Source organism: Paenibacillus catalpae, from assembly GCF_900112695.1.
In the GTDB taxonomy this organism is placed as follows: domain Bacteria; phylum Bacillota; class Bacilli; order Paenibacillales; family Paenibacillaceae; genus Pristimantibacillus; species Pristimantibacillus catalpae.
The window spans coordinates 519,044-576,714 of sequence record NZ_FOMT01000001.1; the positions used below are offsets into that span (position 1 = coordinate 519,044).

53 protein-coding genes, 3 tRNA genes and 1 other annotated feature (2 of these 57 running past the window's edge) are annotated in these 57,671 nt (G+C 50.2%); of the genes, 50 read left to right on the plus strand and 6 right to left on the minus strand.

Features of this window, described 5'->3' with window-relative positions; translation table 11 throughout:
- The 16 genes from BM200_RS01955 to ftsZ all read left to right on the plus strand — a co-directional run.
- Window positions 1-165, plus strand: partial view of a DUF4349 domain-containing protein gene (locus tag BM200_RS01955; protein WP_175532705.1) — the 3' portion only. The gene continues 867 nt to the left of window position 1, outside the view; only the last 165 of its 1,032 coding nucleotides appear in the window; its start codon lies beyond the left edge, outside the window; its stop codon occupies window positions 163-165.
- A 130-nt stretch (window positions 166-295) separates the two neighbouring features.
- Entirely contained in the window at window positions 296-733 is a 438-nt protein-coding gene (gene mraZ, locus BM200_RS01960) for a division/cell wall cluster transcriptional repressor MraZ (RefSeq protein WP_091180731.1), read from the plus strand.
- Between the two features lie 30 nt (window positions 734-763).
- Window positions 764-1,714 (plus strand): 16S rRNA (cytosine(1402)-N(4))-methyltransferase RsmH, encoded by a 951-nt coding sequence (gene rsmH / locus BM200_RS01965; protein ID WP_091180734.1) that lies wholly within the window; start codon window positions 764-766, stop codon window positions 1,712-1,714.
- Window positions 1,715-1,774: 60 nt separating this feature from the next.
- A complete protein-coding gene (gene ftsL / locus BM200_RS01970; RefSeq protein WP_175532706.1) occupies window positions 1,775-2,161 on the plus strand; it encodes a cell division protein FtsL in 387 nt (128 codons plus the stop codon).
- 9 nt (window positions 2,162-2,170) lie between these two features.
- Window positions 2,171-4,417, plus strand: a complete 2,247-nt coding sequence (locus BM200_RS01975) for a penicillin-binding protein (protein ID WP_091180738.1) — start codon at window positions 2,171-2,173, stop codon at window positions 4,415-4,417.
- Window positions 4,418-4,517: 100 nt separating this feature from the next.
- Complete coding sequence (locus BM200_RS01980; RefSeq protein WP_091180741.1) at window positions 4,518-6,455, plus strand: stage V sporulation protein D; 1,938 nt, start codon at window positions 4,518-4,520, stop codon at window positions 6,453-6,455.
- Window positions 6,456-6,539: 84 nt separating this feature from the next.
- Window positions 6,540-8,027 (plus strand): UDP-N-acetylmuramoyl-L-alanyl-D-glutamate--2,6-diaminopimelate ligase, encoded by a 1,488-nt coding sequence (locus BM200_RS01985; protein ID WP_091180743.1) that lies wholly within the window; start codon window positions 6,540-6,542, stop codon window positions 8,025-8,027.
- Window positions 8,024-9,436, plus strand: coding sequence for a UDP-N-acetylmuramoyl-tripeptide--D-alanyl-D-alanine ligase (locus tag BM200_RS01990; protein WP_091180746.1), 1,413 nt, complete (start codon window positions 8,024-8,026; stop codon window positions 9,434-9,436). The genes BM200_RS01985 and BM200_RS01990 overlap by 4 nt, the downstream gene beginning before the upstream one ends.
- A gap of 8 nt (window positions 9,437-9,444) precedes the next feature.
- On the plus strand, window positions 9,445-10,401 hold the full coding sequence (gene mraY / locus BM200_RS01995) for a phospho-N-acetylmuramoyl-pentapeptide-transferase (protein ID WP_091180749.1): 957 nt from the start codon (window positions 9,445-9,447) through the stop codon (window positions 10,399-10,401).
- A gap of 130 nt (window positions 10,402-10,531) precedes the next feature.
- Window positions 10,532-11,953 carry a UDP-N-acetylmuramoyl-L-alanine--D-glutamate ligase gene (gene murD, locus BM200_RS02000; protein WP_091180751.1) on the plus strand — a complete coding sequence of 474 codons (1,422 nt, stop codon included), beginning with the start codon at window positions 10,532-10,534 and terminating at the stop codon, window positions 11,951-11,953.
- Window positions 11,954-12,000: 47 nt separating this feature from the next.
- Window positions 12,001-13,098: a stage V sporulation protein E gene (gene spoVE, locus BM200_RS02005; RefSeq protein ID WP_091180753.1), complete on the plus strand. Its 1,098-nt coding sequence runs from the start codon at window positions 12,001-12,003 to the stop codon at window positions 13,096-13,098.
- Between the two features lie 259 nt (window positions 13,099-13,357).
- Entirely contained in the window at window positions 13,358-14,263 is a 906-nt protein-coding gene (gene murB, locus BM200_RS02010; RefSeq protein ID WP_091180755.1) for a UDP-N-acetylmuramate dehydrogenase, read from the plus strand.
- A gap of 15 nt (window positions 14,264-14,278) precedes the next feature.
- Window positions 14,279-15,547, plus strand: coding sequence for a UDP-N-acetylglucosamine 1-carboxyvinyltransferase (gene murA / locus BM200_RS02015; RefSeq protein ID WP_091180757.1), 1,269 nt, complete (start codon window positions 14,279-14,281; stop codon window positions 15,545-15,547).
- Between the two features lie 91 nt (window positions 15,548-15,638).
- A complete protein-coding gene (locus BM200_RS02020; protein ID WP_091180759.1) occupies window positions 15,639-16,406 on the plus strand; it encodes a cell division protein FtsQ/DivIB in 768 nt (255 codons plus the stop codon).
- Window positions 16,407-16,620: 214 nt separating this feature from the next.
- Complete coding sequence (gene ftsA / locus BM200_RS02025; RefSeq protein WP_091180762.1) at window positions 16,621-17,868, plus strand: cell division protein FtsA; 1,248 nt, start codon at window positions 16,621-16,623, stop codon at window positions 17,866-17,868.
- Window positions 17,869-17,885: 17 nt separating this feature from the next.
- Complete coding sequence (gene ftsZ / locus BM200_RS02030) at window positions 17,886-19,019, plus strand: cell division protein FtsZ (RefSeq protein WP_091180763.1); 1,134 nt, start codon at window positions 17,886-17,888, stop codon at window positions 19,017-19,019.
- Between the two features lie 102 nt (window positions 19,020-19,121).
- Here the strand turns inward: ftsZ and BM200_RS02035 are convergent, their stop codons facing one another.
- Window positions 19,122-19,337 (minus strand): hypothetical protein, encoded by a 216-nt coding sequence (locus BM200_RS02035; RefSeq protein ID WP_091180766.1) that lies wholly within the window; start codon window positions 19,335-19,337, stop codon window positions 19,122-19,124.
- Between the two features lie 303 nt (window positions 19,338-19,640).
- On the opposite strand from BM200_RS02035, the gene spoIIGA reads away from it, so the two are divergent.
- The 12 genes from spoIIGA to BM200_RS02095 all read left to right on the plus strand — a co-directional run bounded on the left by spoIIGA (window position 19,641) and on the right by BM200_RS02095 (window position 30,645).
- Window positions 19,641-20,564, plus strand: coding sequence for a sigma-E processing peptidase SpoIIGA (spoIIGA, locus tag BM200_RS02040; RefSeq protein ID WP_091180768.1), 924 nt, complete (start codon window positions 19,641-19,643; stop codon window positions 20,562-20,564).
- A gap of 51 nt (window positions 20,565-20,615) precedes the next feature.
- Window positions 20,616-21,338, plus strand: coding sequence for an RNA polymerase sporulation sigma factor SigE (gene sigE / locus BM200_RS02045; protein ID WP_091180770.1), 723 nt, complete (start codon window positions 20,616-20,618; stop codon window positions 21,336-21,338).
- Between the two features lie 105 nt (window positions 21,339-21,443).
- A complete protein-coding gene (sigG, locus tag BM200_RS02050; protein ID WP_015845451.1) occupies window positions 21,444-22,226 on the plus strand; it encodes an RNA polymerase sporulation sigma factor SigG in 783 nt (260 codons plus the stop codon).
- A 219-nt stretch (window positions 22,227-22,445) separates the two neighbouring features.
- Window positions 22,446-22,724, plus strand: a complete 279-nt coding sequence (locus BM200_RS02055; protein WP_091180773.1) for a PRC-barrel domain-containing protein — start codon at window positions 22,446-22,448, stop codon at window positions 22,722-22,724.
- A gap of 33 nt (window positions 22,725-22,757) precedes the next feature.
- Entirely contained in the window at window positions 22,758-23,612 is an 855-nt protein-coding gene (pgeF, locus tag BM200_RS02060; RefSeq protein ID WP_091180776.1) for a peptidoglycan editing factor PgeF, read from the plus strand.
- Between the two features lie 7 nt (window positions 23,613-23,619).
- Window positions 23,620-24,348, plus strand: coding sequence for a YggS family pyridoxal phosphate-dependent enzyme (locus BM200_RS02065; protein WP_091180778.1), 729 nt, complete (start codon window positions 23,620-23,622; stop codon window positions 24,346-24,348).
- 3 nt (window positions 24,349-24,351) lie between these two features.
- A complete protein-coding gene (locus BM200_RS02070; protein ID WP_091180781.1) occupies window positions 24,352-24,813 on the plus strand; it encodes a cell division protein SepF in 462 nt (153 codons plus the stop codon).
- A gap of 28 nt (window positions 24,814-24,841) precedes the next feature.
- Window positions 24,842-25,093 (plus strand): YggT family protein, encoded by a 252-nt coding sequence (locus tag BM200_RS02075; RefSeq protein WP_091183423.1) that lies wholly within the window; start codon window positions 24,842-24,844, stop codon window positions 25,091-25,093.
- Window positions 25,094-25,106: 13 nt separating this feature from the next.
- Window positions 25,107-25,886 (plus strand): YlmH family RNA-binding protein, encoded by a 780-nt coding sequence (locus BM200_RS02080; protein ID WP_091180783.1) that lies wholly within the window; start codon window positions 25,107-25,109, stop codon window positions 25,884-25,886.
- Window positions 25,887-25,987: 101 nt separating this feature from the next.
- A complete protein-coding gene (locus BM200_RS02085; protein WP_091180785.1) occupies window positions 25,988-26,518 on the plus strand; it encodes a DivIVA domain-containing protein in 531 nt (176 codons plus the stop codon).
- A 66-nt stretch (window positions 26,519-26,584) separates the two neighbouring features.
- Window positions 26,585-26,866: a binding site (T-box leader), on the plus strand.
- 179 nt (window positions 26,867-27,045) lie between these two features.
- A complete protein-coding gene (gene ileS / locus BM200_RS02090; RefSeq protein ID WP_091180788.1) occupies window positions 27,046-30,135 on the plus strand; it encodes an isoleucine--tRNA ligase in 3,090 nt (1,029 codons plus the stop codon).
- Between the two features lie 240 nt (window positions 30,136-30,375).
- Window positions 30,376-30,645, plus strand: coding sequence for a DUF5665 domain-containing protein (locus BM200_RS02095; protein ID WP_245772927.1), 270 nt, complete (start codon window positions 30,376-30,378; stop codon window positions 30,643-30,645).
- A gap of 45 nt (window positions 30,646-30,690) precedes the next feature.
- Here the strand turns inward: BM200_RS02095 and BM200_RS02100 are convergent, their stop codons facing one another.
- Entirely contained in the window at window positions 30,691-31,395 is a 705-nt protein-coding gene (locus tag BM200_RS02100) for a TraR/DksA C4-type zinc finger protein (protein WP_091180792.1), read from the minus strand.
- A gap of 168 nt (window positions 31,396-31,563) precedes the next feature.
- On the opposite strand from BM200_RS02100, the gene lspA reads away from it, so the two are divergent.
- From lspA to BM200_RS02180, 16 genes are all read left to right on the plus strand, one after another.
- On the plus strand, window positions 31,564-32,085 hold the full coding sequence (gene lspA, locus BM200_RS02105) for a signal peptidase II (RefSeq protein ID WP_091180795.1): 522 nt from the start codon (window positions 31,564-31,566) through the stop codon (window positions 32,083-32,085).
- Window positions 32,066-33,010 (plus strand): RluA family pseudouridine synthase, encoded by a 945-nt coding sequence (locus BM200_RS02110; RefSeq protein ID WP_091180796.1) that lies wholly within the window; start codon window positions 32,066-32,068, stop codon window positions 33,008-33,010. The genes lspA and BM200_RS02110 overlap by 20 nt, the downstream gene beginning before the upstream one ends.
- Before the next feature lie 131 nt (window positions 33,011-33,141).
- Complete coding sequence (locus BM200_RS02115; protein ID WP_091180799.1) at window positions 33,142-34,377, plus strand: LL-diaminopimelate aminotransferase; 1,236 nt, start codon at window positions 33,142-33,144, stop codon at window positions 34,375-34,377.
- A gap of 440 nt (window positions 34,378-34,817) precedes the next feature.
- Entirely contained in the window at window positions 34,818-35,414 is a 597-nt protein-coding gene (pyrR, locus tag BM200_RS02120) for a bifunctional pyr operon transcriptional regulator/uracil phosphoribosyltransferase PyrR (RefSeq protein ID WP_091180801.1), read from the plus strand.
- Complete coding sequence (locus BM200_RS02125) at window positions 35,411-36,316, plus strand: aspartate carbamoyltransferase catalytic subunit (protein WP_281248347.1); 906 nt, start codon at window positions 35,411-35,413, stop codon at window positions 36,314-36,316. Before pyrR ends, BM200_RS02125 begins: the two co-directional genes overlap by 4 nt.
- A gap of 31 nt (window positions 36,317-36,347) precedes the next feature.
- On the plus strand, window positions 36,348-37,640 hold the full coding sequence (locus tag BM200_RS02130; protein WP_091180805.1) for a dihydroorotase: 1,293 nt from the start codon (window positions 36,348-36,350) through the stop codon (window positions 37,638-37,640).
- Between the two features lie 35 nt (window positions 37,641-37,675).
- Window positions 37,676-38,821 (plus strand): carbamoyl phosphate synthase small subunit, encoded by a 1,146-nt coding sequence (locus BM200_RS02135; RefSeq protein ID WP_091180808.1) that lies wholly within the window; start codon window positions 37,676-37,678, stop codon window positions 38,819-38,821.
- Window positions 38,808-42,026, plus strand: a complete 3,219-nt coding sequence (carB, locus tag BM200_RS02140) for a carbamoyl-phosphate synthase large subunit (RefSeq protein ID WP_091180810.1) — start codon at window positions 38,808-38,810, stop codon at window positions 42,024-42,026. The genes BM200_RS02135 and carB overlap by 14 nt, the downstream gene beginning before the upstream one ends.
- A gap of 126 nt (window positions 42,027-42,152) precedes the next feature.
- Entirely contained in the window at window positions 42,153-42,878 is a 726-nt protein-coding gene (pyrF, locus tag BM200_RS02145; RefSeq protein ID WP_091180812.1) for an orotidine-5'-phosphate decarboxylase, read from the plus strand.
- 3 nt (window positions 42,879-42,881) lie between these two features.
- Window positions 42,882-43,529 carry an orotate phosphoribosyltransferase gene (pyrE, locus tag BM200_RS02150; RefSeq protein WP_091180815.1) on the plus strand — a complete coding sequence of 216 codons (648 nt, stop codon included), beginning with the start codon at window positions 42,882-42,884 and terminating at the stop codon, window positions 43,527-43,529.
- Between the two features lie 170 nt (window positions 43,530-43,699).
- Entirely contained in the window at window positions 43,700-45,427 is a 1,728-nt protein-coding gene (locus tag BM200_RS02155) for a methyl-accepting chemotaxis protein (protein ID WP_091180817.1), read from the plus strand.
- Window positions 45,428-45,597: 170 nt separating this feature from the next.
- Entirely contained in the window at window positions 45,598-46,329 is a 732-nt protein-coding gene (locus BM200_RS02160; protein ID WP_091180819.1) for an ABC transporter ATP-binding protein, read from the plus strand.
- On the plus strand, window positions 46,295-47,359 hold the full coding sequence (locus BM200_RS02165; RefSeq protein ID WP_091180820.1) for an efflux RND transporter periplasmic adaptor subunit: 1,065 nt from the start codon (window positions 46,295-46,297) through the stop codon (window positions 47,357-47,359). Before BM200_RS02160 ends, BM200_RS02165 begins: the two co-directional genes overlap by 35 nt.
- Before the next feature lie 3 nt (window positions 47,360-47,362).
- Entirely contained in the window at window positions 47,363-50,269 is a 2,907-nt protein-coding gene (locus BM200_RS02170) for an ABC transporter permease (protein ID WP_091180822.1), read from the plus strand.
- Between the two features lie 5 nt (window positions 50,270-50,274).
- Window positions 50,275-51,159 (plus strand): ABC transporter ATP-binding protein, encoded by an 885-nt coding sequence (locus BM200_RS02175; RefSeq protein ID WP_091180824.1) that lies wholly within the window; start codon window positions 50,275-50,277, stop codon window positions 51,157-51,159.
- Between the two features lie 5 nt (window positions 51,160-51,164).
- Entirely contained in the window at window positions 51,165-52,706 is a 1,542-nt protein-coding gene (locus BM200_RS02180; protein ID WP_091180826.1) for an ABC transporter substrate-binding protein, read from the plus strand.
- 73 nt (window positions 52,707-52,779) lie between these two features.
- Here the strand turns inward: BM200_RS02180 and BM200_RS02185 are convergent, their stop codons facing one another.
- Entirely contained in the window at window positions 52,780-53,298 is a 519-nt protein-coding gene (locus BM200_RS02185) for a 2'-5' RNA ligase family protein (RefSeq protein ID WP_245772859.1), read from the minus strand.
- Between the two features lie 163 nt (window positions 53,299-53,461).
- On the opposite strand from BM200_RS02185, the gene BM200_RS29860 reads away from it, so the two are divergent.
- From BM200_RS29860 to BM200_RS02210, 6 genes are all read left to right on the plus strand, one after another.
- The gene (locus BM200_RS29860) at window positions 53,462-53,626 is read left to right on the plus strand and encodes a hypothetical protein (RefSeq protein WP_175532707.1); all 165 of its coding nucleotides are present in this window, start codon (window positions 53,462-53,464) and stop codon (window positions 53,624-53,626) included.
- Window positions 53,627-53,778: 152 nt separating this feature from the next.
- A tRNA-Met gene (locus tag BM200_RS02190) sits at window positions 53,779-53,855 on the plus strand.
- 36 nt (window positions 53,856-53,891) lie between these two features.
- Window positions 53,892-53,968: transfer RNA gene (locus BM200_RS02195), tRNA-Ile, on the plus strand.
- A 23-nt stretch (window positions 53,969-53,991) separates the two neighbouring features.
- Window positions 53,992-54,080 (plus strand) — tRNA-Leu (locus BM200_RS02200).
- Between the two features lie 156 nt (window positions 54,081-54,236).
- A complete protein-coding gene (gene rnhA, locus BM200_RS02205; RefSeq protein ID WP_091180831.1) occupies window positions 54,237-54,914 on the plus strand; it encodes a ribonuclease H in 678 nt (225 codons plus the stop codon).
- 12 nt (window positions 54,915-54,926) lie between these two features.
- Window positions 54,927-55,622 carry a uracil-DNA glycosylase gene (locus BM200_RS02210; RefSeq protein ID WP_091180834.1) on the plus strand — a complete coding sequence of 232 codons (696 nt, stop codon included), beginning with the start codon at window positions 54,927-54,929 and terminating at the stop codon, window positions 55,620-55,622.
- Between the two features lie 61 nt (window positions 55,623-55,683).
- On the opposite strand, the gene BM200_RS02215 is transcribed toward BM200_RS02210, so the two are convergent.
- The 3 genes from BM200_RS02215 to BM200_RS02225 all read right to left on the minus strand — a co-directional run.
- Window positions 55,684-56,655, minus strand: coding sequence for a protease complex subunit PrcB family protein (locus BM200_RS02215; RefSeq protein ID WP_091180837.1), 972 nt, complete (start codon window positions 56,653-56,655; stop codon window positions 55,684-55,686).
- Window positions 56,656-56,756: 101 nt separating this feature from the next.
- Complete coding sequence (locus BM200_RS02220) at window positions 56,757-57,572, minus strand: NAD-dependent epimerase/dehydratase family protein (protein ID WP_091180840.1); 816 nt, start codon at window positions 57,570-57,572, stop codon at window positions 56,757-56,759.
- Window positions 57,569-57,671: the final stretch of an acyltransferase gene (locus BM200_RS02225; RefSeq protein WP_091180842.1), read on the minus strand. The gene runs 386 nt beyond the window's last position; the window shows 103 of its 489 coding nt (coding positions 387-489); the start codon falls outside the window, past its right edge; its stop codon occupies window positions 57,569-57,571. Before BM200_RS02225 ends, BM200_RS02220 begins: the two co-directional genes overlap by 4 nt.

Genomic DNA, 57,671 nt, shown 5'->3' on the forward strand with positions numbered 1-57,671 from the left:
CCGATTTTACTGCTGGCTCTCGTTATCGGACTTCCGATTTACTGGCTGCGCGGCCGTAACCGCAACCGTGAAAAAAATAACTTCCATACACCTCCAAGGACATCAATAACCCCTCCCGTTCAAGAAGATAACAAGGAAGATGATCAGAATCAGCCAAACGGTTAATCATATGAATTATTTTTCAAAAATCCTGCTCATGGAGCAGGATTTTTATTTTAGGTGGCGAACTACTGTATCTTAGTGGGGAAATGTGGTGCGAAGTGGAGGATATGGGGGAAGGGGTGGGGCGCATCTCATGTTTATGGGTGAATATCAACATACCATTGACGAGAAAGGCCGCATTATCATTCCTTCGAAGTTCCGGGAATCGCTTGGTACCAGCTTTATCGCAACCCGCGGACTGGATAACTGCTTGTTTGTTTACCCGATGAGCGAGTGGGGTGTGCTTGAGCAGAAGCTGAAGTCGCTGCCTCTTATGAAGTCGGATGCCCGCGCGTTTACCCGGTTTTTCTTTTCCGGAGCAACAGAATGCGAGTTGGACAAACAGGGAAGGGTAAACATACCAGCCCATCTTCGTGAATATGCCAAGCTGGACAAGGATTGCATGGTGCTTGGGGTCTCCAGCCGCGTTGAGATTTGGAGCAAGTCAACGTGGGAGGGTTATTACGAGCAATCCGAACAGGCGTTCAACGAAATCGCGGAGAAATTGGTTGATTTCGACTTCAACTTCTAGAGTAAACAACAAGAATGGGAGGATGTTAGCGTGTTTCAGCATATTACAGTGCTATTGGAAGAGGCGGTTGACGGACTGGCAATCAAGCCAAACGGCATATACGTCGACTGTACGCTTGGCGGCGCAGGCCATAGTGAACGAATTGTGTCCCAGCTAAGCGATGGAGGGCGTTTGATCGCATTTGACCAGGATAATGCAGCGCTGGATAACGCACGCGTAAGGCTTGCTCCCTATATGGATAGAGTAACGCTAGTCAAAAGCAATTTTCGCTATTTGGAAGAAATGCTGCTAACGTGTGATGTTCCAATCGTCGACGGTGTTCCGCAGGTAGACGGCATTCTGTTTGACCTCGGTGTCTCCAGCCCGCAGCTGGATGAGGCGGAACGCGGCTTCAGTTACAATCATGATGCCCCGCTGGACATGAGGATGGATCAGGGTGGTGCCTTAACCGCTTATGATATCGTCAACAGCTGGGAAGAGCGGGAGATTTCTCGAATTCTGCATGTGTACGGTGAGGAGAAGTTCGCAAGATCGATTGCACGCAAGATTGTCCAGGCCCGTGAGAATGCGCCGGTGGAAACAACCGGTGAGCTTGCCGAGCTGGTCAAATCCGGTATTCCGGCTGCAGCAAGACGGACAGGCGGCCATCCGGCCAAACGCTCGTTCCAGGCTCTCCGAATCGCCGTGAATGACGAGCTTCGGGCTGAGGAGGATGCATTAGAGCAAGCGGTAAAATGCATTCGTCCAGGCGGCAGAGTTTCCGTAATTACGTTCCATTCCTTAGAGGATCGCATCTGCAAGCAATTATTTGCGAGTTATGTTGAAAAATGCACTTGTCCGCCGGATTTCCCGAAATGCGTATGCGGCGGCACAGGAAAGCTTCGGTTAGTGAACCGCAAGCCGATTGTTCCGACAGAGCAGGAGCTCGAAGTTAACCCTCGCTCTCGTTCGGCCAAGCTGCGAGTCGCAGAAAAATTGTAAGTTAAGAAGATGCTTATGAAGCAAGAATTGCTTCAAAATTCTTTTAAGGGGGTTCTTTCATTGGCTTATATTAACGGCAATTTGGCGATGCAGCCAAAGCGTAAGCCGGATCAGCGGCCAACCGTCCGCGAGACGAAACGAATTGTTGTAAAGCGCAAGTCCATACCCGTTCAAGAAAAGCTGCTTTATATGTTTACCGTCGTATTTTGCGTAATCGTGCTTGGCGTCATTGTGAACCAGTACGCCAAAAACTACGATTTACGCGTGCAAATCAAGCAGATGAACAATCAAGCTACAGCTATGAGCATTGATATGAAAGAGTTGCAGAAGCAAGTCGAGATGCTGAGTGATCCGGAGCGGATCCGTAGAATGGCTGAGACACAAGGCATGGCTAGCACGGAACAGCCAGACATCATGGTCAATACACAATCCGCTAAGACGGAATAGGTGACGCATATGGTGAAACGAATTAAACTGCGCACGTTGTTGTTTGGAGGGATAATGACCCTCCTTTTTGTTGTTCTAATCGGCAGAATCTATTGGGTGCAGGTGGTCAAAGGCGACTTTTGGTATGATAAGGCCAAGACAAGATGGGCGGCCGAAGAGAAGCTTATAGCGAAGAGAGGTGCAATTACAGACAGGGACGGCAATATGCTCGCTATGGATTCTATTGCTTATGATGTGGCGGTTAATCCGGATATCATCCATTCCTTGAATATTGCAGACGAGGTAGCAGAGGGACTTCATAAATTGCTGGACAAGCCTGAAGCTGATTTGCTTAAGATCGTCACGGCACAAAAGGATGACGGCAAATTCTATCAGCAGCGCGAGATTCATGAAGAAGGCTGGAAGATTGATAAAGAGCTTGCTGACAAGGTTATTGCCTTCCGGGATGAGTTGAAAAAAAAGCATGATACAAAAGACGTCGGCATTTATCTGTTTGAGGATCAGAAGCGTTATTATCCCCGTAATTCCATGGCATCTCAGCTTCTTGGTTACGTGACGAAGGAAGGTCAGGCGGCGACGGGGATTGAGGCATTCTTCAATGATAAGCTGAAAGGCGAAGACGGAGAGCTCAAGTACGAGAAGGACGGCAAGCGTGTCCAGCTCGCGGAAGGTGATGTCGAATACAAGCCGGCCAAGGACGGACAGGACATTGCGCTGACGATTGATATGGATATTCAGAACTATGTGGAGAAGGCACTCGAGGATATCAATGAGAAGTATCATCCGAAGAGTATTACTGCCGTGGCAGCCGATCCGAATACGATGGAAATTTTGGCGATGGCCAATTATCCGACCTTTAATCCGAATACGTATTGGGACAGCAATTTTGAGAACGCCTATAACCATTCGATCAAGTCGTTATACGAGCCTGGTTCTACGTTTAAGATTGTCACGCTGGCAGCAGCTGTGCAAGAAGGGATTTTTAATCCGAATGCAAAGTATCATTCCGGTTCTATAGCAGTACCTGGCGCACCGGTTAAAGATATTAACAAGGTTGGCTGGGGAACGATTTCGTATTTGGAAGGCCTTAAACGCTCAAGTAACGTAGCCTTTGTAAAGCTCGGCTGGGAACAGCTTGGCGGAGATAAACTCCTGGATTATATTAACCGGTTTGGCTTTGGCCAGAAGACGGGGATTGAGCTCGGCGGCGAAGCTGCAGGAGCCATCAATGTTAACTTATCGATTCCGTCGGATATTGCCCGCGCTTCATTTGGCCAAGGCAAGGTACAGGTTACCGCTCTGCAGCAGGTTGCTGCCGTAGCAGCTGTGGCCAATGGCGGTAAGCTTTTGGAGCCGCATATCGTGAAACAAGTGTACGATCCAAATACCAAAACGACGGTTAAAACAGAGCCGAAAGTCATTCGTGACAATGTCATTTCCAAGGAATCCTCGAAGAAGGTCGGCGAATACCTAGAGCAGGTCGTTTCCGATCAGGAGATTGGTACCGGACGCAATGCATACATTGAAGGCTATCGGGTGGCAGGCAAGACAGGTACAGCGCAAAAGGTTATTGGCGGCAAATATTCTACGTCCAAGTTTGTGGTATCATTTATCGGTTATGCTCCGGTCGAGAATCCGAAGATTGTCCTTTACATCGTTGTTGACGAACCTGATGATTCGCTTGCCGGAGGCGGCGCTGTTGCGGCACCGGCCTTCAAGGATATCGTATACAAGAGCTTGAAACATATGGGCATTGCACCTAATATTAAAGGCGCCGGGGATGAGAAGAAAGAAGTAACGGTAACCGTACCGAAGCTTTCGAATCTGACGGTATCCCAAGCGAAAGCCCAATTGAAGTCGCGCAGTCTGAATGCCGAGGTTGTAGGCGGCGGCACAAAGGTCGTCCAGCAGGTCCCCGCATCCGGCGCGTCTGTCCATCCTGCCCAGAAGGTTTACTTAATCACGGAGCAGCGGGACAAGCTGAAAATTCCGGATATGACAGGCATCTCCTTGCGTGATGCCCTTGAAATTGCCTCCGTTTTGGATATCCGCGTAACCGTGAAGGGTGAAGGATATGTCGCAAGCCAGAAGCAAGTGACGAAGAATGGCGAGCGGCTGCTCGAGCTTACGCTTGTGCCGCAGACCGATCCGGCGATCAGTCAGATCGATTCTGCTGATTCGAAGGATGCCAAGTCGAATGCCGGAGACAGCAACGAAACGGATGATGAGAAAGTAGAAACAGCAAATACGCAATAATTGATCCATAGCTTGTTCTATCCCCCACTTGTCCCTCATAGGTTGGGAATGAGCGTCAGCGTACGCTCAGCCGAAGGATGAGGCGTAAGGGGGAACAAGGATGAAAGTATCAAATGTAACGTTGCGTCGCCGGCTGTTTATTGTTTTACTGGTCTGCGTTGCAGCTTTTGCGGGTTTGATTTTCCGGCTTGCCTACGTTCAGTTGTGGCAAGGAGAGAAGCTGTCCGCGAAGGCGGAGGATTCCTGGCGGCGCGAAATTCCTTATAAGGCGAAGCGGGGCGAGATCTGGGACCGTAACGGGGTGAAACTGGCTTTTGATGTGAGTACGCCATCCGTACTCGCCATCCCCGTGCAAATTCCGGATAAGCAGGCAACTGCCGCCAAGCTTGCGCCTTATTTGGACATGACCCAGGAGGCATTGGTCAAGCTGTTATCGAAAAAAGCGATGGTTGTTCAGTTGAAGCCGGGCGGGCGTAAAATGTCACTGGATAAAGCCCAGCAGGTCAGAGACCTGAGACTGCCGGGCATTGTCGTTGCAGAGGATCATAACCGTTATTATCCGTTTGGCAGTCTTGCTGCCCATCTGCTCGGATTCACCGGTGTGGATAAAGGACTGACAGGGGTAGAAGCCAAATATAACGATATGCTCACGGGCATTGACGGCAATGTTTCTTATTTGTCGGATGCATCCGGCAAGATGATGCCTAACTCATCGGATACTTATCAGGCACCGCAGCAAGGCTTGACGATGGAATTAACGATTGACCAGCAGATCCAATCGGTGATGGAACGGGAGCTGGATCAGGCAATGACCGCTCTCCAGGCCGACAATATTATTGCAATCGCGATGAACCCGAATAACGGTGAGATTCTTGGCATGGCCAGCAGGCCTACCTATGAACCGGCCAATTACAAGGAATTCCCGAGCGAAGTATATAACCGCAATCTTCCGATCTGGATGACCTACGAGCCAGGTTCAACGTTTAAGATCATTACTCTTGCTGCCGCCATCGAAGAGAAGAAGGTAGATTTGAAGAACGAAACTTTCTTTGATCCCGGTGCTGTTGAAATCGGCGGAGCGAGGCTTCGTTGCTGGAAAAAAGGCGGCCATGGCAGCCAGACCTTCCTTGAGGTTGTGCAAAACTCCTGCAACCCGGGATTTGTAAACCTTGGTAATCGGCTTGGCAAAGAGAAGCTTTTCGATTATATTAAAAACTTCGGATTTGGTACAAAAACAGGCATTGATATTCCTGGCGAAGCGAACGGCATCTTGTTCAAGCTGGATAAGGTTGGTCCTGTCGAGCTTGCTACAACAGCCTTCGGTCAAGGCGTATCGGTCACACCGATCCAGCAGATTGCTGCCGTCTCGGCCGCAATAAATGGCGGTACCTTGTATAAACCCCATGTAACCAAAGCATGGATCAATCCGCAAACCAATGAAACGGTGGAGCAGATAGAACCGGAAGCCGTCCGAAATGTTATTTCGGAAGATACGTCGAAGCAGGTGCGGGAAGCGCTTGAAAGCGTCGTTGCGCTTGGAACGGGCGGCAATGCTTTTATCGACGGATACCGGGTGGGCGGAAAAACAGGTACCGCGCAAAAAGTAATTAACGGACGTTATTCTCCAAATGAACATATCGTATCCTTTGTCGGCTTCGCTCCGGCAGATAAACCTGAGATCGTCATTTATGTTGCGGTAGATAATCCGCAAGGCATCCAATTTGGCGGTGTCGTGGCAGCTCCAATCGTGCGTAATATTATGGAGGATGCCCTCACCATCATGCAGGTACCGCCTCGCGATAAGCAGATTGATAAGAAGTATAAGCTTGGTGAACTTCCGATGGTGACCGTGCCCAATCTGGTTGGTCAATCGGTATCGGATATTTACGAGGATATGAATATGAACTTCAATCTGTCTTCAGCCGGTTCAGGGAAAATTGTGATCCGTCAGGCTCCAGCAGTTGGTGCCAGAGTCGAGAAAGGTTCTACGATACGGATTTATTTGGGTGATGAGGATGATTTATCGGATTCTCATTGACTTACAATAGTCAAGGAGGATGATATAATACATTCTCGTTGACCATAATGAGAGATGACGACCTACATACGGGAGGAAAACAACATGCGATTAAGCGAATTGGCAGAACTGCTCATAACGGCGAGGCTGAAAGGTTCCGGGAATACGGAGGTGACTGGCCTCGAGACGGATTCCCGCAAGGTGGAGCCGGGACAATTGTTCATCTGCCTGCCGGGGCATACGGTTGACGGTCATGCCTATGCGCCTCAGGCGGCAGCCAAAGGCGCAGTCGCATTCGTCGTCGAACGCGAGCTGGAGCTCGATGCTCCACAGCTGATCGTGAAGGACAGCCGGCTGGCTATGGCCGTTCTGGCTGATCATTTCTACGGTCATCCTAGCAGAGCTTTGAACCTTATTGGGGTAACGGGGACGAATGGCAAGACGACTACAACCTATTTGATTGAACAGATATTGAATGATAATGGCAGAAGCTCCGGCGTGATTGGCACGGTAGAGATGCGTTATGCCGGAAAAACGTTCCCGATGTCCGGGACTACGCCGGAGGCGCTTCAGCTTCAGCAGTACCTCGCGGCTATGCGCGAGGAAGGAACAGCCTATTGCGCGATGGAGGTATCCTCGCATGCCTTGGAGCAAGGGCGTGTAAAAGGCTGCCGGTTCCGTACAGCTGTCTTTACTAACCTGACGCAGGATCATCTGGATTACCATGGCACGATGGAGAAGTATGCGGCAGCCAAAGGTTTGTTCTTCTCCCGGCTGGGCAATGAATTCGCGGCCCGGACTGAGGACCGTTCTTATGCGGTTCTGAATGCGGATGATGAAGTATCTGAGCAGTTTGCCAAGCTGACCGCGGCAGAAGCTATTACGTACGGCATTGACCGCGAAGCAGATGTACGTGCCTCAAACATTCGGATTTCTGCACAAGGAACGGCATTCCGGGTAAGTACATTCCGCGGTGAGACGGAAATCGCGCTTCAGATGGTCGGCAAGTTCAACGTCTATAATGCACTGGCTGCCATTACGGCTGCTCTTGTTGAAGGCGTAACGCTCGAGCAGATCAAGGCAAGTCTCGAAGCCATTCCCGGCGTACCGGGCCGTGTCGAGTCTGTACAGGCCGGCCAGGACTTCGCTGTAGTCGTTGACTATGCCCATACGCCTGACGGTCTCGAGAACGTGCTCCGCGCGGTTAAGGAACTTGCTCCTCCGCGGATTATTTGCGTATTTGGCTGCGGAGGCGACCGCGACCGGACGAAGCGTCCGATTATGGGGTCCATTGCAGCCCGCTATGCCGACTATGTGCTGGTCACTTCCGACAATCCCAGAACGGAAGATCCGGATCTCATTCTGAAGGATATTGAAGCCGGTCTTGTGAAGGACGGGGTATCTTCGAATAAGTATGAGCTGATGGTTGACCGCCGCGCTGCGATTGAAAAAGCGGTTGAAATGGCAAGCCCGGGCGATGTAGTATTGATTGCGGGGAAAGGCCATGAAACGTATCAAATTATAGGAAGCGTTACGCATCCTTTTGACGACCGTTTGGTGGCAAAAGAAGCGATAAGGGGATTATTACATTGATCAATCGTACATTGGAGCAAGTCGCCGACATGTGCGGCGCTAGAGCCTATAAAGGCGAATCAATCCGCATTGCCGGTGTTAGCACGGATACGCGCAGCATTCAGGCCGGCCAGCTGTTTGTACCGCTTGTAGGCGAGAACTTTGACGGTCATCATTATGTTGCCCAGGCGCTCTCACAGGGGGCGGCAGCTGCGCTTTGGGAGATGAAGCGCGAAGTACCGCAGGAGCTGGCTGATGCACCGCTCCTGTTTGTAAGAGATACGCTTAAGGCACTCCAGCAGCTGGCAACCTCCTATCGGGAGGAACTGTATGTCCGTGTGATCGGCATCACAGGCAGCAACGGCAAAACAACCACAAAAGACATGGTTGCTGCTGTACTGGGAACTTCTTATAAAGTTCACAAGACAGCCGGCAATCTGAATAATCATATCGGTCTACCGCTAACGGTTCTTCAGCTTGATGAAGAGACGGATGCGGCAGTCCTTGAGATGGGAATGAGCGGCTTTGGCGAGATTGAGCTGCTTACGAACATTGCCCGCCCGGATGTCGCGGTCATTACGAATATCGGTGATGCGCATCTGCTTCAGCTCGGCTCTCGCGAAGGTATCGCGAAGGCGAAGCTGGAGATTGCGCAAGGACTTCATTCTGGAGGGATTTTGCTGTACAACGGTGATGAACCGCTGCTTGAGGCAGAACTTAAGACGATGAGTCTGCCGGAAGGCACGCAGCTGCAAACCTTTGGTCTGGGGGAATCCAACGACTGGTCGGCGGCCGAAATTGCCGTTGGCGCTGTATCTTCGACCTTTGCCGTTAAGCGTAAAGGGCAGGATCATGCATCTGCGCCGTATACCATTCCAGTACCTGGTCAGCATAATGTCAGCAACGCGCTTGCAGCTATTGCGATCGGACGACGGTTTGGAATTTCGGAAGAGGATATCCGTAATGGTTTGATTGGTCTTGAACTGACCGGGATGAGAATTCAGCCGGTTAAGGCGCATAATGGCGCTATGATTCTTAACGATGCATATAACGCAAATCCGACAGCCGTACGCGCGGCGATTGACCTGGTCGGCCAGTTGACCGGCTTCCGCCGGAAATGGCTTGTGCTTGGCGATATGCTGGAGCTTGGACCGGACGAAGAGTCGCTTCATTTTGAGACGGGAGCTTATATTACGCCGGACAAGGCTGATGCCGTTGTAACATGCGGGTTTTTATCGCAGCATACGTCGGCAGGAGCATTGTCTCAGTTCCCCGCGGATGCGAAGGATACGGCAATTGTACATTTTGACGATAAAGGGAAGCTTGGACAATGGCTGAAAGAGCAAGTGGAGCCTGGGGATTTGGTGCTTGTCAAAGGCTCGCGCGGAATGCGTATGGAACAGATTGTCCAATCTTTGGAAGCGAGGTGAGCTAGATAATGGACACGATGGTCATTTTATTTTCATTAGGTGCATCATTCTTAATATCGGTTCTGCTCGGACCATTGTTCATTCCGCTTCTCCGGCGCATGAAGTTTGGGCAGCAAATCCGGACCGACGGTCCGCAAAGCCATTTGAAGAAGAGCGGTACTCCTACAATGGGCGGCATAATCATTATGCTTGCACTACTTATTTCTTTCTTGAAATTTTCCGATAAGACCGCTGATTTCTGGGTGCTGTTCACAGCATCGTTAGGGTTTGGTCTGGTTGGGTTCCTGGACGATTATATTAAAATCGTATTTAAACGTTCGCTTGGTCTGACGGCTCGCCAGAAACTGTTCGGACAGCTGTTGTTCTCCATCATCGTATGCGCGGAGCTGTATAATATGAATCACAGCACGCTGATTACGGTGCCGGGGACGTCATGGGGCTTTGATCTGGGATGGTTCTACTATCCGTTTGTGGTTATTATCCTGTTCGGATCAAGCAATGCAGTGAATTTCACGGACGGTCTTGACGGTCTGTTGTCGGGTACAAGCGCAATTGCGTTTGGTGCCTTTACGATTATTGCCCTGCAAGTATCCGAGCATGAATCGGCTATTTTCTCCGCCGCTATGGTAGGGGCGGTGCTGGGCTTCCTCATCTTTAATGCCCACCCGGCAAAAGTGTTTATGGGCGACACGGGCTCTCTTGGGATTGGCGGCGGCATAGCCGCGGTAGCGATTCTCACCAAGATGGAGCTGATGCTTGTTATTGTAGGCGGCGTGTTTGTGCTCGAGATGCTTTCGGTTATTTTGCAGGTGGGATCATTCAAGCTCCGCGGCAAGCGGATCTTTAAGATGAGCCCGATTCACCATCATTTCGAACTGGTCGGCTGGTCCGAATGGCGCGTTGTTACAACGTTCTGGTCAGTGGGTCTGCTGTTTGCAGCAATCGGGCTTCTTCTTGCCTTATAAGAATGAACGGTTTGGCGCAGCTCTTGCCGGCTTCATGGAAGACCGGCAGGAGGCATCAAGCTGAACCCCGAACATAACGATGACTAACCCAAGCGGCTTACTCCGCTTCTTATACAAAGGAGTTGTACTTATGAACCATCCGGCGACTTATCGGGATCGCCGCGTCGTTGTTTTGGGTCTTGCCCGAAGCGGCGTGAGCGTAGCAAAAGTATTCCATGCTCTTGGAGCGGAAGTAATTGTAAATGATAAAAAAGAACGTGAACTATGCCCCGAAGCGGATGAATTAACTGCTTTGGGCATTTCTGTGCTATGCGGCTATCATCCGGATGATCTTGTGACTAGCGAAACGGCATTGCTGGTGAAAAATCCGGGTATTCCTTACACGGCGAGTCCAGTTCAGCAGGCGGAAGCACATGGCGTAGAGATCGTGACGGAAGTAGAGGTTGCCTATTGGCTGTCTGCGGCTCCTATTATCGGAATTACGGGCTCTAACGGGAAAACAACAACGACGACCTGGATAGGCGAGCTGCTTGGCGAAGCTGGCTTTAAGCCTATCGTGGCAGGCAACATCGGAACGCCATTATGTGAAGCGGCGTCCGAAGCAAAGGAAGACAACTGGATCGTTGCAGAGCTAAGCAGCTTCCAGCTGAAGGGGACTTCCGCATTCCGTCCGCGTATTGCCTTGCTGCTTAATGTTGTCGAAACGCATCTGGACTACCACGGCGGGATGGAAGATTATGTTGTTTCGAAGGCGAAGCTGTTCGCCAATCAGACGGCAGACGATATTGCCGTTCTGAACTGGGACGATGCTACATGCAGAGCGATTTCAGATCAGATGGCCGCAAAGGTGCTGCCATTCTCGCTTTATGTTCGGTTGGACAAAGGGGTATGCATTGAACCGCCGTTTGAAAGGGACAAGGCTTCTTCTGCTGCCCATATGATCGTATGGCGCAAGGAAGACGGGACGGAGCAGACGATACTGCCCGTGTCTGAACTAGGTGTTCCAGGCCGCCACAACGCATCTAATGCGCTTGCAGCTATTGCTGCCTGCCTTGCAGCGGGAGTTGCCCCTGAAGTCATGCTGCCGGTTCTGAAAGGGTTTAATGGCGTTGAACACCGGCTTGAATATGTTGGCGAGATAAACGGAGTCAAATACTACAACGATTCCAAGGCAACGAATCCAACGGCAACAACGATGTCTGTCGGCTCCATGAACGCGCCAATCGTATTGATTGCCGGCGGGCTTGACCGGGGTTCCGATTATATGGAGCTTCTTCCGGTATTCCGGGACCGGCTGAAAGGGCTCGTGACGCTGGGCGAAACAAGAGGCAAGCTCGCAAAGGTAGCGGAGCTCGCAGGTTTAACGAATCTGCGAATGGTCGAACCTGAGGAAGACGCCGAGTCTACTTTGCGGAAAGCCGTACAAGAAGCTGCCGGACTTGCAGAGCCTGGAGATGTTGTATTATTGTCGCCGGCCTGCGCAAGCTGGGATATGTTTAAATCCTTTGAGCAGCGCGGACGCATTTTTAAAGAATCGGCGCATACCTTGTAAGTAGGGGGCTTGTCCCTACTTTACGCAAATCAAGAGGTGTGTTTGCTATGGCCAAAGCCAGGTCCGCCCCGGACGTTTGGATGATCGTCTCCATCGCGCTTATCCTGACGATTGGATTAGTAATGGTATACAGCGCGAGCGCGGTGCTCGCTTTCCATGAATTTGGCGATAAATTCTACTATGTGAAGCGCCAGCTTATATTTGCCGTACTTGGCATAGGTGCGTTACTATTTACGATGAACGCGAATTATCTGATATGGAAAAACTGGGCGAAAGCAGCGCTTCTGATCTGCTTTGTCCTGCTTATTATCGTACTTATCCCCGGTATCGGCGTCGTCCGCGGCGGAGCCCGAAGCTGGCTGGGCATCAGCTCCTTTGGCATACAGCCATCAGAATTTATGAAGCTTGCGATGATCCTGTTTCTCGCCAAATGGCTGTCAGAAAAGCAGCAGACCATTACGCATTTTACAAAAGGTTTATTGCCGCCGCTTGGTCTGGTTGGACTAGCCTTCGGACTTATCATGCTGCAGCCGGATTTAGGGTCCGGAGCCGTTATGGTAGGGGCGGCGCTTATCCTTATATTTGCATCGGGTGCGAGAATCGGTCATCTGGCCATGTTAGGTTCGACCGGGCTCCTTGGACTTATAGCGCTGGTTATTGCCGAACCTTATAGAATGAAGCGGATTACAGGTTTCCTTGATCCTTGGGCGGACCCGCTTGGTACGGGCTACCAGATCATACAATCCCTATATGCGATAGGGCCGGGCGGCCTGGTGGGTCTTGGTCTTGGCATGAGCCGGCAGAAATTCAGCTATTTACCGGAGCCGCAGACGGATTTTATCTTTTCCATCGTGTCAGAGGAGCTGGGCTTTATTGGAGGCTCAGCACTCATTATCCTGTTTATGATATTAGTCTGGAGAGGGATCCGGACGGCAATATCGGCTCCCGACACGTTTGGCAGTCTGCTTGCGGTAGGGATTACCGGGATCATAGGCGTACAGGTCCTTATTAATATCGGTGTCGTTATCGGCGCAATGCCGGTCACCGGGATTACGCTGCCGCTCATCAGTTACGGCGGGTCATCATTGACACTATTGCTTACCGCTCTTGGCATTTTGCTCAATATATCCCGATATTCAAGATAATGAGGGATGACATATTGGCGTAAGTGGCCGGCATGGCGCCGCCTTTCGAGGCGGCTGCCTGACGTCCATTTTTGTGTTTACAGGGCGGCATAGGCGATTGTCACATTCGGAATGAAGAGGGCATAAGATACTCTATAAATCGTGACCGTCGCCCAGCTCGGGCCGTACATCACTATCGCTGCAGCGGGAAGCAGCAATGCTTATACCGCAGCGGATATGCCTAAATCTCTCAACAAGAAGCTAAAGGAGGTTCGACAACATGGAAACTTATATTACGGAATTGGAACAAGCAGGTCTCGGTCAGATCCTTTACAATGAGCCGCTTGCCAAACATACGACCTGGAAGATCGGCGGACCCGCTGATGTTCTGTTTATCCCACACGGCAAAGATCAGCTCGTGTCGGCCATCCGCCTTCTTCATAAGCATGGCGTACCGTGGACGAATTTGGGCCGCGGATCCAATATGCTGGTGAGCGATAAAGGAATCCGCGGCGTAGTGGTCAAAACGCGTGACGGGCTTGATTATGTGCGCTTTGAAGGATCGCTCGTCTATGCGGGTGCATCGTATTCGTTCATTAAACTATCGGTAATGTCGGGCAAGGAAGGCTTAACCGGACTGGAGTTCGCGGGGGGAATTCCGGGTACGGTTGGCGGAGCTGTCTACATGAACGCAGGCGCACATGGTTCCGATGTGTCACGTATTTTTAGATCAGCTGAGATTGTGCTGGAGACAGGTGAATTGGTTCGATTCGATCGAGAGGCGATGCAATTCTCTTACCGCCACTCTATCCTTCACGAGATGAAGGGCGTTGTTGTAGAAGCTGCGTTCGAGCTTGCAGAAGGAGACCGCAACGAAATAGCGGCAACACTTGCGTCTTACAAGGAGCGGCGGTTACGCACTCAGCCGCTGCAGCTGGCATGCGCAGGCAGCGTGTTCCGCAATCCGCCAAATGATTTTGCCGCTAGGCTTATCCAAGAGGCCGGGTTAAAAGGTGTTCGATTCGGGGGAGCGCAAGTTTCGGAGCTCCATGCCAATTTCATAGTAAACACTGGGCAAGCGACAGCTGAAGATGTTCTCACCCTCATGACACACATTCAAGGTACCATTGCAGACCGTTACGGCGTTCAGCTGGTGCCGGAAGTACTGGTGGTGGGTGAGCGGTAATTCGGAGGTGATACATTGGACAAATTGGTGATTGAAGGCGGGAAACCTCTCTCAGGATCCATTGTTATCCAAGGAGCGAAAAATGCCGCTTTGCCGATATTGGCAGCCTGTCTGCTTGCGGAAGGCACATCAACGATTGAACATGTGCCTAGGCTGCTCGATATCGACGTAATGCTTAACATTTTGCGCGAATTAGGATGCCGCGCTGAGCACGTGGGAGACACAGTTATCCTTAATACGGAAACTGCACACACCTCCCATGTACCGGAATCGTTAATGGGACAGATGCGTTCGTCTATCTTTTTGATGGGGCCGTTATTAGCTAGATTTGGAGAGACACAGGTTTACCAGCCTGGTGGCTGCGCAATCGGCGAGAGAAAAATCGATCTACACTTGGAAGGACTTCAAGCTCTTGGCGCAGAAATTGAGGAGATCGGCAACCGGATTATATGCCGCGCAGATAAACTGTATGGTGCAGAAATCCATCTGGCCTTCCCAAGCGTCGGGGCAACGGAGAACATTATGATGGCAGCCGTGCTTGCGGAAGGACGCACTACGATCAGCAACGCGGCGCGTGAGCCGGAAATTCAAGATTTGCAGAGATTTCTGAACGAGATGGGCGCGAAAATCATGGGTGCCGGAACGGATACGATTACGATTGAAGGGGTACAGTCGCTTACACCTTGTACGTATAGAGTAATTCCGGATCGTATCGTTGCCGGCACCATTATGGTTGCCGCTGCCGCAACCCGTGGTCAGGTCACGCTATTAAATACGAATCCAGCGCATTTATCCTCGCTTATTCATGTGCTCCGTCGGGCAGGTGTTCAAATCGCAGTTGACGGTGATATAATCAAAGTGGGCTGCCCTGGGCGGCCAAGAGCAGTAGAAAGAGTCGTTACGGCTCCGTATCCTGCCTTTCCGACCGATCTTCAGTCGCAGGTGATGGTGCTGCTTGCGCTGGCGGACGGAGTCAGCATTTTGAAGGAAACGATCTTCGAGGGGCGCCTGAAGCATGTGGATGAATTATCCCGCATGGGCGCTGATATCCGGGTAGATCTGAACTCGGCCTTTATCCGTGGCGTACCGCGTCTGTACGGTGCAACTGTGGAAGCAACCGACCTGCGGGCGGGGGCAGCACTCGTGATCGCCGGATTAGCCGCACAAGGCAAAACGATTGTCGAACAAATCCATCATATTGACCGCGGCTATGATTGCATTGAAACGATGTTAGGCAGACTCGGCGCGCGCATTTCGCGTTACTCTCCCGTACCGAAGAATTAACCGGAGATTGACTTTAATCGCAGCTGGATAGAAACGACCGGCCCTGCCCATAAGGAGGACCGGATGTTTTTTTAGAAGGAAGGGACAAGTTATGAGCGAGCTAGTGCCTGTATTGAAAGAGCCGGAGCGCAAGAGAAAGGGCAGCCGCAAACTGCTGACCGTTCTTTTTTTATTGTTTGTTATTCTCTTATCTGTATTATTTTTCAACTCATCAATCAGCAAGATTACGACGATAACAATAGAGGGCGCACAATATATTTCCAAAAGCGATATTCAGGCAGCCACAGGCATTGCCGCAGGAGACGCCTATTTCGGAGTATCGGAGAGCAAGGTTGAGAGCCGCCTCACAGCTTTGAAGCCGATTCAGGAAGCGGTCGTCGCCAAGTCCTTCCCCGGTAATGTCAAAATTACGGTTAAAGAGTTTCCCATTGTCGCGTTCGAATTGTCAGCAAGCGGCGAAATGACTGCCATTATGTCGAATGGAACGAATGTTTCGGCATTAAGCGACGAATTTCTCATGGACAAGCCCGTACTCTCCGGATGGAAGCAAGATGATCCAAACCGGGCGGAGCTGACGAAGCAGCTGGGCAAAATCTCGGAAAAGCAGCTGTCCGACCTGTCAGAGATTATTCCTTACCCGTCGAAGGCTTATCCGGATCGGATCAAGATCTACACTCGGACCAAATTCGAAGTAACCACAGCGGTGTCTCTGCTTGCTGAGAAGATCGAAGCACTAAATGCGGTAATCGAGACGCAGGAGCCCGGGAAGATAACCATGCTGCTCGCGGACACTTATGTTCCGTTTATTAGTAATGCTACAGAAAATATGGAATCTGATCAAAAAGAGACTACTCAATAGGTAGAAAGAATGGTAGAATTTTATTCACAGATTTAATATATTTTCATACGACTATCAAGCATTCATAACATAAGGCTTATGCCGCGACATTAGGGAAATGAAAATTTTGTTGAAAAAAGAGGGAATATATCAAAGGCGTTGAATATGTAGAAGGACGAATGTTTATAACCCTATTCTTGTATTATTTAATCAGTTAAACGGGAGGTGCCGCGGGTTGAGCAGTAACGACATCATCGTCAGTTTGGACATCGGTACATCCAAAGTTCGTGCTATTATTGGGGAAGTGAGCAACGGAACCATTAATATTATTGGAGTTGGATCTGCCGACTCGGAGGGTATTCGCAAGGGAGCTATTGTAGATATTGACCAGACCGTGCAGTCGATTCGCAGCGCAGTTGAGCATGCGGAAAGAATGGTTGGCATTCAAATATCAGACGTCTATGTTGGCATTCAAGGAAATCACATTGCACTTCAGACGAATCGTGGCGTAGTTGCAGTATCCAATGAGGATCGTGAAATAGGCGAGGAAGATATCGAACGTGTTGTACAAGCGGCCAAAGTGGTCGCACTTCCTCCTGAAAGAGAAATTATTAATTTGGTACCAAAGCAGTTTTTGGTTGACGGCTTGGAAGGCATTTCTGATCCTCGCGGAATGATCGGGGTACGGCTTGAAGTGGAAGCGACCATTGTAACGGGCGCAAAAACGGCTATACATAATTTAATGCGCTGCGTAGAGAAGGCCGGACTTCGAATTTCAGGCGTCATCTTGATGTCACTCGCTTCTGGCGTTATGTCGCTTACGAAAGACGAGAAAACAATCGGAACCGTGCTTACCGATATCGGAGCAGGGTCTACAACCATTACGATCTATGAGCAAGGGAGCTTAGCGGCTATCTCGACATTGCCAATTGGCGGCGAGTATGTCACGAACGATATTGCTTATGGACTTCGTACACAGTCGGAGCAGGCTGAGAAGATCAAACTGAAGTACGGCTGCGCTTTTGTCGCGGATGCTGCTGAAGATGTGAAATTTAAAGTGACACGCATGGGAAGCAATGTAGAGAAAGAGTTCTCGCAGGTCGACCTGGCCAGCATTATTGAACCGCGCATGCAGGAGATCTTCCATCTTGTCCGTCAGGAAGTGCGCAGACTTGGTTACGGAGATAAAGTGAACGGATACGTACTCACTGGAGGTTCTGTTACGATGCCGGGTACGCTGGCCCTTGCGCAAGCGGAGCTAGAGTCATCTGTTCGTATCGCATCGCCGGATTATATCGGTGTGCGCGACCCTGCGTACAGCAGCGGGGTAGGAATGATCCAATACGTGTCGAAATATATGGGAGTACGAGGAGCAGCAGCAAGTACAGGGAAGAAAACGGCAAGCCGCAAGTCGGGTACCACCGCTTCATCCAAACCCGGTATGTTCGAACGGTTGAAAAATATGTTTAGCGAATTTATTTGATCGGGGGAAAATGAAAGATGTTGGAATTCGATTTGGATCTGGAGCAACTCGCTCAGATAAAGGTAATTGGTGTTGGCGGCGGCGGCAGTAACGCGGTTAACCGAATGATCGAGAACGGCGTTAAAGGCGTCGATTTCATAACAGTAAATACGGATGCGCAAGCTTTGCACCTGGCAAAGTCCGAGCATAAGCTGCAAATCGGCGATAAGCTGACTCGTGGTCTTGGTGCAGGCGCAAATCCGGAAGTGGGCAAGAAAGCGGCTGAAGAGTCGAGAGAGCTTGTCATGCAACAACTGAAGGGATCGGACATGGTATTCGTAACTGCCGGCATGGGCGGCGGTACGGGTACTGGTGCAGCTCCGGTTATTGCGGAGATTGCACGCGAATGCGGCGCTTTGACTGTTGGCGTAGTAACGCGTCCATTCACCTTCGAAGGCCGCAAGCGTTCCGCACAAGCGGAGCTTGGCATCGAAGCGTTGAAGGAAAAAGTAGATACGCTGATCGTTATCCCGAATGATCGTTTGCTTGAGATCGTTGACAAGAAAACTCCGATGCTGGAAGCATTCCGTGAGGCGGACAACGTGCTTCGCCAAGCGGTACAAGGTATCTCTGACCTGATCGCAGTACCTGGTCTGATCAACCTTGACTTTGCGGACGTGAAGACGATTATGACGGAACGCGGTTCGGCGCTGATGGGTATCGGTATCGCTACGGGCGAGAACCGTGCTGCGGAAGCGGCGAAGAAAGCGATCATGAGCCCTCTGCTCGAGACGTCCATTGACGGCGCTCGCGGCGTAATCATGAATATTACGGGCGGCAGCAACCTGTCCCTATATGAAGTTAATGAAGCAGCCGAGATCGTTATCTCTGCTTCCGATCCGGAAGTGAACATGATCTTTGGTGCTATCATCGACGAAGAACTGAAGGACGAAATCAAAGTTACGGTAATTGCAACAGGGTTCGAGCATAAGCCATCCTCTGCAACACGCCGTGCTCCTCAGCCACAAGCTGAGCCGGAAGTTCGCCCGACAACAGCTTCTGCGACTTCCCCGTCGTCGCAAGCTTCGACGGTTAAACCGTTTGGCGCCTCGACTTCGAGCGACCAGCTCGAAATCCCGGCGTTCCTGCGTAACCGTCGCAACGACCGCTAATTCCTGCACTTAACGCCTGACCGCTTGCCGGTCAGGCGTTTTTGTTGTTCAAGCCTAATCGGGTCTAAGATATTTACGCACACATCAATCTGCTTGATAGGCCTACCTAGTTGCAGCGTTCCATCCGTCGATCACCGGATGATCCAGCTCGTATTCCGGATGAAGATGGTCGAATTGCGTGAAAGCCGGCCGCCATACCTTCTGAAGAAACAGCTTGCCTTCATGACTTTTCCCTTCCGCAAGTCTTCTTTTATTTTCGTCATCCCGCCTCTTAAGATGATTATCATACCAACTATTAAATACCCCCTCATACGACAAAACCAGTCACGCTCCCTGCCTAGTAGGAATGAAAAAACCGCGTCCCAGAAACAGAAATGTTCCCGTAAACGCGGCGTGTGCTTCACTGCCATCATGATCATATGGATAAAGATTACCATATTCCTGAAATGGCAACAACCCATAAGCCCTATAAACTCTTATTTTGCCCTCGACAAAAAAAGCTATGTCATGCCGTCATGTTTAGACAGACTTTGAAATAGGATTTTTATATACTAGGTTCAATCGTTCTCTCCGGAAGGAGGGCAACCGTTCTGTCGTTCGAACCCGCTGGAAGGTGAAGCTGTGGCTGTTTATGTCGATGTCATGTTTATGCGGGAGCTGCTTGTTGACGGCAGCATTCTGTTGACGACGGCCTGGGTTCGTCATATCCGGGCACGTCCTTGGCGGGTGCTGACGGCATCCAGCATTGGCGCTTGCTACGTTGTTCTTATGCTTTTTCCGCCGCTATCTTTTCTTTTTACATTAGTTGTAAAAGTACTGATTTCTCTCCTCATGTTATGGGTGGCGTTTGGCTTCTTCTCCATTCAAAACTTCTTCAGGAACATTGCAGCATTCTACACGATCAACTTTATTGCTGCAGGGGCAATCATCGGTATTCATTACTTATTGATGCAAGGGTCAGGCGAAGTATGGCGTACGGTCACCTTTATAAATGGCGGTATGCAGGTCGAGCTGAAGATGGGATTTATTTATGTGCTCGCTGCGTTTAGTATCGGCATTTACATATACCGCTCGGTTTATGTTCAGCGGCGCGAGAGGGAGCTGGTGAGAACCCATTTGGCCGAAGTGAAAATTCAAATCGGCGACCGGGAGCATACTTGCACCGGACTGATCGACACAGGCAACCAGCTGTACGATCCATTAACGCGGACGCCTGTTATGGTAGTAGAAGCAAGTGTGTGGGAAAATGACTTGCCAGAGTCATGGCTGAAAAGCATTCGTGAAGCGCAGGTGGATCGGCTGGTTGCCGGTCTGGGTGAAGAAACATTTGTGTGGCAGGATCGATTGCGACTTGTACCCTACAGAGGAATCAATCGCGGATCACAATTTATGCTGGCACTCAAGCCGGATTTTGTTCAGATTGAGCGGGAAGGGCAAGTATTCCTCTCTCGGAAGGTGCTGGTCGGCATCGACGGCGGCAAGCTTTCGTCAGACAGTGCTTACCAAGCGATTATCCATCCGTCACTCGTTCAGAACAGCCAATGATTGGATTTAGAAGGATGAACGTTAACATCATTTTGGGGAGGGATGGGCCGGATGCTCGTCAAGTGGAAATTAGTCCTGCAGTTATATTATTATCGTGTTTTGTTTTTATTCGGATTAAAAAGCGAAGAAATCTATTATATTGGCGGCAGCGAGGCGCTACCTCCGCCCTTGACCCGTGAAGAAGAGGAATATTTGCTCGATAAGCTTCCATCCGGTGATACGGCGATCCGTGCCATGCTAATCGAACGCAATTTGCGCCTTGTCGTTTACATTGCGCGCAAATTTGAGAATACCGGCATTCATATTGAGGATCTGGTGTCGATTGGAGCAATTGGACTGATTAAAGCGGTTAATACCTTTGATCCGGAGAAAAAAATCAAGCTGGCCACTTACGCTTCCCGCTGTATCGAGAATGAAATTCTCATGTATTTGCGGCGCAACAGCAAGACGAGGACTGAGGTATCTTTTGACGAACCGCTTAATATTGATTGGGATGGCAATGAGCTTCTGCTGTCTGATGTGCTCGGTACGGAGAATGATACAATCTACAAGAATATCGAAGAGCAGGTTGACCGCAAGCTTCTTCATAAAGCGCTTGATAAGCTGTCGGAGCGGGAGCGCATTATTATGGAACTGAGGTTCGGGCTCGCCGACGGCGAAGAAAAGACCCAGAAGGATGTGGCTGATCTTCTTGGTATTTCGCAGTCTTACATCTCGCGGCTTGAGAAGCGGATTATTAAGCGTTTGCGCAAGGAATTTAACAAAATGGTGTAATGTTATTCCCAATTATGGGGCAACAGATACCCCTGTTTTGGAAGAATAAAATAGGGGTCCGAGGAGATAATGTACATTAATGTTTCTCCTTGGGAGGTAATCACGTTGACCCGAAATAAAGTCGAGATCTGTGGAGTGGATACCGCGAAACTGCCTGTCCTGACCAATGCCGAAATGCGGGAGTTGTTCACCGCACTACAAACCCAGAATGAATGGGCAGCCAGAGAGAAATTAGTAAACGGCAATTTAAGGCTGGTTCTTAGTGTTATTCAACGGTTTAATAACAGGGGAGAGTTTGTGGACGACTTATTCCAGGTCGGCTGCATTGGACTTATGAAGGCGATCGATAATTTCGACCTTAGCCAGAATGTCAAATTTTCCACCTATGCCGTACCGATGATTATCGGTGAAATCCGCCGTTACTTGCGTGACAATAATCCGATCCGCGTATCGCGGAGTTTGAGGGATATTGCCTATAAAGCGCTGCAGGTTCGTGACAGCCTGACTAATCAAAATTCGCGTGAACCAACGATTTTTGAAATTTCCGAAGCTCTGAATGTACCAAAAGAAGATGTCGTATTTGCCCTTGATGCCATTCAAGATCCGGTCTCGTTGTTTGAGCCGATCTATCATGACGGCGGTGATCCCATCTATGTGATGGATCAGATCAGCGACGACAAGAACAAGGACGTATCGTGGATCGAAGAGATTGCACTTCGCGAGGCGATGCATAAATTGAACGACCGCGAAAAAATGATTTTATCCATGCGTTTCTTTGAAGGAAAGACGCAGATGGAAGTGGCCGATGAAATCGGCATCTCTCAGGCGCAGGTATCCCGGCTGGAGAAATCAGCGATCCAACAAATGCAAAAGCATGTAAAAACATGAACGGTGCCGCCAGGCACCGTTTTTTTCGTGCCCGGCATGCTGCCAAGCTTAACTTGTTTTTTTACGCGAATAGGACATTTTGGGCGAATTGTACATATAGATAAGTGAGGATGTTCATCCCGCTCAAGTGTAAACGGCAGCGTTTAGCGGGTGAAATATAAGCTCAGTATAGTGAAAAACATATACGTTCTTATATTTAAGAAAAGTGGTGATGTGCAAATGAAGATATCCGATTTCCAAACGAAGGATGTCATTAATATTGTGGACGGCAAGAAGCTTGGCCAGATTAGCGATCTGGAGCTTGATCTCCGTCAAGGCCGCATTGATGCGATCGTCATCCCCCAGTTTACAAGATTTCTCGGCATGTTCGGGAATGGCGGAACAGAAGTCGTTATCCCTTGGCGCAATATTGTGAAAATCGGCGCGGACGTTGTGCTTGTCCGGCTGGATGAGACCAAGCAGCGGCTTGAGGAAGAGGATTTGCACGCGCGCACATAACAGGTTAAACTGCTTACAGAGGTGAGTGCCCGTATGGAATCGTTTAAATCTGTACTAACGGCGAAGGGACCTTCGCTTTTTTTATTGCCAACTTGGATGGAGCAAAATGAACGGCTGACGGCCGGATTTACGGGCAGGGGCGGCGGTGTGAGCGAACAGCCTTGGGCATCGCTGAACGTTGGCCTGCATGTCGGAGATACGGATGCGGACGTTGTGCGCAACCGCGAGCTTATAGCGGAAGCAATAGGTTGGCCCTTTGAAGCGTGGACCTGCGGTGAGCAGGTGCACGGCTGTGAGGTGTTCCAGGTTACGGAAGCGGAGCGGGGTATGGGCAGAATGTCACGCGCTTCGGCTATAGCGGATACGGATGGTCTGATGACCGATATTCCTGGTGTGTTGCTGGCATCTTTTTACGCCGATTGTGTGCCGCTTTACTTTTATGATCCGGAGCATGAAGCGGTAGCGCTGGCTCATGCAGGCTGGAAAGGAACCGTTCAGCAGATCGCTGCCCGAACGATTGAAGCGATGGAACAGCAATATGGCACAAAGCCCGAAAAGCTTCTGTGTGCCATTGGTCCGTCGATCAGCGATTGCTGTTATGAGGTGGACAGCTTTGTCATTGACAAGCTGCAGCCGCTCGTGGAAAAGCTTGCAAAAGTTGCAGATTCCGATCCTAAATTGATGATGACATTGGTGGAAAACGGTAAAGCTATGGTAAACTTAAAACAAATTAACCGACATATTATGCTTGAAGCAGGAATTTTGCCGATTCATATCGAATTATCCGAGTGGTGCACAGGATGCAGCACCGATCAGTTTTTCTCCCACCGGAAGGAAGGCGGCAAAACGGGCCGTATGGCCAGCTGGATCGGTATCCGGGAAAGGTGAACGAATGATGACAAGTACTATTAAAACCGCATTAGCAGGAAGAATGGAAGAAGTGGAGAACCGGATTGCAGCTGCGTGCGCGAGAAGCGGCCGCAAACGTGAAGAAGTGAATATTATCGCAGTGACGAAGTATGTGTCTTTGGAAACAGCGGAGGCTGCTCATCAGCTGGGACTCCAGCACCTTGGTGAGAACCGCTGGCAGGATGCCAAGGAGAAATGGGAGGCCATTAGCGGCAGTGAATCGAGTGAAAACGGCGGACAAGCTGTCTGGCATTTCATCGGATCCCTGCAGACGAACAAAGTGAAAGACGTCATCGGCAAATTTACATACATTCATTCCATCGATCGTCTGTCTTTAGCGCAGGCGATAGACAAGCGGGCTTCCCAGCTTGGCCTTACTGTTCCTTGTTTTGTCCAGGTTAACGTATCGGGTGAACAATCCAAGCACGGTCTTGAGCTTGAACAACTGCCGGCATTGTTAACAGAGCTTAAGGAATTATCATCGCTGCGTATTATCGGCCTAATGACGATGGCACCTTATGAGACGGAAGCAGAAGAGACAAGGCCGGTATTTCGCGCTTTGCGCGAACTTAGAGATGAAATGAACGAGCGTGCAATCCTCCCGGAATCGATGACGGAATTGTCCATGGGCATGTCAGGAGATTTTGAAGTGGCAATAGAGGAAGGTGCAACCTGGATTCGATTAGGAACGATACTAATAGGAAAAGAGGGATAGAACATGAGTGTGATGAACCGATTTATGAACTTTCTTGGCCTTCAGGAGGAAGAAGAGGTTGTAGAGCGCGAAAGAGTTGCGCAGCAGCAGCCGGATGAACCGGAAGTTGAAACTTCTCCGTTCGAAGCACGTAGAAACTCCAAAGGCGGTAATAACAATATTGTGAGCATTCATACGCAAAAGAGTGTCCGCGTCGTTCTCAGCGAGCCGCGCTCTTACGATGAAGCGCAGGATATTGCCGACCATCTGCGTTCGCGCCGGGCGGTTATCGTGAATCTGCAGCGTGTGCGCACAGAATTGGCCGTAAGGATTGTTGATTTCTTAAGCGGTACGGTATATGCGCTTAACGGCCACATTTCGAAGCTTGGGCCAAACATCTTCCTGTGCACCCCTGATTCCGTAGAAATTCAAGGCGCCATTACCGAAATGCTGGCAGAGGATATTGATTACAATAAGATGAGGTGACCTTGAGTTGAGTGTTTATTCTTTAATTATGAACATCCAGAACATTTACAGCTTTATGATTATCGGCTATGTGTTGTTGTCCTGGCTGCCAAATGCGCGTGAAAGCTTTATCGGAGTATGGCTGGGCAAATTGGTAGAACCGTATCTCGGAATTTTCCGCAGATTCATTCCACCGATTGGCGGTATGCTTGATATTTCCCCGATTATTGCGATTTTTGCTTTGCGCTTTATCGCTTATGGCCTGTATGCGGTTGTCGATTTCATTCTGAACATGTTCTAAGGAAGGACAGCTTATGAAGCCAACAGTATACGAACATTTCCATCCGGATGAGAAACCATTTGTCGACCGGGCGATGGAGTGGGTAGAACGGTCCGCGCAGCTGCATCAGCTGAAGCGGACCGATTTTTTAGATCCGAGGCAGGCGCAAATCCTGGAGATGCTGGCCAACCGGAATCCGGATGTCCAGCTGCGGCTTGCCGGCGGTTATCCGGAGGCAGAACGCTGCAGAGCCATTATAGGCCCGGAATACCGTTATTTGGACGATGAACCAGTCGGATTATCAGTCCTCGCCGTAAACGGCGGAGGCACTCATCTGGAGCTTGATCACGGCGATTACCTGGGCGCATTGCTCGGTCTCGGCGTCAAACGTGATCGAATTGGAGATATTCATGTCCATGAGGACTATTCGCATATAATTGTTTTGGACGAAATTGCCGATTACTTAAATGTACACTTAAGACAGGTGCATCGTGCGAGCGTACTTACGGAAATAATCCCCATCACTGAGCTTAAGCCCGTTGTACCTGCCCTTCAAGAAATGTCCTTCACTGTCGCCTCGATGCGGCTTGATGTTATCGCTAGTGACGTCTACCGGATCAGCCGCACCAAGATCGTAGATCCAATCCGTGCAGGCAGATGCAGAGTGAACTGGAAGACAGCCGAGAATCCGTCCGAGCAACTCAAAATGGGAGACGTTGTCTCCTTTAAAGGCCTTGGCCGATTTAAAGTGCTGGAAATTGATGGCATGACAAAAAAGGGAAGAATTCGCGTCAAGGTTGGTAAATTTATTTGATTCGTTGCAGGATTTTGGAAACAACTGTCGAAATCCAAACCAACAACGAATAATTCCGAGTACATCCGCGAATGCGGCAAATACGTTGAGGAGGTGCGCCAATGCCGTTGACGCCATTGGACATACATAACAAGGAATTTGGACGAAGATTACGCGGGTACGACGAGGATGAAGTGAATGAGTTCCTCGATCAGGTGATCAAGGATTACGAATCGATTATTCGCGAGAACAAAGAGCTGCAGAATCAGATTCTGGGTCTTCAAGAAAGATTGAATCATTTCTCGAACATCGAAGAGACCTTAAGCAAGACCATTATCGTAGCCCAAGAGGCTGCTGATGAAGTGCGCAATAATGCGAAGAAGGAAGCCCAGTTGATTATCAAAGAGTCGGAGAAAAACGCAGACCGCATTATTAACGAATCACTTTCCAAATCTCGTAAAGTATCGCTTGAGGTGGAAGAGCTCAAGAAACAAGCTTCGATCTATCGTGCTCGTTTCCGTACGCTCGTGGAAGCTCAGCTTGAGCTGCTTGGTCAAGAGGGCTGGGATTCGCTCAATGCCGAAAGCTCGCAAATTTCTCACACTTCGTCAACCGTTACCCATCTGACAGCTGAGCAATTACAGCGCGGATAGGCATTTGTCATTTGACAACCGCTCGGCGATGAGCTATAAATAGAATTAATTGCATGATAGTTGATTCAAACTTCATTGACGAGAACGAGTACGTATCCAAGTTCGTTCACCAGAGAGCCGTCGATTGCTGAGAGGCGGCGTTCGAACCGATTCGGAAAATCATCTCCGAGAAGCAGCGCTGAACATGGGATCCTTATGGATCGCATTAATAAGGGCTGACGGTTTGTCCCCCGTTACAGGGACCGCGAATTTCAGTAATTCGCGCCAAGGTGCCGCGAGTCCGTTGATTAAAGTCAACGCTGACTAACGGAACAAGGGTGGTAACGCGAGCGATGCCTCGTCCCTTTTACAGGGACGGGGCTTTTCTGTTTTTAAGCTAATGCTTACGAAGCAAGAATCATCACGAACAGCCTGAAACGGCTGTTAAGGTTCTAATTCTTTAAAGCTAATGCTTACGAAGTAAGAATCATCACGAACAGCCTGAAACGGCTGTTAAGGTTCTAATTCTTTTCAGGAGGTAATGAAAAATGCAACGTGTAGACGTCAAGGAAAAAGCAAGAGCCCGGGATATGCGCATTCTGAAGCAATGGGCGGAGAATGATACGTTCAAGAAATCGATCGAGAACCGCGCGGGCAAACCAAACTATGTATTTTATGAAGGTCCTCCGACCGCAAACGGTGCGCCGCATATCGGTCACGTGCTGGGCCGCGTAATCAAGGACTTTATCGGCCGTTACAAAACAATGTCCGGCTACCGCGTCGTACGTAAAGCCGGCTGGGATACTCACGGTCTTCCAGTTGAGCTTGGCGTAGAGAAGCAGCTTGGCATCTCAGGCAAGCAAGAGATCGAGAAGTATGGCGTAGAGGAATTCATCAAGAAATGCAAAGACAGCGTATTCGTCTATGAGAAGCAGTGGCGTGAGCTGACTGAAGCGATCGCTTATTGGACGGATCTCGATAACCCGTACATCACGCTCAAAAATGAGTACATCGAGAGCGTATGGCACATCCTTTCGACGATCCACAGCAAAGGCCTGCTCTATCGCGGACACCGCGTAAGCCCATACTGCCCTTGCTGCCAAACGACACTCAGCTCGCATGAAGTAGCGCAAGGCTATGAAGACGTGAAGGATTTGTCCGCTACGGTCAAATTCAAGCTGAGCAACGGCGAATCGATCCTCGCTTGGACGACAACGCCTTGGACTCTGCCTGCGAACGTTGCGCTGGCGGTAAATCCGGAGCTGGATTACATCCGTGCTTCCAAAGACGGCGAAGTATATATCGTCGCTCAAAACCTGGCAGAGAGCGTGCTGAAAGAAGGCTATGAAACTCTGTCGACGGTGAAAGGCGCCGAGCTTGTTGGACTTTCTTACGAGCCTCCTTTCCGCTATGTACCTGTGGAACATGGTCATGTTGTCATCCCTGGCGATTTCGTCAGCGATACAAGCGGCACGGGTATCGTTCATATCGCGCCTGCACACGGTGAAGACGACTATAAAGTTTCCCGTCAGAACGGCATCAGCATGCTGAGCGTTGTAAATAACGCGGGCCGTTATGTGGACGAAGTAACCGATCTTGCCGGCCGTTTCGTAAAAGACTGCGACGTGGATATTGTCAAAATGCTTAGCGAACGCGGCCTGCTCTTCTCCAAGGAGCGTTACGAGCACAGCTACCCGTTCTGCTGGCGTTGTAAATCGCCGCTGCTGTACTATGCTACAGAAAGCTGGTTCATTGAGACAACAAAAGTGAAAGAACAACTGATTGCGAACAACAGCACGGTGGATTGGTACCCTGGCCATATTCGCGAAGGACGCTTCGGCAAGTTCCTGGAGGACCTGGTTGACTGGAATATCAGCCGTAACCGTTATTGGGGAACGCCGCTTAACGTATGGATTTGCGAGGCAACGGGTAAAGAATATGCACCAAGCAGTATTGCTGACCTGCGTGAACGCGCCGTAGATTTCGTGCCTGAGGATATCGAGCTTCACAAGCCGTATGTCGACGAGATCAAGCTGAAGTCGCCGTTCCAGGAAGGCGCAGTAATGACACGTACATCGGAAGTTATCGATGTATGGTTCGACAGCGGCTCGATGCCATTCGCCCAGCAGCATCATCCGTTCGAGAATGCGGAAGAGTTTGCCGATCAGTATCCGGCTGACATGATCTGCGAAGGAATTGACCAGACGCGCGGCTGGTTCTTCAGCTTGCTGGCGGTGTCCACGCTGTACAACGGAAAAGCGCCTTACAAGGCCGTTATTTCAACAGGCCATATCCTCGATGAGAACGGGCAAAAGATGTCCAAATCGAAAGGCAACGTTATCGATCCTTGGGAAATCATCAACGAGTATGGTACGGATGCCTTCCGTTGGGCCCTGCTAGCGGACAGCGCGCCTTGGAACAGCAAACGGTTCTCGCGCGGTATCGTAGGCGAAGCCAAATCGAAGGTCATCGACACCATTGTGAACACTCATGCATTCTACGCTTTGTATGCTTCGATTGACGGCTTTAACGCGGCTGATCATCCGGAGCGTCCATCCGCGAGCAAGCTGGACCGCTGGATCGTATCCCGACTGAACAGCCTGATCAAGAACGTTGTGAAGGGACTGGAAGTGAATGACTTCCTGAATCCTGCAAAATCGATCGAAATCTTCGTGGATGAGCTGAGCAACTGGTACATCCGCCGTTCGCGTGACCGTTTCTGGGGAAGCGGCCTGACCGAGGATAAAGTCGCGGCTTACCAAACCCTGCGTCATGTGCTGCTGACTCTTTCCCGCGTTATTGCTCCATACGCTCCTCTGCTTGCAGAAGACGTATACGGCAACCTGGGCGGCGAATCAAGCGTTCATCTGGCGGATTACCCGGCAGCGGACGAAGCAGCTATTGATGAGACGCTGGAGCGCGACATGGACAGCGCGAAGCAAATCGTAGAGCTTGCCCGCAACGTTCGGAACGAAACGGGAATCAAGACGCGTCAGCCATTGTCTGAGCTGATCGTATCGCTTGACCGTGATTTTGCTGTAGCAGAGTATGAGGATATTATCAAAGACGAGATTAACGTGAAGACGATTGTGGTTCAGAACAGCGACAGCGGTTTTGTTGATTTTTCTCTGAAGCTCAACCTGAAAGTGGCGGGCAAGAAATACGGTAAGCATGTAGGTCCTATCCAAGCATATCTGAAAGGAATGGCCGCGGAAGCTACTCGCGAGGCCGTTACTTCTGGAAGCCTTGTATTCACTTCGGCAGAAGGCGAAGCGATCACCGTAACAACGGAAGAGCTGCTTGTCGAGAAACAAGCTAAATCCGGTTTTGCTTCTGCTTCGGCCAGCGGTGTTACAGTTGCGCTTAACACAGATATTACGCCAGAGCTCGAGCAGGAAGGTTGGGTGCGTGAAGTCATTCGTGCGGTTCAGGACACTCGTAAGAAGCTTGACCTTCCAATCGAGAAACGGATTGATCTGGCACTTGATGTTGACGCGGAACTTCAAGCAGCACTTCAAGCGTTCAGCAATGTACTGAATGACAATGTCTTGTTAAACAGTGTGTCGTATGAATCGGCAGAAGGTATGGAACGCGTGCAGCTTGGCGACAAAGAAATCGGCATTCTTGTCCGCGGGTAGGCATATCGACACGACGGTTCGGGATATAGTATAAGGAGCATGGCCACACAAAAAGAGTGCCTTAACATAAGGCTCCTTTTTCCTTATAGCAAGCGGATGGATCCTAATCGGTTCCGACCGTTGACGCTTTGCAAAGGGGGACGCCACATGGTCCGTATTAAATTGAACGATGAGTCGGAAAACGAAAATAAGAAACCAGTCGATGAAGAAACCGTTGAAAGTAAATTAAGCAAACTAGATATGCGTCTGAGCAAAATCGCTACGAATATGGAGCGGACTCAAATTGCGGAATATGTGGATCTGCTGAATCATCCCATTCGGCTTTTGTGGCGCAATTTGCTGGCAGGTCTCGCAAAAGGTGTAGGCCTTGCGATTGGTTTTACTTTCTTTGCGGCGACAATCTTATATTTGCTGAAAGCTTTAGGTGCTCTGAACTTGCCTATCATTGGTGATTACATTGCGGATATCGTTAGGATTGTACAAATCCAGTTGGAAGGCAAGATGTATTGAAATAATAATAAAAAGGCGGCGGTGCCAAGCACCGTCGCCTTTTTATTATTGCTCCTCAAGTTCATGATCGCCTTCATTATGGTCCATATACTGTTTGTAGTGGCGATTGCGAATAACGGAGACATGATTGCCGGTTATATCGGTTGCCACGAAGCTTTCGAAAGATTCCACAAAGCCGTCGTTCTCATCTGCTTCGATACCGATATGATCATAATCACCAACATTGGCGTTCTCAGACGTGGCCGGCGATTCAGCAGTACCCCATTGCTCAACAATTTGCCAGGCATCTTCACCATCAAAGCCGTTATAATCATCGTCATCGCGGCTCGATCTGCCAAACGGATGAGCCAGAAACTCCTCTTCGACCGGCCGCTCATGGGAAATCTCCTGACGTGGTGCATGTTCTAAACAGTACAGCGTGTCGGGTAAAGCTTCCAGCCGTTCGCTGGGAATAGGCTGGCCGCAAGCGCGGCATTGTCCGTAAGTACCCTTATCCATAGCCTCCAGTGCTTCGGATATACGGGCCAAGTGGAGATCTTCCTTCTCGAGCAGCGCCAGGTCCTTGGAACGCTCGAACATTTCGGTTCCAAGATCCGCCGGATGATTATCTATTGAAGATAACTCGCCCGTATTATCGCGAAGGGAGGAGGCAAGTCCGTTATGTTCGTTGTGAGACAGTCTTTCCTCGAGCTCTCTTTTCTCCGCCTCAAGCCGGCTTCGAAGATGTGCAAGCTGTGTTGCATTCGGCATCGGTTGCACCTTCCTTAGATGAATTAGGTAAGACGTTCAATAGCTAACCTATAGTCTTCACTAATGCCCATTTTTTATAAAGGACTTCGTTGGAAAAGGGGACTACTGGCTGAGTAGCGGGCCATTATGCTACAATACAATAGTTTGGTACAAACTAGGAGGGATACGATGCGTTTTTATTATTACTGGATCGCGGTAGCAGCTTTTGTGCTGGACTTCATCACCAAAAAAATCATTGCTGCTCAACTTGAAATCGGCGAGCAGATCAGCGTGATCGGCAATTTCTTTCTCATTACCTCGCATCGGAACCGCGGAGCAGCATTTGGCATACTGCAGGAACAACGAGTATTCTTCATCATTATCACCGTATTCATTGTCAGTGCGATCGTCTGGTACACCCATGCTTCCAGAAATTCAGGCAAAGCCTGGCTATTAACCGGACTGGGGCTTGTCCTTGGAGGAGCAGTTGGCAATTTCCTTGACCGTGCCATTGCAGGTGAGGTCGTTGATTTCCTGATGTTTAATTTCGGCAGCTATACGTTCCCGATCTTTAACGTAGCGGACTCCGCTATTTGCGTTGGTGTAGCATGTATTCTAATTGATACGTTGCTGTATTCGAAGGATGACCCGAAACAAATCAGCAAGAGAGAGGATAAGGAACATAACGAGCATGAGCAGCAACCTGTTTAATGAGAGTGAAGAACTGTTGGAATTTGAGGTGTCGCCGGAGCGGGCGGGGGAACGGATTGATAAATTTGTGACGGACAGCCTAAACGAGGAATCCATCTCCCGCACGCAAGTACAGGATTGGATCAAATCCGGTGCTGTGCATGTGAATCAGAATACGGTGAAGTCGAACTACAAAGTGTCATCAGGCGATCAAGTGGCCCTTCGTATACCGGAGCCGGAAGATGCGGCTATTGCAGCGGAGAATATTCCGCTTAATATTGTGTACGAGGACTCTGACGTCATTGTTATAAACAAACCAAGGGGGATGGTCGTGCATCCTGCAGCGGGACATTCCTCCGGAACGGTCGTTAATGCGCTGATGTATCATTGCAAGGATTTGTCCGGCATTAATGGCGTACTCCGCCCAGGTATCGTCCACCGGATTGATAAAGACACTTCCGGACTGCTGATGGCAGCGAAAAATGATCTTGCCCACGTTTCACTTGCCGAGCAGTTGAAGGAACATACGGTGTCGCGTAAATATATTGCCTTGGTCCATGGTAATTTGCCGCATGATCAAGGAACGATTGACGCGCCTATCGGCCGCGATCAGAATGACCGGAAGCTGTTTACCGTAACCGATAAGAACAGCAAACATTCCGTTACTCATTTTGTGGTTCTGGAACGGCTTGGTGATTACACGATTGTTGAGCTCCAGCTGGAGACAGGGCGCACGCATCAAATCCGCGTTCATATGAAATATATCGGTTATCCGCTGGCAGGCGATCCTATTTATGGACGCAATAAGACGGTAGCGTTAAAAGGACAAGCATTGCATGCAGCGCTGCTTGGCTTTAAACATCCAAGAACCGGTGAGTTTCTTGAATTTGAAGCACCGATTCCTGCTGATATGGAACATGTGATTAATTCGCTTCGTTTGCGTTAAGAAGGCCTGTTCAGGGCTTGTGCGGAAAAATGCAAACATTTCAGCATATTATTCATTATTTCATCGTAAAAAGTAAGCTATCCTTAGCTTAAAACGTAAAAACATATCGTAAAAGGAACGGTGAACGATTCATGACAGCTATTAATCACAATTATACGGAGCTGCAAGGCAGCTACCTTTTCTCGGAAATTGCAAAACGCCGCACGAAATTTGTGCAGGAAAATCCAAATGCAGAGATCATCAGTCTTGGGATTGGCGACGTTACGCGCGGCTTGCCCGAAGCGGTAACAAAAGCCATGCACGCTGCTGTTGACGAGCTGGCAGTACCGGGGTCTTTCCGCGGCTACGGCCCTGAGCAAGGCTATGACTTCCTGATCAACGCGATCATCGAGAACGACTACAAAGCACGCGGCATCAACGTTCAAACGAATGAAGTATTCGTGAGCGACGGTTCGAAATGCGACGTTGGCAACATTCAGGAAATTTTCAGCGAGAACAGCATTGTAGCGGTACAAGACCCTGTATATCCGGTATATGTGGATACGAATGTTATGGCGGGCCGCTCCGGCAAATTCAACAAAGAGACTAACCGTTACGAGAATATCGTGTATCTGGAATGCACGGCCGAGAACAATTTCACGCCAAGCCTTCCCGACCGCAAAGTAGACATCATTTACCTTTGCTACCCGAACAACCCGACTGGCATGACGCTTTCCAAAGAAGAGCTGAAAAAATGGGTTGACTATGCAAAAGAAAACAACTGCATCATCCTGTACGATTCGGCTTATGAAGCATTCATCCAAGAGGAAGATGTTCCTCACAGCATTTATGAAATCGAAGGCGCTGACGAAGTAGCTATCGAATTCCGCAGCTTCTCGAAAACTGCAGGCTTCACTGGCGTTCGCTGTGCTTATACTGTAGTTCCACGCAAGCTGAAAGGCCTTGATGCCAATGGCAACGAAGTGCTGATCAACGATCTGTGGAACCGCCGTCATACAACGAAATTCAACGGCGTATCTTACGTAACACAACGCGGTGCCGCAGCGATCTACTCGCCGGAAGGCAAAGAGCAAATCGCGGCACTGGTTGACTACTACATGACTAACGCCGGTATCATTCGCGAAGGCCTTGCATCGATTGGATTGGAAGTATTCGGCGGCGTTAACGCTCCGTACATCTGGCTCAAAACACCTAACGGCATGGACAGCTGGTCCTTCTTCGATAAGCTTCTGTCGGAAGCAAACATCGTTGGTACACCAGGTGTAGGTTTCGGCCAAAGCGGCCAAGGCTATTTCCGCCTTACAGCATTTGGTTCCCGCGAGAACACGGAAAAAGCGGTAGAACGCATCCGCAAAATGTCCCTGTAATAGAAATGAACGGCCGTGCAGATTACTATCTGCACGGCTGTTTTTTATTTTCCCTTACAGTTAAATACAAACGGTGCATTTTGAATGATTCTTAGGGAGCAAGATTATGCTTACGAGGTAGCTTTGTTGGAATCATCGAGCAACAGCGGCCGATAGAACATTCGAATGCGCGTTTGATTTAACCAATGCTACATCCCTTGACAATTTTCGCGCGACGCGGTACAATTCTTTTGATATATGGCAGTACCTTTAAATCAGCCCTGTGAGGCTGGCAAGGTAGCGTGAATAACAGATCTGCCGCACGTAGAACAGGGCCTTAGCCTGAACCGCATCCTGCTGGGATAGCGGCGGTTAAGCTGACCCTCTATGTACGGCTGGTCTCAGGCTCCTTGCGTTGTTAGCAAGGAGCTTTTTTTCGTCCTTGCTGATAGGCGCGATTGATGATCCGAACGAGGGAGGCGGCAACGGTGGAAGAAGAGCATCTGGTCATTATGGACGAGACAGCGATCCGAAGAGCTTTGACAAGAATTGCTCACGAGATCGTGGAGAAGAACAAAGGCATTGATAACTGCGTTCTGATCGGCATCCGGACAAGAGGGATTTACCTGGCGCGAAGAATTGCGGATCGTATCCAAGATATCGAAGGCAAGCCGGTAGAAGTCCGCGAGCTCGACATTACGTCTTACCGCGATGACCGCAAAACTTTAGTCGATGCGAGCGTTGAGCTTGCAGCTGTCATCGGCGACCTGAATGGCGAATCGTTCTCCGCACATGATAAGAAAGTTATATTGTGCGACGATGTCCTGTTCACGGGACGTACGATCCGGGCAGCGATGGACGCGCTGATGGACTGCGGAAGACCGCAAAGCATCCAGCTGGCTGTACTGGTAGACAGAGGCCACCGAGAGCTCCCGATCCGGCCTGATTATGTAGGCAAGAACGTACCGACCTCCAAGCAAGAGCAAATTGATGTCTCGTTAACGGAAATCGATCTGAAGGACCAAGTCATGATCATACACCAGAGGGGGCAGGCCTGATGACGACGATGACACAACTTAAACAACGCAGTTTGCTTGGACTGAAAGATCTTAGCAAGGAAGAAATTGAAGCGATCCTGGATCGAGCGGCATACTGGGAACAGCATTCGAGCAAAGTGCACAATGTGATGCAGGGCAAATTCGCAGCGAATATGTTCTTCGAGAACAGCACAAGAACACGCTTTTCGTTCGAAGTGGCAGAGAAACGCTTGGGCGCAGAGGTGCTCAACTTCTCGGCAGCTGTATCCAGCGTGCAAAAGGGCGAGTCGATCTACGACACGGTCCGCACGCTTGAATCGATGGGCATCGATGTCGGGATCATCCGGCTGAAGCCAATCGGCGTACTGGCCGAGCTGGCTACAAAGATTCAAGTACCGCTTATCAACGCTGGCGACGGCAACAACGAGCATCCTACGCAGGCGCTGCTTGATTTATATACAATGCGCAAACATTTTGGCAATCTGAACGGTCTGACCGTCTCCATTATCGGCGACGTCCTGCACAGCCGCGTAGCACGCTCCAATCTGTGGGCACTCCGCAAGTTTGGTGCGAAGGTTCAGTTCTGCTCGCCGGGCAACTTGAAGGCTCCCGAGCTCGACGTGCCATATGTAACGATGGATGAGGCACTAAAAGCCGATGTGGTTATGATGCTCCGCGTACAGCTGGAGCGACACGAGAGCGGCATGCTGAACTCCGCTGAAGCTTACCGCGAGCAGTTTGGCCTCACGGTCGAGCGCGCAAGCAAACTTGGAGAGCACGCGATCATCATGCATCCGGCTCCAATCAACCGCGGCGTAGAGATTGACGACGAACTTGTTGAGCATCCGCAATCACGCATTTTCCCGCAAATGGCAAATGGCGTACCGATTCGGATGGCGGTAATCGAAAGGGCACTGAGCTAACACGAATAAAATCCGGAAGGTGAACAAAACAATGTCAGTATGGATTATTAACGGTAACGTATGGGATACAGCTTCTGGAAGCTTGCAAAAGAAACATATCCGCCTCGAAGGCGAGCAAATTGCGGAAATCGTAGACGGATCTGCAGTCCCTGATACAGGTTCCGCGGAAGTCATCGATGCTGCAGGCAAGCTGGTGTCGGCGGGCTTCATCGATATGCACGTCCACCTGCGCGATCCGGGCTTTGAGTATAAAGAAGACATGGCGACAGGCACAAGATCGGCAGCAAAAGGCGGCTTCACAACAATCGCATGCATGCCGAACACCCGTCCTTCGGTGGATACGCCTGAAACGGTGAAATACATTCTCGATAAAAACGCGGCAGAAGGCGTTGTAAAAGTTCTTCCGTACGCAGCGATTACGAAAAACCAGCTGGGCCGCGAACTGACGGACTTTGCCGCTTTGAAAGAAGCGGGAGCAATCGGCTTTACGGATGACGGCGTAGGCGTACAAAGCGCGCAAATGATGAAAGACGCGATGGCGCTTGCCCAATCGATGAATATGCCGATCATTGCGCATTGCGAAGACAACACCCTGGTTGAAGGGCTGTATGTCAGCGAAGGCTCCTTCTCCCGCAAGCATGGCTTGAAAGGCATTCCGAACGAGTCGGAAGCGATCCATGTCGGCCGTGATGTCCTGCTGTCCGAAGCTACAGGCGTTCATTATCATGTGTGCCATGTCAGCACAGAGCAATCGGTTCGCCTGATCCGCCTTGCTAAGCAAATCGGCGTGCGTGTAACGGCTGAAGTTTGCCCGCATCACCTGGTACTTTCCGATGAAGATATTCCGGGCTTCGACTCCAACTGGAAGATGAACCCGCCGCTGCGCACACCGCGTGATGTAGAAGCAGTTATCGAAGCGCTGGAGGACGGCACGATCGATATGATCGTAACCGACCATGCACCGCATAGCGCGGAAGAGAAAGCACGCGGCATGCAACTTGCGCCGTTTGGCATCGTTGGTTTCGAGACAGCCTTCCCGCTGCTCTACACGAAGTTTGTGCTGACAGGCAAATGGACGCTTGGCTTCCTGCTTGAGCGCATGACAACGGACCCGGCTCGCGTATTCGGCCTTCCTACCGGCCGTCTTGAGCAAGGCGCACCTGCCGATCTGACCATCGTTGATCTGGATAACGAACGTGCGGTAGATCCTTCTGCTTTCGCATCGAAAAGCAACAACACGCCATTTGGCGGATGGAAGCTGCAAGGCTGGACAGTGGCTACAATCGTTGACGGCAAGATCGTATACAACGAATCCGCTAACTAATAGAACATACGAAGACCTGATGAGGAGTGATACGGATGCAAGCAAGATTATTGTTGGAAGACGGAACGTTGTTTACGGGACAATCTTTCGGCGCGGAAACGCAAACGTGCGGTGAGGTTGTTTTTAATACAGGGATTACAGGTTACCAGGAAGTATTGTCCGATCCGTCCTACTGTGGACAAATCGTGACGATGACATTCCCGCTGATCGGTAACTACGGCATTTCGCGCGATGACTTCGAGTCCATCAGCCCAAGTATTCACGGCTTTGTCGTACGCCGTTATGAGCCGGTGCCAAGCAACTGGCGCGCGCAATATTCGCTGGGTGATTTGCTGAAACAATACAACATTCCGGGCATCACAGATATCGATACCCGCATGCTGACTCGCATTCTCCGCCAGCACGGTACAATGAAAGGTCTTCTTACAACCGGCAACGAGCGTATTGAAGAGCTTCAAGAGCGTCTTGGCCTGTCCACGCTGATGACGGATCAAGTAGCGCGCACTTCGACTAAATCGGTCTTCTCGAGCCCGGGCTTTGGCCCACGCATCGTGCTCGTTGACTTCGGCGCGAAGAGCGGAATCCTGCGCGAGCTTACACAGCGCGGCTGCGATGTAGTAGTAGTTCCGCATAACACGACAGCAGACGAAATCCGCCGCCTTGCACCGGACGGCATTCAGCTGTCGAACGGCCCTGGGGACCCGAAAGACGTACCTTACGCTGTGCAAATGATTAAAGAGCTGCTTGGGGAATTCCCGATCTTCGGTATCTGCCTTGGCCACCAATTGTTCGCTCTGGCTTGCGGCGCTGATACAACGAAGCTGAAATTCGGCCACCGCGGCGGCAACCATCCGGTTAAAGAGCTGGCAACAAACCGCTGCTACATCACTTCGCAGAACCATGGCTACACGGTTCTTGAAGATTCCATCAACAGCACAGAGCTGTCGGTTACACACATCAATAACAATGACAAGACCATTGAAGGTCTGAAACATAACAAATACCCGGCGTTCTCGGTGCAATACCATCCGGAAGCTGCACCAGGTCCGTTTGATTCCAGCTATCTGTTCGATGAATTCCTGGAGATGATCCGCGAACACCAGAAGAATAACCCGCAAAAACCTCGTCAAGCTGTGCTTGCGGCAACGTTGAAAGGAGAACTTCAATATGCCCAAAAATAATGAACTCAGAAAAATTCTCGTAATTGGCTCCGGCCCGATAGTCATCGGACAAGCGGCGGAATTCGACTATGCTGGCACGCAAGCCTGCCAAGCGCTGAAGGAAGAAGGCTATGAAGTCGTTCTGATCAACAGCAACCCTGCAACAATCATGACAGACACCAATATGGCTGATAAAGTTTATATCGAGCCCATTACGCTGGATTTCGTATCCCAAATCATCCGCCAGGAGCGTCCTGACGGACTCCTGCCTACACTGGGCGGCCAGACTGGTCTGAACATGGCCGTTGAACTGGCGCGCGCAGGCGTTCTGGAAGCCGAAAACGTTAAGCTTCTCGGCACGCAGTTGACTGCCATCGAGAAAGCAGAAGACCGCGACTTGTTCCGCGATCTGATGCGCGAGCTGGAGCAGCCGGTACCAGAGAGCGTTATCGTAACAACGGTAGAAGAAGCAGTAACCTTTGCCAATGAAATCGGTTATCCAATCATCGTTCGTCCGGCCTATACACTGGGCGGCACAGGCGGCGGTATTTGCGCAAGCGAGGAAGAACTTCGTGAAACCGTTGCTTCGGGTATCCGTTACAGCCCGATCAGCCAGTGCTTGATTGAGAAATCGATCGCGGGCATGAAGGAAGTTGAATATGAAGTTATGCGTGACGCAAACGATAACTGTATCGTTGTCTGCAACATGGAAAACTTCGACCCGGTAGGCGTTCATACCGGCGACAGTATCGTAGTGGCTCCTTCGCAAACGTTGTCCGACCGCGAGTATCAAATGCTTCGCTCGGCATCGCTGAAGATCATCCGTGCCCTGAACATCGAAGGCGGCTGTAACGTTCAGTTCGCGCTGGATCCGCACAGCTTCCAATACTATGTAATCGAAGTTAACCCTCGCGTAAGCCGCTCGTCGGCGCTGGCATCGAAAGCGACAGGTTACCCAATCGCGAAGATGGCTGCGAAGATTGCGATCGGTTACACGCTGGATGAGATCGTTAACCCGGTTACCGGCCAAACCTACGCGATGTTTGAGCCAACCCTTGACTATATCGTATCGAAAATCCCGCGCTGGCCATTCGACAAGTTCGTTAATGCGAACCGCAAGCTTGGCACGCAGATGAAAGCAACGGGCGAAGTTATGGCTATCGGCCGTACTTTCGAGGAATCCATGCACAAAGCGGTTCGCTCGCTTGAGATCGGCACGCATCGTATTCACCTGAAAGAAGCTGTAACACTCGATGACGCTGTTCTGCAAACTCGCCTGGCTAAGCCGGATGACGAGCGTATGTTCCTCGTAGCGGAAGCATTCCGCCGTGGCTACAAGCTGCAGGACATTCAAGACATGACGAAGATTGACTGGTGGTTCCTGGACAAGATCCAAGGTATTGTGGAGTTCGAGGATCAAATCCGCAGAGAGGTAGCTTTGTCCCGCGAAACGCTGTATGCAGCAAAACGCAAAGGCTTCTCCGACCGTTCGATCGCGGAAATCCGCAAAGAAGGCTTCCCGAATGGCAGCCACACGAACGAGCATGATATCCGTGCCTTCCGTAAAGAGCTTGGCATGACGCCAGTTTACAAGATGGTAGATACTTGTGCGGCTGAGTTTGAAGCATCGACGCCTTACTACTACTCGACCTATGAGACAGAGAACGAAGTAACGGCATCGTCGAAAGAAAAAGTGCTCGTACTGGGCTCCGGTCCAATCCGTATCGGTCAAGGCATCGAGTTCGACTACTCGACCGTACATGCGGTATGGGCGATTCAGAACGCTGGCTACGAAGCGGTTATTATCAACAATAACCCAGAGACGGTATCGACGGACTTCAGTACTTCCGACCGCCTGTACTTCGAGCCGTTGTTCTTCGAAGACGTGATGAACGTTATCGAGCAGGAGAAGCCGGTAGGCGTAATCGTTCAATTCGGCGGCCAAACAGCTATCAACCTTGCTGCTCCGCTTACGAAAGCTGGCGTACGCATCCTGGGCTCCAGCCTTGAGAGCATCGACACAGCGGAAGACCGCAAGAAATTCGAAGCTTTGCTTCGCAGCTTGAATATCGCACAGCCTGAAGGCAGCACAGTAACTTCGGTTGACCAAGCGGTAGAAACAGCACAAAAACTCGGCTATCCGGTACTTGTTCGTCCTTCCTACGTCCTTGGCGGCCGTGCGATGGAGATCGTATACTCCGATGAAGAGCTTCTGAGCTACATGGAAGTAGCCGTGAAGATCAACCCTGAGCATCCGGTACTGATCGACCGTTACATGCTTGGCAAAGAAGCAGAAGTTGACGCGATCTGCGACGGCGATACCGTTCTGATCCCTGGCATCATGGAGCATATCGAGCGCGCAGGCGTTCACTCCGGTGACTCGATCGCGGTATATCCTCCACAATCGCTGTCCGACGATATCAAGAATCAAATCGTTGACATTACGATCAAAATTGCAAAAGCACTGAAGGTTGTTGGTCTTGTAAATATCCAATTCGTTATCTTCAACGAAAAAGTATATGTCATCGAAGTTAACCCGCGTTCGTCCCGTACAGTACCGTTCCTGAGCAAAGTAACGGATCTGCCGATGGCGAACCTGGCAACGAAAGCAATTCTTGGCACTAAGCTGGCTGATCTTGGTTATGTAGACGGCCTGTGGCGTGAAGACAGCTATGTATCGGTTAAAGTACCGGTATTCTCCTTCGCGAAGCTTCGCCGCGTTGACCCTACGCTGACTCCGGAGATGAAATCGACGGGTGAAGTTATGGGCCGCGATGAGAACTATGCGAAAGCTTTGTTCAAAGGCTTGATTGGTGCAGGTATGAAAATCCCGATGTCCGGTGCGATCGTTGCAACCGTGGCGGACAAGGATAAAGAAGAAGCGACTGAACTGCTGCGCGGCTTCTACGACCTGGGCTACAAAATTATTGCCACAGGCGGAACGGCTGATACGCTTGAAGCTACGGGCATGCGTGTAAGACGCGTGAACAAGCTGAGCGAAGGCGCTCCAAACATTCTTGACCTGATTCGCGAAGGTGAAGCACAGTTCGTAGTCAATACCTTGACGAAGGGTAAAACACCTGAGCGTGACGGCTTCCGTATTCGCCGCGAAGCGGTAGAGAACGGCGTCGTATGTATGACATCGCTTGATACGGTACGCGCTTTGCTGAAGATGCTCGAGTCGATCAACTTCTCCTCGCGCCCTATGCCGGTGGTGCAGAAGTAATTGAATACATGAAAGCACGGCCAGCGCCGGTTGCTTTCGGAGGTATGAAGCTCCAAGCTTCATACCTCCGAAGCCGGCGGATGGCCGTTTATTTCGGCCTCGGAAGCGGAAGGAGACCTTAAAGCGATGAGTTTAACAAGAGAACAAGCGGCAGGCAAAGTAATGGTTGCCCTTGATTATGCGGATGCGGCGTCGGCTGAACGGCTGCTTAGCGAACTGGAAGGCATCCCATGTTACATGAAAGTGGGCATGCAGCTCTTTTATGCGGCGGGACCTTCGTTCGTAGAGGGTTTGAAGAAACGCGGTTACCGCGTGTTCCTTGATGTGAAGATGCACGACATTCCAAACACGGTTAAAGGCGGCTCGAACAGCGTCACGAAGCTTGGCGTTGACATGTTTAACGTTCATGCAGCCGGTGGCGCGGCTATGATGGAAGCGGCTGTAGAAGGCGCTGAAGCAGCGCTGTCCAGCGGACAAGCAAGACCAGCCATTATCGCTGTTACGCAGTTGACAAGCACAAGCGTGCAGATGCTAAACGAAGAGATCGGTATCGCAGGCTCAGTCGAGCAGGCGGTGGTCCGCTATGCAGAATTGGCCAAACGTTCTGGTCTGACAGGCGTTGTAGCTTCTCCGCTTGAAGTGGAAGTGATAAAGGCAACATGCGGCACCGCTTTCCAGACCGTTACTCCGGGCATTCGTCCAACTTGGGCGGCGACTAACGACCAGTCACGCATCATGACGCCTCGTGAAGCGCTGCAGCAAGGTACAGACTATATGGTAATCGGACGCCCAATTACAGCGGCAGCAAGTCCGCGTGAAGCATTAGAATCTATCATTGAGGAGCTGATCTAAGCTATGAGCAAAGTGACATTAACGGATTTGCCCCGTGCAATCGCAACAAAGCTGCTGGAGATCGAAGCGGTAGCGCTTCGTCCGAATGACCCGTTCACTTGGACATCCGGCTTGAAATCTCCTATTTACTGCGATAACCGTTTGACCATGACATACCCGGAAATCCGTGACATGATCGCAGAAGGCTTTGCTGCGGTTATCCGCGAGCGCTACCCGGATGCAGAAGTCATCGCCGGCACTTCAACGGCAGGCATTCCGCATGCGGCATGGGTCGCTCAAAAGCTGAACCTGCCTATGGCTTACATTCGTGATAAAGCAAAAGGCCACGGCAAGCAAAACCAAATCGAAGGCCGCATCAATCCCGGTCAGAAGGTTGTTGTTATCGAGGATCTGATCTCGACAGGCGGCAGCTCGCTGAAAGCTGGTCTGGCGGTCCGTGAAGCAGGTGCGGAAGTACTGTCGGTTCTGGCCATCTTTACTTATCAATTCGAGAAAGCTTCAAATGCGTTTGCAGCGGAGAACATGCCGCTGGAAACGTTGTCGAACTACAGCGCATTGATCGAAGCGGCTGTTGAAATCGGCAAAGTGCAAAGCGAGGACATTGCAACGCTGCAGGCATGGCGTGCAAATCCGGAAGCATTCGGCAAATAAATTTATTTGAATAGACCAAGAGCAAGCCCTTACAGGCTTGCTCTTTTTTTAATTCGACAAAGAAATTTGTAAATTATGATAAGCAGTTATACCAACTAATGCTCATTTTACCGATAACATAGTAGATCATTATCATCAATATCGTTTATTGAAAAGGGGCTAATCGCGGGATGAGATTCAATTTAAAATGGAAGATGGCTTTAATCGGGTTGTTACCGCTTTGTTTCTATGTGTTCTCCGGCATCTATTTGCTGAGTGAACTTATAAAAACAAATGAGACGATGTCAGATGAGGTGTACGGCGTATCTGCCCGTTCTTCAGCGCTTATTTTGAATGCAGACCGCGATTTATATCAGGCCTACTCGGCTTATCAATATTTGGCATTTGGAGATTTAGATGAAAGCGGCAAAGCGGAATGGAACAAGTTGCTAAACGAGAATATAAAGGATGCCATGGATCGGGTAAATGAAGCCAAAGGCATATTCGAGGCGAATAAGCTGCTGGAACTGAAGAATGAGGGTGACAAATCAGTCGGGCAGCTTTTTCAAGAGTTTAATACCGATTTCAGCACTTGGGAAAAAGCGGTAAGCAGCGCGGTTCAAGCCGATAACGCCGCCGAGCAGGATAGGGAGCTTCGCGGACAATTTGAGAAAGCCAGGGCGGGGCTTGACGATATTGACGGCTTACTCGAACAATACGCCGGAGTACAAATAGACGAGAGCAAACAGAAGCTGGAAAGCACGAAATCTGGCATATACATCGGGATGGGTCTTGCAGTCCTGTTACTGGTGGTACTTATTTACTTTACTATTCGCATGGTCACGAGGACAGTAAAAACCATAATGATTAGAATGAAACGGGTCGCAGAAGGCGACTTGACCACTGAACGCAGCGTAACATACAGCAGAGACGAGCTTGGGGTTATTTTACGCTCGGTTGATGATATGATTGGCATTCTGAAACGGCTTATTACCGCTATCACTTCCAGCGCGAAGGAAGTGGGCAGCTCTACCTCGCAGTTAAACATCGTCTCTCAAGAATCGGCTACGGCATCGCAGCATGTGGCGGCGAACATTCAAGAAGTGACTAGCGGCACTGAGGTTATGGCGCGGAGCGCAGAGGAAACGGCAAAGGCCATTGAAGAGATGACGATTGGCATACAGCGTCTTGCTCATAATATTACGGCTTCAGCAGAGCAGTCTGCATCCACTTCATCCGAAGCCGGTCAAGGACAAGAAGCGCTAGGGCGGCTGATTGGACAAATGGGAGAAATAAAAGATGTCATCGGCCAGCTGGCAGGCGTTATTGAAACATTGGAGACCCGTTCGCAGCAAATTGGCGCCATCGCGGAGAATATTACCGCATTTGCAAACCAGACAAATATCCTGTCTCTAAACGCTTCAATCGAAGCGGCAAGAGCTGGCGAGCAAGGACGCGGTTTTGCCGTTGTAGCCGGCGAGATCCGTAAACTTGCGGCAAGCTCTTTGGAGTCAGCCGATGGTATTCATCAGCTGGTTGCCGAGACAAGGGGCGAAATATCGGGCGCCTCCAGCTACATGGCGCAAACTCTGGAAGAGGTGGAGCGTGGTAATATCCGGGTTGAGGAGCTGCAACAACGCCTAGCGGTTATTGTGGCTGCAATCGATCATATGAGCGGGCAATTACAGGAAAATTCGGCGATTACCGAACAAATGTCAGCCAGCTCAGAGCAAGTTAATGCTTCGATGGAGCAAGCCGCTTCTTCTGCAGCTGCTAATCTTGAGCGGACCGAGAGCGTAGCCGCGGCAACGGAAGAGCAGCTTGCGCTTATGGAAAGTATCGCTTCCGCGGCAAGTCAATTGGAGGGGACAGCCCGTGAGCTGAATAGGGAAGTCAACTATTTTAAAGTGAACGAATAGAAAAGGCAGTAGAGACACCGTTCATATGTCAGAGTTAATGGCAATATGAGCGATGTCTTTTTATTTTTTAGAAGAAATTTCTTTCGCTTGGAACTTTTTCTGAGTGAGAAACGTCTAACGATTTAGATGAGAATTATGAAAGAGAGATAGGGGAGGTATCGCATCCGTTCATGGCGGCAACAGACAAGGAAGATCAAGTTGATGGAGGGCAGCAGGACAACGAATTACATAGCACCAGGTTGCTGTCGGTTGTTGATGTAGAGAGAACTTTTCAAGCCGGAGGAGCGCCGCTGCGCGTTCTGAAGGGACTTCATATGGAGCTGAGGCATGGCCAGCTTGTTATGCTGCGGGGCCGGTCCGGTTCGGGGAAAACAACATTGCTCAACTGCCTTGGAGGACTGGATACGCCCAGCAAAGGCGAGATCTGGTTTAACGGCAAGCCGGTACACCAATTAAACGATAACGAGCGGACGCATATCCGGCGCAAGGAAATGGGATTTATTTTTCAGGCATTTGCTTTAATGCCTCTTCTGTCTGCTTGGGAGAATGTAGAGCTGTCACTACGCATGGCCGGCACGCCTCGCTCCGAGTGGAAAGAACGGGTAGCTTATTGCCTTGAACTTGTTGGCCTCGAGAAACGGATGCATCACCGTCCGTTCGAGCTGTCGGGGGGCGAGCAGCAGCGTGTCGCTATTGCCAAGGCCATTGCGCACAAGCCGATTCTTCTTCTGGCAGACGAACCAACAGCCGAGCTCGATTCGAATATGTCCGCACAGATTATGGCGGTCTTTCAAAATATTATTCGCACAGAACAAGTTACGATTTGCATGACTACACACGATCCTACAATTTTGGAGGTTGCCGATCATGTCTATGAAATGGTGGACGGGAAATTTGTATAAGCGTTCTGCAGCTGTAATGATTGCAGCATCGGTCTTGATGACCAGCGGCTGCGCATTGCTGCCCGATGAACCGGAAGAGGAGGTGCTGCCGTCCATCGCACCGCCTCAAATCTCGAAGAAGCCGGAGTATGAGGTAACAACGGCGACTTTGGAGACGAAGGTGCAGGTTATCGGCAAGATGATCTCGCAGCAGGAGGAGACGTTATATTTTACGCTGGACGGTATGCGTCTGAAGGAGTTAAACATTAAAGCCGGCGATCAGGTGAAAGCAGGCCAAACGATTGGCGTGCTTGACGTCGAGCTGATGCAGAAGGATCTGCGCAATCAGAAGCTGGCCTTCCGCAGAGAAGAGACCGCAATGAAGGAAGCTCTTCAGATGAAGGATGAGATGGACCCGATTGAATTCGAAGAGAAGTCGATTGCTTTCGAAGAGAAAAAGCAGGCGCTCAGTGATCTGGAAGAGCAGATTAGCCGATCGGTTCTAACCGCTCCGTTCAGCGGTACCGTTGTTACGCTTAATGTACAGAAGGGCGATCTGATTAAAGCCTACGATCCGATAGCGGTTATTGCGGATACAAGTCTGCTTATCCCTGCAGCGAAGCTGACCAAGGATGAGCAAGCCAAGATTGCCGTTGGCATGCCGGTTGTCGTAGATATCAATAATTCCGGACAATTCAAAGGGACCGTCAAAGCGCTGCCCGTGACAAACCCCGATCCTAATGGCGGCGGTGGCGGCGGCCAGGAGCCGGCAAGAGAACGGCCGGAAGATTTCATGGTAGTAGCTGTGAAAGATTTGCCGAAGTCCATTAATCGCGGTACGCCATTATCCATTAACATTATCACGAAGAGGAAGGAAAACGTCGTCGTTATTCCGCCATCCACGCTTCGTACGATCGGCGCCAGAACTTATGTCCAGGTGGTTGATGCAGACGGGAAGCGGGAGGTGGACGTCGAGGTCGGCCAGCAAACGGCAACGCAGGTTGAAATCATTAAAGGACTTACGCCGGGCCAGAAAGTTGTAGGTAAATAGCTTATGGGGATTCCTTTATTCCGATTTCTGTTCCGCAAAATGTGGAATACCCGCTGGCTTACTTTAAGCACTTTAGCTGGACTTATACTTGCCGTTGCTTTTGCAACGAGTATTCCTATGTATGCCGACGGCGCGTTAAAGCGCGTTGTTGCCCAATCCTTGCAGGAGAAAAGCGACGGCCTTCCTGCCGGCTCCCTGCTTATGCGTTATCAGGTGCCGGGTGGTGAAAAGACGGATCCGGCGGCTTTGAAAGAGTTGGAGCGCTTCATTAAAGAGGATGTTCCTCGTCAGATCGGCTTCCCTTACCAGACGAATATAACAAGCTATTCGATCAGGGGATCCGAAGTCGTTCCGGAGGATCCGAGCAAGGTAGATGCAAGCCGGATCCGTCAAATGACGGTCATGACGATGGCGGACCTTCAGGAGAAAACCGAGCTTACGCAGGGCCGCTGGTTCAACAATACAGAAGGTGTCGGTGACGTCCTCGAGGCAGTGATGCTGGAGGAAGGGATGTACCGCAATGATCTGCATGTCGGTGATGTACTGGAATATCCGGTATACGGCGGGCTTGATCTTACCCTTCGCGTCAAGATAGTTGGTGTCGTGAAGCCACTAAGTCAGACTGATCCTTATTGGTACCAGGGGCTAGAAGGTCTGATGAATACTCTCCAGATCAGCGAGACGGAATTTATGGGATCGCTGATTCAAAAAGCAGGCATCCCGGTCAATAATGCAAGCTGGTATTATGCATTTGATTTGTCTCAGGTGAAGACGAGTCAGCTGTCACCGCTAAACCGGACGCTCGAGCGGCTCAATATCGATTTGTATCAGAAGCTGAAGGGTGCAAGAGTGGAAATTTCCTTCGCTTCGACTCTGACGGAGTTTAAGAAGCAAAGCCTGCAGCTGCAGACACTTCTCTTTACCTTGGCAGCGCCGATGATTGCGATGGTATTCTACTTTATTGCCATGAATGCCCGTCAATCGCTGGATAAACAGCGAAGCGATATTGCCGTCCTGCGAAGCAGGGGAGCTGGAACCAGGCAGATTATATGGATCTACTTGCTCGAGGGGCTGCTGCTTGGCAGTATAGCCATCGTGGCGGGGCCGTTAATAGGCTGGTTCATGGCGAAGAGCATAGGTTCGGCAGACGGATTCCTGTCCTTTGTTAACCGGAAATCTATCCCGGTTGGCTTCTCAACAGAGGCCATTATCGCAGGGGTGGCGGCTGTCCTGCTGGCCGTGCTTTCCACCGTTATTCCGGCAGTAATCTATGCACGCTCCTCTATAGTCAGCTACAAGAGAGAGCTTGCCCGTTCTGACCGCGGTCCGGTATGGCAGCGCTGGTTCCTGGACGTTGCTCTGCTGGCTGTGGCAGGATATGGCTGGTATATGTTTAATGAACGGCAGATGTTGTCCTTCCAGACGGGAATGACGACCGATCAATTAAATGTTCAGCCGTTTCTCTTCTTTGTACCGGCGCTCTCGATCTTTGCGCTTGGCCTGTTCTGCTTGCGGTTGTTCCCTTGGCTGCTGAAGCTGTTCAACTGGCTGGGACGCAAATTTCTGCCGGTGCCATTATATTTGACGCTGACGCAGCTGTCACGTTCATCCAAAGGTTATTACCCGCTGATGATCCTGCTTATCCTGACGCTTGGTCTTGGCGTTTATAATGCCTCTGCCGCGCGGACCATTGATCTTAACTCTACCGAACGTACGCTGTACAAATACGGTTCGGATGTCACCATACAAACGGTTTGGGAAGGTACGGTTGAAGTACTGCGCCCAAGCGGCGGAGACAACGGCAATGGCGGCAACGGAGGTAACGGCGGAGGCGGTAATGGTGGCGGATCCGGCGGAGGCGGTAACGGTGGTGGCGGTGGTGGTGGCGGCCAGCAGCCGGTACCAACCCGAATCCTGTATAACGAACCGCCATTTGAGATATTCCGCAAGCTGGAAGGCGTTGAGGCGGCAGCCCGAGTTCTTCAGACCAAAGGCAATGTGGTGGTTTCAGGCCGGTCGATCGGGCAAGGCAGTGTCATGGGGATCGATAATGTCGATTTTGCGAAAGTCGCTTGGTTCCGAAGTGATCTGTTCCCGACTCATCCTTACAATTATTTGAATTATTTAGGCATGTATGAGCAGGCTGCACTTATTCCGTCCAATGTAGCGGAGAAATATCAGCTTAAGCCGGGCGATTTGATATCTGTCGGGTTCTCGGAAGGCATGCTTGAATTCGTGGTCGTTGGCATCCTACCTTATTGGCCGACGCAATACCCGGATCAGTCGCCGTTTGTCATCACGAATCTGGATTATATTTATGACCAGCTGCCGATGATGCCTTACGAGGTATGGCTGAAGATGAAACCGGACGCCAAGCTGGCGCCAATCGTGGAAGAGCTGCAGAAAGCGGGCGTCGAGATCGCTAATGTGAAAGACGTACGCTCGGAGCTCATTACCCAATCGAAGCTTCCGACCAGAGGCGGCGTATTCGGGATTCTCAGCCTTGGCTTCCTCGTCTCTGTCATTGTTACATTAACCGGCTATGTCCTGTACTGGTTCTTTAATCTTTCGGGCCGGGTTGTACAGTTCGGCGTGCTGCGGGCAATGGGACTTTCCCGGAGACAGCTGACCGGAATGCTGCTGCTGGAGCAGCTGTTTACGGCAGGATTGTCGATTGGTTTAGGTATTCTGATCGGTAAAATTACAAGTTTGATCTTCCTTCCGTTCCTGCAGACCGCAGAGAATGTGGCGGATACGGTTCCTCCGTTCCGGGTCGTCTTTGACTCGAAGGATACGAATCAGCTGTACGCGGTTGTTGGATTTATGATGGTGACGGGAGCTGTGCTTCTCTTCCTGCATATCCGCAGGCTGCGGGTGCATCAAGCAGTCAAAATGGGAGAGGAGCGGTAAACAACATGATTACTTGCGAAGGGCTCGTCAAAATTTACAAAAGCGACGATCTGGAGGTTGTCGCTCTGCAAGGCCTGAACCTCAAAGTAGAAGACGGAGAGCTGATGGCGATCATCGGCAACAGCGGAAGCGGGAAGTCAACCCTGCTCAATATATTGGGCGGGCTGGACCGCCCCTCCGCGGGCTCCGTCCACGTCGGGCCGTGGGATCTGCTGAAAATTTCCGAAGATGACCTGGTGAAATATAAGCGCGAAACCGTAGGCTTCATCTGGCAAAATAATGCTCGCAACCTGCTGCCATACCTGACGGCTTTGGAAAACGTCGAGATGCCGATGATGCTTTCCGGCAAGGTCGACCGGGCTTATGCGAAGCAGCTGCTCGAATGGGTGGGCCTGAAAGAACGGATGCACAACAAGCTGCATCAGCTTTCCGGAGGCGAGCAGCAGCGTGTTGCTATAGCGATCTCGCTATGCAACCGACCAAAGCTTCTGCTGGCCGATGAGCCGACCGGTTCGGTAGATACAGCAACCTCGGATCTGATTATGGGCATATTCAGGAAGCTTAATCAGGAGCTTGGCGTGACGATCGTTATTGTTACCCACGACCTTACGCTTGCCGGCAAGGTAGACCGTGTCGTTGCGATACGCGATGGATTAACGAGTACGGAATTTCTAAAGCGCAATCCGAATATGATTCCCGGTGGAGGTGAGGAGCAGCAGGAGGAGAAGGGGCTTCAAGCCGTTCATGAGGCTTATGTTGTCGTGGATCGTGTTGGCCGACTGCAGGTACCAAAAGAGTATTTGAGTGCATTAAACATTAAAGACAAGGCATCGATGGAATTTGACGGCGAGCGGATTATTATTACTCCGCCGAAATCACTGGGGGGTTAAACCGAATGAAGAGGAAATGGGCGTCCAAAGTTACTTTCTTGTCCTTATCGCTAATTATGTCTACTTCGCTTCTTGCAGCATGCAGCAAAGGCTCGGAGAGCACGGCTGAGAAGCATGTGCTTCGTCTTGGCGTATTGTACGGGGGAGCAGATAACGAATCTTATGTCCGCCAGCAATATACCGATACGTATGAAATGATGCATAAAAATATCGACTTTGAAATCGTCAGCGCGATTGATTATAATCAGCAACGATTTGATACACCTGGACCGGACGGCGTAACCAACCAGCCGGATCCATTCGAGAAAATGAAAGAAATGCTTACCGGGGATAATCCGGTTGACGTTGTTATTCTGGATTACAGCATGCTTCGCCGTCTGATCCAAGATAATCTGCTGCAGCAGCTAGATCCGCTTATTCAGAAGAGCAAATTCGATCTGACCGACTACGTGCCAACCGTTATTGACGGCATCAAATCGGCTGATGACAGCGGCAATATCTATGCTCTGACGCCTACTTTCAGCTCTTCAGCCTTGTATTACAACAAAAAAATGTTCACCGATGCTGGTGTTGAACCACCTGTAGACGGTATGACCTGGGATGATGTGATTGACAAAGCCAAGCTCGTCGCTACAGGTGAAGGCACGGACCGCAAGTTTGGTCTCTCCATTAACCGCTGGGCAGGCGACGGCTTCAGCGATGTTCAGACTTACGCAGCTCCGCTGCAATTGAAGATGTGGGATGACAAAGGCGAGAAAATGCTTGTGAACAACGAACAGTGGGAATCGGTATGGACTACCGTTGCTGATCTGTATAAGCAAAAAATCTCTCCAAGCCAGGAAGATATGAGCGCTTGGCAGCAAAAGGTTGTCACGGATGAACCAGGCTCCTATAACCCGCTTGGCGGCGATATGTTTATGAATGGCAAAGTCGCTATGACCATCGGTGAATACGGCTACGTTAATGAGCTGAGCAACACGATGAACAATGCGGACAAAATTAAAAACTTCACGCCGTTCGACTGGGATGTTGTAACCATGCCAACTCAAACGTCTAAGCCTGGCATTGGCAGCAGCATTTACTTCAGCCAGCTGATGGGTATTAACACGAAAGCGCAAAACCCGGACGACGCCTGGGATTTCGTTCAGTTCACCAACAGTGCGGAATGGGCAGAGATGAAATCGCGCAGCACGTATGAGCTGGTCGCGCGCAAAGAGTTCTTGAAGCCGAGAAACGGAATGAGCTACAACATTAATGCGTTCACTACACTCAAGCCAATTCCACCGCAATCGACAGACACAGAAAAGCTGATGCGCGAGAAACCGGGTATCTGGGAAGCGCAATCCCCTGGATATGAATTGTTCCAGAAGGTCATCAAAGGGGATTTGTCGGCGAAGGAAGCGCTCCAGGAATGGGAGACTAAAGGCAATGCCGTGCTGGAGAAAATAAAAAATAATCCGAATGGCAGCGTTGGCGATGGCGGCGGTCCAATCGTTAAGCCGTTAGGTGACGGTGCAGCATCCGTAGAAGCTGCTCCTATAGGCTAATTAGCAAACCAAAATTCATATTAATCGAGAGAAGCCCGGTAGGATTCCTGCCGGGCTTCTTTGCTTTGCTTATTTATCCTTGCAGTGAAAAAGATTTATCAACATGCCACATTCCGCTTGCGGTCTTACGAAGCAGATGCAGCTGATCAATCGCCGAAGTCAGATTAACCTCAGACATCCGAAGATTGCCATAGAGATCATGGAGCTCGTCAGGCGGCATATTTTGCCCGATGGTCACATGCGGGGTGTAGACGAAGTTAGGTGCCGGGACATGGAGCGGACCGCTGCATACCGCTTCGTGGAGGCGGACCATTGGAGCTGGATCCTCCAACGCCAAATACAGCACATGACTGGCCGGGTAGAAGGAGGACACACGGTTGAAGCGGATCTGGAACGGCTTCGTTTGGGAAGCGACCGCTTCGAGATGCTCGGTTATAGCCGGCAGCTGGAGATCGGACAGCTCTTCTTGTTCCCGGACCGTCATGTGCGGCGGAATGATCGAATAATGCGGATCATGTCGAATACGCCAGCTGTTGGCGAAGTCCTGTACGGTTTGTGTCGGAAATACGGCAATACCATAAAGCATACTCATCAGCTCCTTTATTCAAATATAAGTAAGGATTCTTCGGAATGAAACGCGTCTCGCAGCCAATGGGCGGCGATAGACGTTTCACCGTGGCTCGATAATTTGATTATACCCGATTTGCTTGATTTCACCGAATTTGGGCATTATATATCCCGAGGAGGGATCCGTTATGAGATGGATATATTGGGTACGGTTATACGAAACCAAATTTCAGGCTGGCTGTCTTGTAAGAAGAATGGAAAATGACTGGTGGGTATACGGGTATGAATGCCCTCAGGAGATCGAGGTTTTCCGGTCAAGAAAAGGCCGTTATGGCGTGCGCTTTCTTGTCTAATCATATGTTGCAGAGGGAACAACGATATGCCAAATAAGAAGCCGTACATATTTTTTCCTCAGAAGAGAAATAAATGCTTGACTGTGCATATGGGTGTGTAGTATATTAATTGATGTCGCCATTTCAATTTGATGACTAACACAAATGGATATCGCGGGGTGGAGCAGCTCGGTAGCTCGTCGGGCTCATAACCCGAAGGCCGCAGGTTCAAATCCTGCCCCCGCAACCAACCACTCGTTTGAAACGTGATCGTGGCGTTTTACGAGGGCCCTTAGCTCAGTTGGTTAGAGCGGTCGGCTCATAACCGATTGGTCGTGGGTTCGAGTCCCTCAGGGCCCACCATTTTGAAGCATCAAACAAAAAATGCCGGGGTGGCGGAACTGGCAGACGCACAGGACTTAAAATCCTGCGGTGGGTGACCACCGTACGGGTTCGATTCCCGTCCTCGGCACCATTTTTCTTGAACTACATAGGAATTATAAGATAAACCCCTTTCGTTAGGTCATTCGGCCAAGCGAAGGGGGTTTTTACGTGAAATAAACAGTATGGATGATTGTCCTTCAATCCATTACAATAGGAAGACAATGTTGAATGTAAAGGTGGTTCAAGGATGGCAGGTAGCAAGCATTATGTCGTCTGGGTAGGCAAGCAGCCTGGCGTGTACAAGAGCTGGCCGGAGTGCCAGTCGCAAGTGAATGGATATCCGGAGGCGAAATACAAATCTTTTGAATCCAGGGACAAAGCGGAGGCTGCTTACAAAGAAGGCTGGAAAAAGCATTGGGGCCAAGGGGAAGGGGCGGCGACGGCAGCGGCGTCTCCGGTACGCAGCAAAACGTCATCCTACACCTCCAAAACGGCTTCTGCGGCAGCAGAGGAGCAGGAGATCGATTATGACAGCATCTCTGTTGACGTCGGCACACGGGGCAATCCAGGGCCGGTAGAATACAAAGGGGTAGACACGCAAACGGGTGATATTCTGTTCTACGTGGGTCCAATTCCAAACGGCACCAATAATCTAGGTGAGTTTATTGCCGTTGTTCATGCGCTCGACTATCTGAAGAAAAAGGGAAGCAATCAGACGATCTACAGCGACTCGAGAACCGCATTAAGCTGGCTGCGGAATAAGAAGATCGCATCAACGCTAGTAAGAGACGCTTCAACGAAGCAGATTTGGGAGCTTGCCGATTGGGCGCTGGATTGGCTTCGCAGCAATACGTATTCTAATAAAGTAGTGAAATGGAATACGGAGGAATGGGGAGAAATCCGGGCAGATTTCGGAAGGAAGTAAGGGAGACGACAGATGGATTTTCAGCTGAATAATGACTGGGCAGAGCTGCTGCGTCCGGAGATGGACGAGCCCTATTTCAAACAGATGGCAGAGCAGCTTGGAGAGCTCTACGAGACCAAGACCGTGTATCCGAAGAGAGGCGATGTCTTTAACGCTCTTCACTATACGCCGTATGAGCAGACGAAAGTTGTGATCATTGGCCAGGATCCTTATCATGGTCCAAGGCAGGCGCATGGACTTAGCTTCTCCGTGCAGAAGGGAATCGCAATACCTCCTTCGCTTCGGAATATTTATAAGGAGCTGCAGGAGGATATCGGCTGTCCAATTCCGCAGCATGGTTCCTTGCTCTCCTGGGCGAAGCAGGGAGTGCTGCTGCTCAATACCGTTCTCACGGTGGAGGAGGGGCAGCCTAACTCGCATCAGAAGCTGGGCTGGGAACGGTTCACTAACCGGATTATCCAGGCACTAAATGAACGGGAGAAGCCGGTTGTCTTCATACTTTGGGGCAAACATGCCCAGGATAAAGCGGCCTTTATAGATACGGTTAAGCATCCGGTAATCACGTCTGCGCATCCAAGCCCGCTAGCAGCGCGGAAAGGATTTTTTGGCAGTCGTCCATTCTCGAGAGTGAATGAGTATTTGCGCACCATTGGCAGTTCTGAGATTGACTGGCGTCTGCCAGAGGAGCCAGAGCCAGAGGAAGAATAGCGCGTAAAAAAGCCTTCTGTGCCATTAATAAATGGCACGGAAGGCTTTTCATTTATTCCTATTAGCTTGCCAAAGCCGGGCTGCTAACTGCAGCGTCTCCAGATGCATGAGCTTCCGTGGAAGCCAGCACTGGTTTGTAAGCCGCATCCACATACGTAGTTGCGCTAACTTCTGTAATCACTTGCGGGTACATTTTGTCCGGATCCGGTTGAACCGTTTCTACCTTGATGATTGCTTGACCGTCAACGAAGGAGATAGACGCAACACGCAGGCCGTAACCTGGATGAGGTGCTTGACCGGTAACCGTTACTTTATTGATGTTTTTATCAACCGAAGTAACCGTCAGTTTAAGACCTTGAATCGGCTGTGGGGCCGGTTCTGCAGGAACTTCAGGAATGGTTGGCGTTTCTTTTACAAACTCAAGGCCGTCATACAGCCAGCCTGCTGCAACGCTGCGCGTAATTTTTTGTTTCGGATAGAAGTTGTTCTTCTTATCAAGCGTTGCGATTTTCGAGATAAGCAGCTTTTGGATGCTGTCCATGTAATCCTTATTAACATCTTTCTCGTCATTGATGGTCATGTACAGCTCGATGAAGGCGAAATCGCCTTGCTTCATGATTGATTTAAAGAGATGGTGAGCGAATTGCTCGCGAGTCATTTCATCATTGGCTTTAACATTCTTTGGTACTTCCAAGCCGTTTAGCTGCGCGATGATGAATGCGTCAGCATACCATGCATTGTCTTTCAGGTTCGGGTAGTAATCAGTAACTTTAGGCTCTTTGATGAAACGAATGTTGTCAATGTTCAGATCGAAGGCTTTAACGAGCATCGAAATGCCTGCAGCATAAGTCAGCTTGCCATTGGAATTGAATTTACCGCCTTTTTCGCCTTTGATGATCCCTTGCTTCTCCAGGGATTCAATTTTGCTTTTATTCGGATCTTTGCTTGTATCATTGAAGGCAAATACGGTTTGTCCCAAAGTGAAGACAAGCAGCATGGACACTGCCAGTAGTAGAACAGCTTTTATTTTCATGTTCGACTCTCCTCTTGTTTAATTTTTGCTATAGCAACTATAATAACGAAGCTAACAATTGTATTGTTGCACCAAATAGAGAAGAGTCATGCGAAAATTTATCAAGCCTTCGTCAATTGCTCAACGAATAGCTGCTGAATGGCGGGCAGGCATGGTGCGGGACGGAAACCGAATTCCTCCTGGATTCTCTTGATTGTAATGGGTTCGAAGGCGAAACGGGCAGCAGAAGGCGAGAGCGTAAGCTCAAATTCCCGGACTTCTGACCAGGCATCAAACAGCTGTTGATGGGTAAGGTTAACTCCGCTGGCTACGTTGTATATAAAATGCTTCCCTTTTATTGCAATTTGAATAAGCGCATCAATTACATCCTCTATTCGTATATAATCCTTCTCTGAATCCAGCGTTGACTCCAGCGTGACGGAACCGCGGCCAACGATATCCTTCATGACGGAATAGATAAAATTACTGGAGCGGAAGTCTTCGCCTACAATGTTGGATAACCGGGCGACACGGACATTAGCGCGGCCAGAGCATAGGCATACGGATTCTCCCAACAGCTTGGATAAGGCGTAAATATCATCGCGCTGATTCGGATTAACCGTCAGAGGAGCGTCCTCGCTTGTTGATGCCGCGCCAAGATAGAGCTTTGTTGTAGACAGATAGAGCAGGGAATCGAATTCGGCGGAGCGAAGCAGCTTGCTTATATAGCCGGAATGTGCCTCCACGACATCATAGGGACGGGAGCGGAAATCCGCTGTAATCCCGGCGCAATAGAAGAGATGGCCTAGAGGCCGGGAGTATACTAATGGATCCTTTTTCTCCGGGCAAAAAACATCAAAGCCAAGCATTCGCAGCTTGGCCGTGAGATGAGAACCTACAAATCCGCTGGCACCAATTACCGTTGCCGTCCTCGTCATAACCGGGCTCCCTTAAGCTGAAGCGGGTTGCCCGCATACACGCTGTATGCCCCGAGCGTTCCGCGTACAAGGGAATTGGCTCCGATAACAGCCCCTTTC

What these genes read in the sequence shown, in the direction of transcription:
- mraZ (WP_091180731.1), top strand. Translation starts at nt 296, where the DNA reads ATGTTTATGGGTGAATATCAACATACCATTGACGAGAAAGGCCGCATT.
- BM200_RS01975 (WP_091180738.1), top strand. Translation starts at nt 2,171, where the DNA reads ATGGTGAAACGAATTAAACTGCGCACGTTGTTGTTTGGAGGGATAATG.
- BM200_RS01980 (WP_091180741.1), top strand. Translation starts at nt 4,518, where the DNA reads ATGAAAGTATCAAATGTAACGTTGCGTCGCCGGCTGTTTATTGTTTTA.
- BM200_RS01985 (WP_091180743.1), top strand. Translation starts at nt 6,540, where the DNA reads ATGCGATTAAGCGAATTGGCAGAACTGCTCATAACGGCGAGGCTGAAA.
- mraY (WP_091180749.1), top strand. Translation starts at nt 9,445, where the DNA reads ATGGACACGATGGTCATTTTATTTTCATTAGGTGCATCATTCTTAATA.
- murD (WP_091180751.1), top strand. Translation starts at nt 10,532, where the DNA reads ATGAACCATCCGGCGACTTATCGGGATCGCCGCGTCGTTGTTTTGGGT.
- spoVE (WP_091180753.1), top strand. Translation starts at nt 12,001, where the DNA reads ATGGCCAAAGCCAGGTCCGCCCCGGACGTTTGGATGATCGTCTCCATC.
- murB (WP_091180755.1), top strand. Translation starts at nt 13,358, where the DNA reads ATGGAAACTTATATTACGGAATTGGAACAAGCAGGTCTCGGTCAGATC.
- BM200_RS02020 (WP_091180759.1), top strand. Translation starts at nt 15,639, where the DNA reads ATGAGCGAGCTAGTGCCTGTATTGAAAGAGCCGGAGCGCAAGAGAAAG.
- ftsZ (WP_091180763.1), top strand. Translation starts at nt 17,886, where the DNA reads ATGTTGGAATTCGATTTGGATCTGGAGCAACTCGCTCAGATAAAGGTA.
- sigE (WP_091180770.1), top strand. Translation starts at nt 20,616, where the DNA reads ATGCTCGTCAAGTGGAAATTAGTCCTGCAGTTATATTATTATCGTGTT.
- BM200_RS02055 (WP_091180773.1), top strand. Translation starts at nt 22,446, where the DNA reads ATGAAGATATCCGATTTCCAAACGAAGGATGTCATTAATATTGTGGAC.
- pgeF (WP_091180776.1), top strand. Translation starts at nt 22,758, where the DNA reads ATGGAATCGTTTAAATCTGTACTAACGGCGAAGGGACCTTCGCTTTTT.
- BM200_RS02065 (WP_091180778.1), top strand. Translation starts at nt 23,620, where the DNA reads ATGACAAGTACTATTAAAACCGCATTAGCAGGAAGAATGGAAGAAGTG.
- BM200_RS02070 (WP_091180781.1), top strand. Translation starts at nt 24,352, where the DNA reads ATGAGTGTGATGAACCGATTTATGAACTTTCTTGGCCTTCAGGAGGAA.
- BM200_RS02075 (WP_091183423.1), top strand. Translation starts at nt 24,842, where the DNA reads ATGAACATCCAGAACATTTACAGCTTTATGATTATCGGCTATGTGTTG.
- BM200_RS02080 (WP_091180783.1), top strand. Translation starts at nt 25,107, where the DNA reads ATGAAGCCAACAGTATACGAACATTTCCATCCGGATGAGAAACCATTT.
- BM200_RS02085 (WP_091180785.1), top strand. Translation starts at nt 25,988, where the DNA reads ATGCCGTTGACGCCATTGGACATACATAACAAGGAATTTGGACGAAGA.
- ileS (WP_091180788.1), top strand. Translation starts at nt 27,046, where the DNA reads ATGCAACGTGTAGACGTCAAGGAAAAAGCAAGAGCCCGGGATATGCGC.
- BM200_RS02095 (WP_245772927.1), top strand. Translation starts at nt 30,376, where the DNA reads ATGCGTCTGAGCAAAATCGCTACGAATATGGAGCGGACTCAAATTGCG.
- BM200_RS02100 (WP_091180792.1), bottom strand. Translation starts at nt 31,395, where the DNA reads ATGCCGAATGCAACACAGCTTGCACATCTTCGAAGCCGGCTTGAGGCG.
- lspA (WP_091180795.1), top strand. Translation starts at nt 31,564, where the DNA reads ATGCGTTTTTATTATTACTGGATCGCGGTAGCAGCTTTTGTGCTGGAC.
- BM200_RS02110 (WP_091180796.1), top strand. Translation starts at nt 32,066, where the DNA reads ATGAGCAGCAACCTGTTTAATGAGAGTGAAGAACTGTTGGAATTTGAG.
- BM200_RS02115 (WP_091180799.1), top strand. Translation starts at nt 33,142, where the DNA reads ATGACAGCTATTAATCACAATTATACGGAGCTGCAAGGCAGCTACCTT.
- pyrR (WP_091180801.1), top strand. Translation starts at nt 34,818, where the DNA reads ATGATCCGAACGAGGGAGGCGGCAACGGTGGAAGAAGAGCATCTGGTC.
- BM200_RS02130 (WP_091180805.1), top strand. Translation starts at nt 36,348, where the DNA reads ATGTCAGTATGGATTATTAACGGTAACGTATGGGATACAGCTTCTGGA.
- BM200_RS02135 (WP_091180808.1), top strand. Translation starts at nt 37,676, where the DNA reads ATGCAAGCAAGATTATTGTTGGAAGACGGAACGTTGTTTACGGGACAA.
- carB (WP_091180810.1), top strand. Translation starts at nt 38,808, where the DNA reads ATGCCCAAAAATAATGAACTCAGAAAAATTCTCGTAATTGGCTCCGGC.
- pyrF (WP_091180812.1), top strand. Translation starts at nt 42,153, where the DNA reads ATGAGTTTAACAAGAGAACAAGCGGCAGGCAAAGTAATGGTTGCCCTT.
- pyrE (WP_091180815.1), top strand. Translation starts at nt 42,882, where the DNA reads ATGAGCAAAGTGACATTAACGGATTTGCCCCGTGCAATCGCAACAAAG.
- BM200_RS02155 (WP_091180817.1), top strand. Translation starts at nt 43,700, where the DNA reads ATGAGATTCAATTTAAAATGGAAGATGGCTTTAATCGGGTTGTTACCG.
- BM200_RS02160 (WP_091180819.1), top strand. Translation starts at nt 45,598, where the DNA reads ATGGCGGCAACAGACAAGGAAGATCAAGTTGATGGAGGGCAGCAGGAC.
- BM200_RS02165 (WP_091180820.1), top strand. Translation starts at nt 46,295, where the DNA reads ATGTCTATGAAATGGTGGACGGGAAATTTGTATAAGCGTTCTGCAGCT.
- BM200_RS02170 (WP_091180822.1), top strand. Translation starts at nt 47,363, where the DNA reads ATGGGGATTCCTTTATTCCGATTTCTGTTCCGCAAAATGTGGAATACC.
- BM200_RS02175 (WP_091180824.1), top strand. Translation starts at nt 50,275, where the DNA reads ATGATTACTTGCGAAGGGCTCGTCAAAATTTACAAAAGCGACGATCTG.
- BM200_RS02180 (WP_091180826.1), top strand. Translation starts at nt 51,165, where the DNA reads ATGAAGAGGAAATGGGCGTCCAAAGTTACTTTCTTGTCCTTATCGCTA.
- BM200_RS02185 (WP_245772859.1), bottom strand. Translation starts at nt 53,298, where the DNA reads ATGAGTATGCTTTATGGTATTGCCGTATTTCCGACACAAACCGTACAG.
- BM200_RS29860 (WP_175532707.1), top strand. Translation starts at nt 53,462, where the DNA reads ATGAGATGGATATATTGGGTACGGTTATACGAAACCAAATTTCAGGCT.
- rnhA (WP_091180831.1), top strand. Translation starts at nt 54,237, where the DNA reads ATGGCAGGTAGCAAGCATTATGTCGTCTGGGTAGGCAAGCAGCCTGGC.
- BM200_RS02210 (WP_091180834.1), top strand. Translation starts at nt 54,927, where the DNA reads ATGGATTTTCAGCTGAATAATGACTGGGCAGAGCTGCTGCGTCCGGAG.
- BM200_RS02215 (WP_091180837.1), bottom strand. Translation starts at nt 56,655, where the DNA reads ATGAAAATAAAAGCTGTTCTACTACTGGCAGTGTCCATGCTGCTTGTC.
- BM200_RS02220 (WP_091180840.1), bottom strand. Translation starts at nt 57,572, where the DNA reads ATGACGAGGACGGCAACGGTAATTGGTGCCAGCGGATTTGTAGGTTCT.